The 56,025-nt window shown below is 68.0% G+C and carries 55 protein-coding genes and 2 riboswitches (1 of these 57 only partly in view); of the genes, 34 read left to right on the top strand and 21 right to left on the bottom strand.

Annotated elements, in window-relative coordinates; all coding sequences use genetic code 11:
- The 3 genes in view from AACZ75_RS04515 to AACZ75_RS04505 are tightly spaced (each overlapping or abutting the next) and all read left to right on the top strand, a layout consistent with a single transcriptional unit that may run on beyond the window.
- Positions 1-471 carry the 3' portion of an alpha/beta hydrolase gene (locus AACZ75_RS04515; protein ID WP_339871515.1) on the top strand. Its footprint begins 408 nt before the window's first position, so 471 of the gene's 879 nt are visible here — the last part of the coding sequence; its start codon lies off the left edge, out of view; its stop codon occupies positions 469-471.
- Complete coding sequence (locus AACZ75_RS04510) at positions 468-2,969, top strand: hypothetical protein (RefSeq protein WP_339871514.1); 2,502 nt, start codon at positions 468-470, stop codon at positions 2,967-2,969. Before AACZ75_RS04515 ends, AACZ75_RS04510 begins: the two co-directional genes overlap by 4 nt.
- Complete coding sequence (locus AACZ75_RS04505; RefSeq protein WP_339871513.1) at positions 2,966-3,970, top strand: protein-L-isoaspartate O-methyltransferase; 1,005 nt, start codon at positions 2,966-2,968, stop codon at positions 3,968-3,970. The genes AACZ75_RS04510 and AACZ75_RS04505 overlap by 4 nt, the downstream gene beginning before the upstream one ends.
- Positions 3,971-3,980: 10 nt before the next feature.
- On the opposite strand, the gene AACZ75_RS04500 is transcribed toward AACZ75_RS04505, so the two are convergent.
- The 4 genes from AACZ75_RS04500 to AACZ75_RS04485 all read right to left on the bottom strand — a co-directional run bounded on the left by AACZ75_RS04500 (position 3,981) and on the right by AACZ75_RS04485 (position 8,118).
- Positions 3,981-4,985, bottom strand: a complete 1,005-nt coding sequence (locus AACZ75_RS04500; protein WP_339871512.1) for a TIGR00341 family protein — start codon at positions 4,983-4,985, stop codon at positions 3,981-3,983.
- Positions 4,986-5,106: 121 nt separating this feature from the next.
- A complete protein-coding gene (locus tag AACZ75_RS04495; RefSeq protein WP_339871511.1) occupies positions 5,107-6,546 on the bottom strand; it encodes an aldehyde dehydrogenase family protein in 1,440 nt (479 codons plus the stop codon).
- 101 nt (positions 6,547-6,647) lie between these two features.
- Positions 6,648-7,415 (bottom strand): glucose 1-dehydrogenase, encoded by a 768-nt coding sequence (locus AACZ75_RS04490; RefSeq protein WP_339871510.1) that lies wholly within the window; start codon positions 7,413-7,415, stop codon positions 6,648-6,650.
- Between the two features lie 121 nt (positions 7,416-7,536).
- Positions 7,537-8,118, bottom strand: coding sequence for a DUF1003 domain-containing protein (locus AACZ75_RS04485; protein ID WP_339871509.1), 582 nt, complete (start codon positions 8,116-8,118; stop codon positions 7,537-7,539).
- 233 nt (positions 8,119-8,351) lie between these two features.
- Here AACZ75_RS04485 and AACZ75_RS04480 point away from each other — a divergent pair, with 233 nt between their 5' ends.
- The 3 genes from AACZ75_RS04480 (at position 8,352) to AACZ75_RS04470 (ending at position 13,079) form a co-directional block, all read left to right on the top strand.
- On the top strand, positions 8,352-11,462 hold the full coding sequence (locus AACZ75_RS04480) for a PAS domain S-box protein (protein ID WP_339871508.1): 3,111 nt from the start codon (positions 8,352-8,354) through the stop codon (positions 11,460-11,462).
- A 228-nt stretch (positions 11,463-11,690) separates the two neighbouring features.
- A complete protein-coding gene (locus tag AACZ75_RS04475; protein ID WP_339871506.1) occupies positions 11,691-12,560 on the top strand; it encodes a response regulator in 870 nt (289 codons plus the stop codon).
- A gap of 99 nt (positions 12,561-12,659) precedes the next feature.
- A complete protein-coding gene (locus AACZ75_RS04470) occupies positions 12,660-13,079 on the top strand; it encodes a response regulator (protein ID WP_339871504.1) in 420 nt (139 codons plus the stop codon).
- 19 nt (positions 13,080-13,098) lie between these two features.
- Here the strand turns inward: AACZ75_RS04470 and AACZ75_RS04465 are convergent, their stop codons facing one another.
- Both AACZ75_RS04465 and AACZ75_RS04460 read right to left on the bottom strand, forming a co-directional pair.
- Positions 13,099-13,512: a response regulator gene (locus AACZ75_RS04465; protein WP_339871503.1), complete on the bottom strand. Its 414-nt coding sequence runs from the start codon at positions 13,510-13,512 to the stop codon at positions 13,099-13,101.
- A gap of 65 nt (positions 13,513-13,577) precedes the next feature.
- On the bottom strand, positions 13,578-16,943 hold the full coding sequence (locus tag AACZ75_RS04460) for an EAL domain-containing protein (RefSeq protein ID WP_339871502.1): 3,366 nt from the start codon (positions 16,941-16,943) through the stop codon (positions 13,578-13,580).
- Positions 16,944-17,120: 177 nt separating this feature from the next.
- On the opposite strand from AACZ75_RS04460, the gene AACZ75_RS04455 reads away from it, so the two are divergent.
- The 5 genes from AACZ75_RS04455 (at position 17,121) to AACZ75_RS04435 (ending at position 20,984) form a co-directional block, all read left to right on the top strand.
- Positions 17,121-17,564, top strand: coding sequence for a response regulator (locus AACZ75_RS04455; RefSeq protein ID WP_339871501.1), 444 nt, complete (start codon positions 17,121-17,123; stop codon positions 17,562-17,564).
- Entirely contained in the window at positions 17,561-18,898 is a 1,338-nt protein-coding gene (locus AACZ75_RS04450; RefSeq protein WP_339871499.1) for a TadE/TadG family type IV pilus assembly protein, read from the top strand. Before AACZ75_RS04455 ends, AACZ75_RS04450 begins: the two co-directional genes overlap by 4 nt.
- Before the next feature lie 19 nt (positions 18,899-18,917).
- Positions 18,918-19,358, top strand: a complete 441-nt coding sequence (locus AACZ75_RS04445) for a hypothetical protein (protein ID WP_339871498.1) — start codon at positions 18,918-18,920, stop codon at positions 19,356-19,358.
- Positions 19,359-19,472: 114 nt separating this feature from the next.
- On the top strand, positions 19,473-20,096 hold the full coding sequence (locus AACZ75_RS04440) for a class I SAM-dependent methyltransferase (RefSeq protein WP_339871497.1): 624 nt from the start codon (positions 19,473-19,475) through the stop codon (positions 20,094-20,096).
- A gap of 33 nt (positions 20,097-20,129) precedes the next feature.
- Complete coding sequence (locus tag AACZ75_RS04435) at positions 20,130-20,984, top strand: methyltransferase domain-containing protein (protein WP_339871496.1); 855 nt, start codon at positions 20,130-20,132, stop codon at positions 20,982-20,984.
- A 12-nt stretch (positions 20,985-20,996) separates the two neighbouring features.
- Here the strand turns inward: AACZ75_RS04435 and AACZ75_RS04430 are convergent, their stop codons facing one another.
- Complete coding sequence (locus AACZ75_RS04430; RefSeq protein ID WP_339871494.1) at positions 20,997-21,992, bottom strand: cysteine synthase A; 996 nt, start codon at positions 21,990-21,992, stop codon at positions 20,997-20,999.
- Between the two features lie 188 nt (positions 21,993-22,180).
- Between AACZ75_RS04430 and AACZ75_RS04425 the strand changes: the two genes are divergently transcribed.
- From AACZ75_RS04425 to AACZ75_RS04390, 8 genes are all read left to right on the top strand, one after another.
- The gene (locus AACZ75_RS04425; protein WP_339871875.1) at positions 22,181-23,134 is read left to right on the top strand and encodes a rhodanese-related sulfurtransferase; all 954 of its coding nucleotides are present in this window, start codon (positions 22,181-22,183) and stop codon (positions 23,132-23,134) included.
- Positions 23,135-23,239: 105 nt separating this feature from the next.
- Complete coding sequence (locus tag AACZ75_RS04420; protein WP_339871493.1) at positions 23,240-24,379, top strand: DegT/DnrJ/EryC1/StrS family aminotransferase; 1,140 nt, start codon at positions 23,240-23,242, stop codon at positions 24,377-24,379.
- Positions 24,380-25,141 carry an SDR family NAD(P)-dependent oxidoreductase gene (locus tag AACZ75_RS04415; RefSeq protein WP_339871492.1) on the top strand — a complete coding sequence of 254 codons (762 nt, stop codon included), beginning with the start codon at positions 24,380-24,382 and terminating at the stop codon, positions 25,139-25,141.
- Positions 25,142-25,150: 9 nt separating this feature from the next.
- The gene (locus AACZ75_RS04410; protein ID WP_339871491.1) at positions 25,151-26,197 is read left to right on the top strand and encodes a hypothetical protein; all 1,047 of its coding nucleotides are present in this window, start codon (positions 25,151-25,153) and stop codon (positions 26,195-26,197) included.
- On the top strand, positions 26,194-27,111 hold the full coding sequence (locus AACZ75_RS04405; protein ID WP_339871490.1) for a hypothetical protein: 918 nt from the start codon (positions 26,194-26,196) through the stop codon (positions 27,109-27,111). Before AACZ75_RS04410 ends, AACZ75_RS04405 begins: the two co-directional genes overlap by 4 nt.
- Entirely contained in the window at positions 27,095-27,655 is a 561-nt protein-coding gene (locus AACZ75_RS04400) for a GNAT family protein (RefSeq protein ID WP_339871488.1), read from the top strand. The genes AACZ75_RS04405 and AACZ75_RS04400 overlap by 17 nt, the downstream gene beginning before the upstream one ends.
- Before the next feature lie 2 nt (positions 27,656-27,657).
- Positions 27,658-28,593, top strand: a complete 936-nt coding sequence (locus tag AACZ75_RS04395) for a hypothetical protein (RefSeq protein WP_339871486.1) — start codon at positions 27,658-27,660, stop codon at positions 28,591-28,593.
- Positions 28,590-29,657, top strand: a complete 1,068-nt coding sequence (locus AACZ75_RS04390; protein WP_339871485.1) for a class I SAM-dependent methyltransferase — start codon at positions 28,590-28,592, stop codon at positions 29,655-29,657. The genes AACZ75_RS04395 and AACZ75_RS04390 overlap by 4 nt, the downstream gene beginning before the upstream one ends.
- 2 nt (positions 29,658-29,659) lie before the next feature.
- On the opposite strand, the gene AACZ75_RS04385 is transcribed toward AACZ75_RS04390, so the two are convergent.
- From AACZ75_RS04385 to AACZ75_RS04375, 3 genes are read right to left on the bottom strand one after another with little or no spacing between them, the layout of a single operon-like run.
- Complete coding sequence (locus AACZ75_RS04385) at positions 29,660-30,694, bottom strand: class I SAM-dependent methyltransferase (RefSeq protein WP_339871484.1); 1,035 nt, start codon at positions 30,692-30,694, stop codon at positions 29,660-29,662.
- A gap of 10 nt (positions 30,695-30,704) precedes the next feature.
- Complete coding sequence (locus AACZ75_RS04380) at positions 30,705-31,448, bottom strand: hypothetical protein (RefSeq protein ID WP_339871482.1); 744 nt, start codon at positions 31,446-31,448, stop codon at positions 30,705-30,707.
- Positions 31,445-33,142, bottom strand: coding sequence for a hypothetical protein (locus AACZ75_RS04375; RefSeq protein WP_339871874.1), 1,698 nt, complete (start codon positions 33,140-33,142; stop codon positions 31,445-31,447). The genes AACZ75_RS04380 and AACZ75_RS04375 overlap by 4 nt, the downstream gene beginning before the upstream one ends.
- A gap of 138 nt (positions 33,143-33,280) precedes the next feature.
- On the opposite strand from AACZ75_RS04375, the gene rfbB reads away from it, so the two are divergent.
- Genes rfbB through AACZ75_RS04360 form a run of 3 tightly spaced genes read left to right on the top strand, consistent with a single transcriptional unit; the run spans position 33,281 to position 36,238 of the window.
- Positions 33,281-34,354, top strand: a complete 1,074-nt coding sequence (rfbB, locus tag AACZ75_RS04370) for a dTDP-glucose 4,6-dehydratase (RefSeq protein ID WP_339871481.1) — start codon at positions 33,281-33,283, stop codon at positions 34,352-34,354.
- On the top strand, positions 34,351-35,247 hold the full coding sequence (gene rfbA / locus AACZ75_RS04365) for a glucose-1-phosphate thymidylyltransferase RfbA (protein WP_339871480.1): 897 nt from the start codon (positions 34,351-34,353) through the stop codon (positions 35,245-35,247). The genes rfbB and rfbA overlap by 4 nt, the downstream gene beginning before the upstream one ends.
- A gap of 34 nt (positions 35,248-35,281) precedes the next feature.
- Positions 35,282-36,238 (top strand): phytanoyl-CoA dioxygenase family protein, encoded by a 957-nt coding sequence (locus AACZ75_RS04360; protein ID WP_339871479.1) that lies wholly within the window; start codon positions 35,282-35,284, stop codon positions 36,236-36,238.
- 842 nt (positions 36,239-37,080) lie between these two features.
- Here the strand turns inward: AACZ75_RS04360 and rutD are convergent.
- From rutD to AACZ75_RS04330, 6 genes are all read right to left on the bottom strand, one after another.
- Positions 37,081-37,881, bottom strand: coding sequence for a pyrimidine utilization protein D (gene rutD / locus AACZ75_RS04355; RefSeq protein ID WP_339871477.1), 801 nt, complete (start codon positions 37,879-37,881; stop codon positions 37,081-37,083).
- A gap of 94 nt (positions 37,882-37,975) precedes the next feature.
- Positions 37,976-38,905 carry an alpha/beta fold hydrolase gene (locus tag AACZ75_RS04350; protein ID WP_339871475.1) on the bottom strand — a complete coding sequence of 310 codons (930 nt, stop codon included), beginning with the start codon at positions 38,903-38,905 and terminating at the stop codon, positions 37,976-37,978.
- Positions 38,906-38,933: 28 nt separating this feature from the next.
- Complete coding sequence (locus AACZ75_RS04345; RefSeq protein ID WP_339871474.1) at positions 38,934-39,608, bottom strand: SdpI family protein; 675 nt, start codon at positions 39,606-39,608, stop codon at positions 38,934-38,936.
- Positions 39,605-39,895 (bottom strand): metalloregulator ArsR/SmtB family transcription factor, encoded by a 291-nt coding sequence (locus tag AACZ75_RS04340; RefSeq protein ID WP_339871473.1) that lies wholly within the window; start codon positions 39,893-39,895, stop codon positions 39,605-39,607. Before AACZ75_RS04340 ends, AACZ75_RS04345 begins: the two co-directional genes overlap by 4 nt.
- 81 nt (positions 39,896-39,976) lie before the next feature.
- On the bottom strand, positions 39,977-40,633 hold the full coding sequence (locus AACZ75_RS04335) for an SOS response-associated peptidase (RefSeq protein WP_339871472.1): 657 nt from the start codon (positions 40,631-40,633) through the stop codon (positions 39,977-39,979).
- Between the two features lie 12 nt (positions 40,634-40,645).
- Positions 40,646-40,987, bottom strand: a complete 342-nt coding sequence (locus tag AACZ75_RS04330; protein WP_339871873.1) for an iron-sulfur cluster assembly accessory protein — start codon at positions 40,985-40,987, stop codon at positions 40,646-40,648.
- Between the two features lie 109 nt (positions 40,988-41,096).
- On the opposite strand from AACZ75_RS04330, the gene AACZ75_RS04325 reads away from it, so the two are divergent.
- The 5 genes from AACZ75_RS04325 to scpB all read left to right on the top strand — a co-directional run bounded on the left by AACZ75_RS04325 (position 41,097) and on the right by scpB (position 45,709).
- Entirely contained in the window at positions 41,097-42,278 is a 1,182-nt protein-coding gene (locus AACZ75_RS04325; RefSeq protein WP_339871471.1) for a deoxyguanosinetriphosphate triphosphohydrolase, read from the top strand.
- 78 nt (positions 42,279-42,356) lie between these two features.
- Entirely contained in the window at positions 42,357-43,103 is a 747-nt protein-coding gene (locus AACZ75_RS04320; RefSeq protein WP_339871470.1) for an SPOR domain-containing protein, read from the top strand.
- 3 nt (positions 43,104-43,106) lie between these two features.
- Positions 43,107-44,156 (top strand): beta-N-acetylhexosaminidase, encoded by a 1,050-nt coding sequence (gene nagZ / locus AACZ75_RS04315; RefSeq protein WP_339871469.1) that lies wholly within the window; start codon positions 43,107-43,109, stop codon positions 44,154-44,156.
- Between the two features lie 45 nt (positions 44,157-44,201).
- Positions 44,202-45,035, top strand: coding sequence for a ScpA family protein (locus tag AACZ75_RS04310; RefSeq protein WP_339871468.1), 834 nt, complete (start codon positions 44,202-44,204; stop codon positions 45,033-45,035).
- Positions 45,032-45,709 (top strand): SMC-Scp complex subunit ScpB, encoded by a 678-nt coding sequence (gene scpB / locus AACZ75_RS04305; protein WP_339871467.1) that lies wholly within the window; start codon positions 45,032-45,034, stop codon positions 45,707-45,709. The genes AACZ75_RS04310 and scpB overlap by 4 nt, the downstream gene beginning before the upstream one ends.
- Before the next feature lie 13 nt (positions 45,710-45,722).
- Here scpB and ispH read toward each other — a convergent pair whose 3' ends face one another.
- Positions 45,723-46,694 carry a 4-hydroxy-3-methylbut-2-enyl diphosphate reductase gene (gene ispH / locus AACZ75_RS04300; protein ID WP_339871466.1) on the bottom strand — a complete coding sequence of 324 codons (972 nt, stop codon included), beginning with the start codon at positions 46,692-46,694 and terminating at the stop codon, positions 45,723-45,725.
- A gap of 174 nt (positions 46,695-46,868) precedes the next feature.
- Here ispH and AACZ75_RS04295 point away from each other — a divergent pair, with 174 nt between their 5' ends.
- From AACZ75_RS04295 to AACZ75_RS04285, 3 genes are read left to right on the top strand one after another with little or no spacing between them, the layout of a single operon-like run.
- Entirely contained in the window at positions 46,869-47,567 is a 699-nt protein-coding gene (locus AACZ75_RS04295) for a Tat pathway signal sequence domain protein (RefSeq protein WP_339871464.1), read from the top strand.
- Complete coding sequence (gene argS, locus AACZ75_RS04290; RefSeq protein WP_339871463.1) at positions 47,564-49,366, top strand: arginine--tRNA ligase; 1,803 nt, start codon at positions 47,564-47,566, stop codon at positions 49,364-49,366. Before AACZ75_RS04295 ends, argS begins: the two co-directional genes overlap by 4 nt.
- A gap of 32 nt (positions 49,367-49,398) precedes the next feature.
- Positions 49,399-50,406 (top strand): adenosine deaminase, encoded by a 1,008-nt coding sequence (locus tag AACZ75_RS04285; RefSeq protein WP_339871462.1) that lies wholly within the window; start codon positions 49,399-49,401, stop codon positions 50,404-50,406.
- Between the two features lie 62 nt (positions 50,407-50,468).
- Here AACZ75_RS04285 and AACZ75_RS04280 read toward each other — a convergent pair whose 3' ends face one another.
- The 4 genes from AACZ75_RS04280 to AACZ75_RS04265 all read right to left on the bottom strand — a co-directional run bounded on the left by AACZ75_RS04280 (position 50,469) and on the right by AACZ75_RS04265 (position 52,534).
- Positions 50,469-50,939, bottom strand: a complete 471-nt coding sequence (locus AACZ75_RS04280) for a hypothetical protein (RefSeq protein WP_339871461.1) — start codon at positions 50,937-50,939, stop codon at positions 50,469-50,471.
- A gap of 68 nt (positions 50,940-51,007) precedes the next feature.
- Positions 51,008-51,451 (bottom strand): protease inhibitor I42 family protein, encoded by a 444-nt coding sequence (locus AACZ75_RS04275; protein ID WP_339871459.1) that lies wholly within the window; start codon positions 51,449-51,451, stop codon positions 51,008-51,010.
- Positions 51,448-52,005, bottom strand: a complete 558-nt coding sequence (locus tag AACZ75_RS04270) for a hypothetical protein (protein ID WP_339871457.1) — start codon at positions 52,003-52,005, stop codon at positions 51,448-51,450. Before AACZ75_RS04270 ends, AACZ75_RS04275 begins: the two co-directional genes overlap by 4 nt.
- A gap of 79 nt (positions 52,006-52,084) precedes the next feature.
- A complete protein-coding gene (locus AACZ75_RS04265) occupies positions 52,085-52,534 on the bottom strand; it encodes a hypothetical protein (protein WP_339871456.1) in 450 nt (149 codons plus the stop codon).
- Between the two features lie 56 nt (positions 52,535-52,590).
- On the opposite strand from AACZ75_RS04265, the gene AACZ75_RS04260 reads away from it, so the two are divergent.
- The 4 genes from AACZ75_RS04260 (at position 52,591) to gcvH (ending at position 55,954) form a co-directional block, all read left to right on the top strand.
- Positions 52,591-53,349, top strand: a complete 759-nt coding sequence (locus AACZ75_RS04260) for a LuxR C-terminal-related transcriptional regulator (protein WP_339871455.1) — start codon at positions 52,591-52,593, stop codon at positions 53,347-53,349.
- Between the two features lie 120 nt (positions 53,350-53,469).
- On the top strand, positions 53,470-54,114 hold the full coding sequence (locus AACZ75_RS04255; RefSeq protein ID WP_339871454.1) for a hypothetical protein: 645 nt from the start codon (positions 53,470-53,472) through the stop codon (positions 54,112-54,114).
- Between the two features lie 81 nt (positions 54,115-54,195).
- Positions 54,196-54,293, top strand: a riboswitch (glycine riboswitch).
- Positions 54,294-54,297: 4 nt separating this feature from the next.
- A riboswitch (glycine riboswitch) is annotated at positions 54,298-54,407 on the top strand.
- A 55-nt stretch (positions 54,408-54,462) separates the two neighbouring features.
- Complete coding sequence (gene gcvT / locus AACZ75_RS04250; RefSeq protein WP_339871453.1) at positions 54,463-55,578, top strand: glycine cleavage system aminomethyltransferase GcvT; 1,116 nt, start codon at positions 54,463-54,465, stop codon at positions 55,576-55,578.
- Between the two features lie 10 nt (positions 55,579-55,588).
- Positions 55,589-55,954, top strand: coding sequence for a glycine cleavage system protein GcvH (gcvH, locus tag AACZ75_RS04245; RefSeq protein ID WP_339871452.1), 366 nt, complete (start codon positions 55,589-55,591; stop codon positions 55,952-55,954).
- Positions 55,955-56,025 lie beyond the last annotated feature (71 nt).

Raw genomic sequence — 56,025 nt, 5'->3', positions numbered from 1 at the left:
CGGCTCGCCGGCCTGGTACTGATCGATAACTCAATCGGCGAGGAACCGGCCCCGGCTGCACGGCCCGGTCGCCGGTCCGGTTTGGACGGGCATGATCCCGCCGCCCGGGCCGGCCGTCGCGCCGCCTTTGTCGCCGGTCTGTTCGCGCGCGATCCGGGAGCGGACTATCGTGCACGGCTGACGGCGGATGCGCTGCGCATGAGTCCGGAGCAGGAGCAGGCGTTGCTGAGCTACGACGTGCCGCGCCGCTTCTGGCGCGATGCCGTGCACAGTACGGACCGGCCGGTTCTCTATGTGGTGCGCCCCCGCTGGCGGGCCCAGGGCGAGACCCTGATCGGCAGCCATGCCGATGCGGAGATGACGGTGTTCGACCAGGCTGGCCACGCCCTGTTCGTCGATGAACCCGAGCGGTTCAACAGCCTGCTGACCGACTTCCTGGAACGCCGCGCCGCCTGGGAGCCGCAGGCATGAGTGACGTCGCCAGGGGCAGTCGGGCGGCCCTGATTCCGCTGTTCCTGATCGCCCTCGGGGTGGTCGGGTTCGAGAACGCCCTGACGCGCTATTTCGCCGTCGCGAAATGGTCGGAGTACGGCTACTGGATCATCTCCATCGTCATGGCCGGCTTCGCCCTCAGCGGCGTGGTCGTGGCCCTGTTCCGTGACGCGGTTCAGCGGCACGGCGTGCTGTTGCGGACCCTGTTGCCGGCGGCCATGGTGATCGCCGCCGCGGTCGGCTACCAGCTGATCACCGCCAATCCGTTCAACCCCCTGCAGCTGCAGAATCCGACGACCTGGCCCGACCAGCTGCGCAACATCGGCCTCTACTATCTGGCCCTGCTGCCGTTCTTCTTCCTCGCGGGCCTCTATATCGCGCTGATGTTCGTGATGAACGCGCGCGAGATCGGGCGGGTCTACGGCTATGATCTGATCGGGGCAGGGCTGGGGGCGGCCCTGGCGCTGGGCCTGATGTTCGTGGTCCATCCCTTCCTGCTGGCCCCGATCCTGCTGGTGCCGCTGGCGCTGGCGACCCTGTTCCAGCCCGGGCGGTTGAACTGGCTGGGGGCCGGTCTGGCCGGGGCGGCGCTGGTGGCAGGGGAGGCGATCCTGTTCCTCGGTCCCGCGCCGGTCATCTCGGAGTTCAAGGCCGTCTACGCGCCGCTGAACACCCCCGGGGCCCGCGTGGTGCACGAAAGCCGCCAGCCGCGCGGCCACTATCTTTTGCTCGAGAATTTCACCGAGCGGGTCGATGCCGATGTGTCGAACAATGCCGCGATGATGGGGGTGCCGGGTCCGCCGGTAACCTGGGGCCTGTATCGCGACGGCAACCGCATCGCCGCCCTGCCCAGGCCGGGACCACTGGATGCCGGCTATGCGCCCAGTGCCCTGAGCGCCGCCCCCTATCTGATGCGGCCCGACGCGGATGTGCTGGCGGTCGGCCTGTCCGGCGGCTACCGCGTCGCCGAGGCCCTGGCCCTGGGCGCGCGCCATGTCGACGGCGTCGAGAGTGAGCCGGTGCTGCATCAGGCCCTGATGCACGGTCTGGCCGGATCCCCGGCCCTGGCGCAGGATAGCCGCGTCCGTCTGCTGGACGGGGGTCCGATCGCCGCGGCCTGGCGGGCCGGCCCGGCTGTCTATGACGTCATCGACGTTTCGGCGGATTTCATCGACGCCGCCCCGGCCAATGTCACCGGCCTGACCGTTGAGGCGACGCGGGCCTATCTGGCGGCGCTGAAGCCGGGCGGCATGGTGTCGATCTCCGTGTCGATCCGCGATTTTCCGGTCTATTCGCTGCGGGTTCTGAGCACCGCTCGCGAGGCCTTGCTGGCGGCCGGAATCGCTGACCCGGCCAGTCATGTGATGGTCTACCGATCGGCGTGGAACGTGCGCATTCTCGTCTCGCCCACGCCGTGGTCCCATTCGGACATCATCGCCCTGAAGACCTTCTGCGACATCCGCTCGTTCGACGTGTCCTATGTGCCGGGTATCGATGTCGTGGCGGCGCGGGCCGGCCTGTTCAACGACCTGCCGTCGGTCTCCTTTGCCAGTGGCCGGATCACGTCCGACGGCCCCAATGACGCGATCGCCAATGAGGCGGGCGCGGTACTGGCGGGACGGTCACCGCCCTCGGCCGAGGCCTTTCACATCCGGCCCGCGACCCTCGACCGGCCGGCCTTTTACGCGTCCCTGAAGCTGGAGCAGCTCGGCACGGTCGTGCGCCGGCTGGAAGTCCTGCCGCAGGCCGAGATCGGCGGACTGGTGAATATCGCCGTCCTCGGCCAGGCCATCATCATCGCCCTGCTCGTGCTGCTGGCCCCGGCCCTGTTCCGTCGCCGGACGGGTGGCGTGAAAGAGCCCCGCCGGCTCTGGCCGGTCCTGTATTTCCCAGCCCTCGGTCTCGGCTTTCTGTTGATCGAGATCATGCTCATCGACCGGGCGGCCTTCTATCTGAACGACTATTCCTCGGCCTTTGGCCTGGTCCTGACGTCGATGCTGATCTTCTCGGGGCTGGGCAGCATGATCGCCGGGCGACTGGCGGGCATGCCCAAGATCGCCTCCCTGGTCGGCCTGATCGTGGTGGTTGCCTGGATCGCCGCAATGCTGGCCGGATCCGAAGACTTCGTGATGCGCACACTGGATCAGCCGTGGTGGCTGCGGGCCGGACTGGTGGTTCTGGCCGCAGCGCCGGTCTCGCTGGCGCTGGGTCTGCCGTTTCCGCTGGGTCTGATCCAGGTCGGCGACGGGCGCATGCTGCCCTGGGCCTGGGGTCTGAACGGGGCCTTTTCGGTCGTGGCCACGCCGATGGCCAATCTGATGAGCCGCGATATCGGATTCTCGTCGCTGCTGTGGGTGGCCGCAGCCCTCTATCTTCTGGCCTTTCTGGTCCTGCCTGCCGGTGGCCGGAAGGTCACCGGGGCGCGGAGTCCTCTGACGAAACCCAATCCGCCTTCTGCTCAGGAACAGACTGTATGACGCTGGATCGACGCACACTTCTCTCGGCTGCCGCTGGCCTGGCTTTGGCCCCCCTGGCCGGTTGCGACCGGGCAACGCTGGAGCGGATCCAGGCGCGAATGAATCCGACCGCGACCGGAGCCGGTGCCGCGCCGGCGGGTGCCCCGGGGCCAGCGTCCGCCCCGGTCACCGTGGCTCCGGTCGTTGAGGGAGCCGTGGCCAATGGGGTGCGCGGCCCGCTGAAACCCTGGACCTATGAAGTCTTCCGCGATGCCATGGCCGCCTCGGCCCGTCCGCAGAATCTGGGCGAGAGCCAGTTCGCCGAAATCCAGGCGCGCAAGCCCGCGGCCATGGCGCGTATCAAGGCCTATCTGGACGGCAAGTTCGGCACGGCCGATCCGGCGGTCATGGCGGCGTTCGAGAGCGTGCCGCGCGACTATTTCCACTACGCCTACGCCCAGTCGGCCTCGACCGCCTACAATGCCTACGAGAGCAATCCCAAGCCCTGGGCGATCGGTCACGGCAGCGTGCTCAGCGACTATCTGGGTCAGGCCTATATGACCCAGCTGGCGGCTCCGAAACCGACCGATGTGACGCTGGAAATCGGCACGGGGTCAGGTTTTCAGTCGTCGCTGCTGTCACGCATTGTGCGCGACGCCTACACGATCGAGATCATCGAACCGATCGGCCAGGCCGTGGGCAAGATCTTCGCCCCGCTGGGCTACGACAATGTCCATAGCCGGGTCGGCGACGGCTATTTCGGCTGGCCCGAGGTCGAGGGCGGCTTCGACACCATCATGCTCACCTGCGTGGCCCAGTACGCCCCTCCCGAACTGTTCCGCCAGCTCAAGCCGGGCGGCAAGCTGATCATCCCGATCGGACAGCCGTTCCGCCGCGGACAGGTGCTGTACGTCTACACCAAGGACGAGCAGGGCCGGGTCCATTCGCGCCGCGACGTCGGCGTCTTCTTCATCCCGATGACCGGGGCCATGCAGAACCGGCCGCAGCCCCAGGGCGGCTGACCGGGATCATTCAGGGCAGGAAGCGCGGCAGGATCAGGGCCAGCAGCGCTACCAGCAGCAGCACCCAGACCATCAGGGTGCCGGCCGTCACCCGCCAGCTTCGGGGAGCCAGGCCCTGGAACAGGAAGGTCAGGATGCCCGCGACATTGATGCAGATCAGGTTGGTGGCGAACAGGATCAGGGCCCCGAGGGCGAGCTGCCCGTGTCCGGATCCGAACAGCAGGCCGGCGGCCGCCAGTGGCGGCACAAGCGCAACCGCGATCATCACCCCGATCAGGGATGAGGACGAGCCGCGGCTGAAGGCGATCACCCCGGCTCCTCCACTGGCCAGGGCCAGCACCACGTCGGCCGGACTGACCCGGGTTCGGTTCAACAGCTCGGGGACGGTGGGATCGATGGCGATGAACCGGCCGATCAGGGCCATGAAGGCCAGACAGGCGATCGCGCCAAAGGCCAGGGCGAGGGTGGCGCGGCGGCCCAGTGCATGATCGCCGATGGTCGCCGCCATGGCCATGCCGATTGACGGTCCGAGGAAGGGGGCGATGACCATGGCCCCGATGACGATGGCGGTCTGGCCACTGCGCATGCCCAGACCGGCGATCAGGGCCGAGATCAGGACGGTGAACAGAAAGCTGTAGCGGATCCGCACCGTCTCCTCGACGTCGTCATACATCTCCTCGGTACTCAGCCGGTCGCGACTGAAGAAGGCTTCGAGCCGACTGGGCGGACGGTCGTTTCCGGAACGCGGATGCGCATTGGCGACCGTTTCGTAGAGGGGCGGAACGACGGCCTCGGTCGGCAGGATGATGGTGCAGAAGCCCGGGCGTTTACCCAGCTCCCGCTCAAGCGCATCGACCAGGCGCTCGACGTAGCGCGCCTGAACCACGCAGGCGAGGCTCTCCATTCCCCCCTCGGCCGGACGAACCCAGATCCGGCTGGCACAGTGCCGGGCCAGTTCCTGGGCGATCGAAATGTCCTCGTCGGGGACAAAGACGAGCAGCAGTCGCGTCGACATTGCGGGCTTTCCGATCCTTCAGCGAACACGGTCGAGATTCATATATGAGGGGCCGATCAAGGCGTCAGCGGATTTCTGGCCATGGCCGGAGACGGCAGGTCCAGACCGGCTGGGTCTGCGGCTATATCGGTCGGTGACGGATCACGAGATTGCGGATTTCCGTCATGTCCTCCATCGCAAACTTGACTCCCTCGCGACCCAGGCCGGAATCCTTGACCCCGCCGTAGGGCATGTTGTCGACGCGATAGCTGGGCACGTCGCCGATCAGCACGCCGCCGACCTCCAGCCGGTCCCAGGCGGCCATGGCCTTGTGGATGTCGCGGGTGAAGACGCCGGCCTGCAGGCCGAAGCGTGAGTCATTGACCTCGTCCAGCGCCGCCTCGAAGTCGGAGAAGGACGACAGGATGGCCACCGGGCCGAAGGCTTCCTCGTCGCGGACCTTCTGGCCGCGCGGCACCCCTTCCATCAGCGTCGCCTGCAGCATGGCCCCTTCGCGCCCGCCGCCGCAGAGCAGGGTCGCGCCCGCGGCCCTGGCCTCATTGATCCAGCCCTCCAATCTGGACGCCTCCTGCTCGTCGATCATGGGACCGATGAAGGTATCCTCGTTGCTCGGGTTTCCGGCCACCAGGGCGCGGGCTTTCGACACGAGGCGATCGCGCAGCGGCCCGTAGATGTCCGCGTGGATCAGGATGCGCTGGACCCCGATGCAGGACTGGCCCGACTGGTAGAAGGCCCCGAAGATGATGCGCTCGGCGGCGTCCTCCAGATCGCTGTCGCGGTCGACGATGACCGCGGCGTTGCCGCCCAGTTCCAGCACCACCTTCTTCTTGCCGGCCTTCGCCTTCAGGGCCCAGCCGACTTCGGGCGAGCCGGTGAAGGACAGCAGTTTCAGCCGGTCATCCGTGGTGAACAGGTCGGCACCGTCGCGGCTGGCCGGCAGGATGGAGAAGGCCCCTTCCGGCAGGTCGGTCTCGGCCAGGATCTCGCCGATGATGATGGCCCCCAGCGGGGTGCGCGAGGCGGGCTTCATCACAAACGGGCAGCCGACGGCGATGGCCGGGGCGATCTTGTGGGCGGCGAGATTGAGCGGGAAGTTGAACGGCGAGATGAAGGAGCAGGGGCCGATCGGTACCCGTTTCCACATGCCCTGATAGCCCTTGGCCCGGGCCGAGATGTCGAGGGGCTGGACCTCGCCGGTCATGCGCACCGACTCCTCGGCGGCGATGCGGAAGGTGTCGATCAGGCGGGTCACCTCGCCGCGCGAGTCACGGATCGGCTTGCCCGCCTCGATACACAGGGCCTCGGCCAGCTCGTCCGCGCGTTCCTGGAAGCGGCTCACGCAGTGGGCCAGAACCGCCTGACGCTCATAGGCCGCCATGGCCGCCATCGGTGCCGTGGCCCGCACCGCGGCGGCGATGGCCTGGTCGATCATGGCGTGGTCGGCCAGCGCCACCCGGGTGGCCGGCTTGCCGGTGAATTTGTCGGTGACGACCAGATCCTGGTTCGGCGTCATCGGCCGGTTGGCCAGGTAGAGCGGGTAGGATGACTTCAGCGCGGACATGGGCAGGGGTTCCGATTGGCGGCGGCCGGGCAGGGCCCATACGTCTCTATCACGCAGCAGCCGGAGTTCGGATCTCCCGGGTGTGTGATCGCGTTTGCGGATCAGCGGGCCGTGTAGCCCCCGTCGATGACGAGTTCGGAGCCGGTGACGAATTTGGCCTCGTCAGAGGCCAGGTAGACGGCTCCCCAGGCGATGTCGTCGGGCTCGCCGATGTGACCGAGCGGATGCAGGGCTGCGGTCGCCTGACGCGCGGCCTTGGGGTCGTCCATCCCTTCAAGGTGATGCTCGACCATCGGCGTCCAGATGAAGCCGGGATGGATCGAGTTCACCCGGATCCGGTCCGGCGCATAGATCAGGGCGTCGGTCTTGGTCATCAGCCGCACCGCCCCCTTGGAGGCGTGATAGGGCGGCACGTCCGCCCCGCCGATCAGGCCGTAGATCGACGACAGGTTGATGATACTGCCGCCGCCCGCCGACTTCAGGTGGGGAATGGCGTGTTTGGTGCAAAAGAAGACACCCTTGACGTTGATCGCCTGGACCCAGTCCCACTCGGCCTCGGTGATCTCATGGGTGGGCTTGTTGACGCCCGCCACACCGGCATTGTTGACGAGGATGTCGAGCCGCCCGAAATGGTCGGCGACCTCGGCGATGACCCGGGCGACCATCGGCTCGTCGGAGACGTCGCAGCGCCAGCCGCGGGCGCGATGACCGGCGGCGGTCAGTTCGGCCGCGACGCTGAGGGCGTCGGATTCCAGGACATCCAGGACCGCGACCGCAGCCCCTTCCTCGGCCATACGGATGGCGGTGGCGCGGCCGAGCCCGAGTGCGGCTCCGGTCACAACGGCGACCTTGTTCTTGAGACGGTCCATGGTGGGGTCCTCCGGATATTTGAGCCGTGAGGATGGGCCCGGCATGCCGGATGCGCATTGACCCGCATCAATCGGGGTCAGGGGGCGACGGGCGCGGTCCCGGTGACATCGCCCGGCAAAACTACCCTTTGAGCGAGGCGTCGGCCGGCGGCGGCATCTGCTGCACCAGTCGGGTGAGCAGGGCGATCTGCTCCTCCTGTCGACGCAGCATGGTCTCGATATCCCGGGTGCGCAGCTGGTCGAGCTTGTCGTGCAGGGCCATGATCTCGATCTCGGCCTTCAGGTTGACCTCATAGTCGTGGGCGGCGTCATGGCGATCCTTCACGCCCTGGCGGTTCTGACTCATCATGATCACCGGGGCCTGGATGGCGGCCAGCATCGACAGGATCAGGTTGAGGAAGATGAAGGGGTAGGGGTCGAAGGCGCTGCGCAGCAGCAGCAGGTTCAGCCCGACCCACAGCGCGAGGAAGGCCCCGAACCCCATGATGAAGGTCCAGGAGCCGCCGAACGCGGCGACCTGATCGGCCACCCTCTGACCGAAGGTGAGTTTGTCGTCGAAACTGAGATTGGTGTTGCGGGACACCGTCTCCCGCGAAGCGGCCCGTCGCAGGACCCGACGCTCACGCTCGCTGAGCGCCTCGGGGGCCTTGGCGAACCACCGGCGCGCGGCCTGGGTCAGGTCGATATGCTGCGGATCAGACATCTCAGGGCCTCCATCGCACCCGATGTTTCAATCGATGGGGTCAGACTAGTCTTCAATTTTCAGCGGCCGTAGCTTTTTCCCGGGAAGCCCTTGCCCGCCCGCGCCGCTCCGTCCGACCAGCAGGACGCAGCCCGGCGCGCCGTTAGGACTCTGACCAGCGTTTGGGGGTAAGGCTTCAGCGAATGGATCGGAGTGACTGGTCAATGATCGCGGCAGGCGGGTGGAGACGGACGTTGACGCCGGTCGCGCTGGCCGTCGTCGTGTTCGGACTCGTCGTCGCCATTACCCTCCTGACCCGGAAAATGGGCAGCTTTGTCGTGGTCTGGCCCGTCAATGCCCTTGTGCTGGCCGTCGCACTCACCAGTGCACGGGCCGAGAGGTCGTTGCTGCTGGGCAGCGCCTTTGTCGGCAACGCCCTGGCCGTCGCGGTCGTTGGCAATTCGCTGCCGATGGCGCTGCTGATGGCCCTCACCAATCTGGTTGAGGTCGGGATCATGTTGGCGATCCTCGGGCGAAGCAGCCCGCTGCGTCTGATGCGACGCTCGGGAATGCCCCGCTTCGGCGTGGCGGCCGTGGTCGCGTGCGTCGCGTCAGTGGCGACCGCCGAAGCCGGTCTGATGGCTGCCGGCTACCGTCCGACCGTCGCGGGGGCCAGCCTCTGGTTTGCGGCCAATCTGCTGGGGTTGCTCGTCTTCACCCCCCTCCTACTGACGGCGCTCAATCGCCGCCTTGCCGAACTGTTCGGTGCGAACCGGATCCAGACCGCGCTCGGTCTCGGTTTCCTGGTCATCGTGTCCACGGCGACCTTTCTGCAATCATCCCTTCCCCTGCTGTTCCTGCCCGCCGCTGCCTTGACGTTGGTCGCGATCCGGTCCGGGATCGCCGGCGCAGCGTTCGGGGCCCTGTTGGTCAGCATCATCGCGGTGGTGGCGACCGCTCACGATGTCGGGCCGCTGGTTCTGGTTGCGGGGGAGGCTGCGCGCCGGTTCATCGTCCTCCAGCTGTTTCTGGCCACGCTGACGGTGATCGCCCTGACGGTCGGCATGACCTTCGCCGAGCGTCGCAAGCTGATCGAACGTCTGACGCGGGCGCGGGTTGTGCGGCGCGCGAAGATTGCCCGCGAACGGCAGATGATCGATCACGCGCGGCTGGCGGAGCGGATGTCGCAGGTCGGCTACTGGACCCTGAACATCGAAACGGGTGCGGTCTTCTGGTCGCCGGAAGTCTACCGGATCCACGGCGTCGACCCCGCGTCGTTTCGCCCGGCGCTCGACAATGCCCTGGCCTTCTACGCGGACGGCGACCGGCAGCGCGTGGAGGCCCTGGTCAAGTCCGGCGTGGACAGCGATGCGGGGTGGGAATTCGACGCCGTGCTGATCCGACGGTCCGACGGTGCCCGCCGCGATGTGCGCTCGATGGCGGCCAGCGAGCGGAATGCGGATGGTCGGGTCATCGGCTATTTCGGCGTGTTCAAGGACCTGACCGAGGAACGGCAGGTGGTGGCGAAAGCCATCGAGCAGGAAAAACGGTTCCGCCTTCTGGCGGACAATGCCAGCGATGTCATCGCCGTCTACGATACGAAGGGCGTGTTCAGCTATGTGTCACCGTCGATCACGGAAATCCTAGGCTACACGCCAGAGGAGCTGATCGGGAAGACACCCTATTTCATCGTTCCCGAGGATCGCGAAAGCGTGGCGGCCCAGTTCGGGGCGGCCCTGGACTCCGACGCGCCGATCACGATCGAATACTGCGCCCTGGCCAAGGACGGATCGCGTCGCTGGCTGGAGGCGCGCCCGCGGTTCCAGCGCGATGACCAGGGCCGGATTGTCCAGGTAACCGACTCGGTCCGCGATGTGACCGAGCGGCGCGAACGCGAGGCGGCACTCGCCGAAGCCCGTGCCGAGGCCGAGGCGGCGACCCGGGCCAAGACCGAATTCCTGGCCAATATGAGTCACGAGATCCGGACGCCGCTCAACGGTGTTCTCGGCTTCGCCGATGTATTGGCCGACACACCACTGTCAAAGGATCAGACACGCTATGTCGATCGCATTCGCACGGCCGGCCGGGGGTTGGCCGTCCTGATCGATGACATTCTCGACTTCTCGAAGATCGAGGCGGGCAAGATGTCCGTGGACCGTCGGCCTTTCGATCTGCACGCGCTGGCCCTCGACGTGATCGATCTGACGCGAAGTGGAGTCGGGGATCGCCTGACCTTCGAGGTGGCCTTCGCCGCCGAGGTGTCGCCATGGATCCTGGGTGACCAACAGCGCACCCGCCAGGTCCTGCTGAACCTGCTCGGGAACGCCGCCAAATTTACCCAGGCCGGCTCGGTTCGACTGGTCGTTGTCCTGGCCGGGGACCGGGTGGAACTGCGTGTCATCGACACCGGGATCGGGATTTCGCCCGAGGCGCTGACCCGCCTGTTCCAGGCCTTCACCCAGGCGGATGCTTCGGTCGGTCGCCGATTCGGCGGCACGGGTCTGGGCCTCTCGATCAGTCATTCCCTGGCCCGGTTGATGGGCGGGGAGGTGCGGCTGGACAGTGTCCTCGGGGTCGGCACCACGGCGGTGCTCAGTTTGCCGTATGCGCTGGCCGCGGCCCCGACTGCGCCGGCGGTGGCTGACGGAGCGGCGATCGAGGATGCCGTTCGGAGCCTGAGGATCCTGGCGGTCGACGACGTCGAGGCCAATCTGGAACTGATCGACATCCTGCTGTCCCGGGAAGGGCACAGGATCAAGGGCGTTACCTCCGGAGGCGCGGCCCTGGCCCTGCTCGAGGCCGATCCGGCCTTTGATGTGATCCTGATGGATGTGCAGATGCCGGGCATGGACGGACTGGAAGTCACCCGGCGGATCCGGCGACTCGGCAACGGGACTGAAACCATCCCGATCGTGGCATTGACGGCCAATGTGATGGCGGAACAGGTCGCGGAGTGTCGGGCCGCCGGCATGGACGAACATCTGACCAAGCCGATCCGGACCGAGGAGTTGTTCGAGGTCATCGCCCGGGTCGGGACCCTGGCCGATCTACAGGACCCCGCTCAAGAAACCCCCGGCGACGCCGATCCCCTGGCGGCGCTGAAGGGGCGATATCGTTTCCGTATGTCGACGCTGGCGGCCGAGTTCGCGGGAATGAAGGCCCTCGATGAGCCGGATCGCACACGATCGATCGCCGCCCTGGCTCATTCCGTCGCCGGCACGTCGGGAAGTATGGGGTTTGATGCGGTCTCGAAAGCGGCCTTCACGCTGGAAGCGGCCGCCAATGAGTCCCTGGGCGCAACATCCGGACCCACGGACCTCGAACCGTTCATCGACGCCCTGATCGCGGCCGTGGCGTCATCCTGACGATTGGGCTACTGAACGGTGGTCGGTTGCCGTGGGGCAACCGCAGGACCCAAGAGCCATTTGTGCCCAAGCCCATCCCTGTCGAGAGCGGACCCGACCGGTCCCATGAAGCCCACACCGGCTTTGCGGGCCCGGGTGTGGCAGACATCGCGGGCCCAGCCGGCCAATCGACACTCGGCCGACCGCGGCGATTCATCCGTACCTCAGCCATCGACAAACGGGTGACCCTTGCCGTCTGACAGCGATCAGTCCCCATCGAGTCAGGGTGCGGCCGAGCCGTTGATTCTGGTCATCGACGATGATCCGATCATGCGGGAGGTGACACGGGTTCATCTTCGGAAGGCCGGATACGCCGTTGAGCTGGCCGCGAGTGGTGCCGAGGGCGTCGACAAGGCCGCGGCCCTCAACCCCGCGCTCGTGATCATGGATTTCGCCATGCCCGAGCTCTCGGGGTGTGATGCCCTCAGACAGATCCGGGGCCGTCCGATGATCGCCGGCGTTCCGGTCGTCATGCTGACAGCCTGGACTTCGGTGGAGGCGCGCGGAGAGGTCGAGGCGCTGGGGGCCGTCTGGGTTGAGAAGCCGGTGGCGGCGGATTTGCTGCTCAAGGCCGTGCGAAAACTGACCAGAGAACCGGCGCGACCGTCAGAAAGTGTGCACAAGCCGATGTCATCGGTCGCCGCTCCAATGGATATCCTGGTCATTGATGACGACGTCTTCATCCGCCAGCTTGTGGTCGGCATCCTGTCCGCCGAGGGCCATCATGTGACGGCGGTCCCGTCCGGTGCCGAGGGCCTGGCGCGGCTGGCCGAGCCCCCCCCGGCCCTGGTGCTGCTCGATCTCGGCCTGCCCGATATTTCCGGCCTTACGCTGTTGCCGCTGCTCCGGTCGGCCACGGGCTGGGAGGATGTGAAAATCCTGATGCTGACGGCCTCGAGCGATATCGACAACGTTGTCGCCGCCAAACAGGCCGGGGCTCTCGGCTATGTCTGCAAGCCCATTCAGACCGACGTGCTGGTGCAGATGGTTCGCGATGTGCTGGCGAGAGACGACCTGACCTGGCTGGACGATTACACCCGGTCGTGGACTCCCGGCTGACGACGGCGAACGCAAGGGACCGTTCATGGTTTGGGGTTAGGTGTGGGGTCGAACTTTCACACCATTCCGGTCGTGACCGCTTCCGGAGGTTTTCAGTTGTTGCCCCCCAGGGTCCTTGTCGCCGACGATGATCGCTATCTGGCCGCCATGGCACGTCAGACGCTGGAGGACGACGGCATCACCGTCGAGGTGGTGGCCAACGGTGACGAGGCCCTCAGGACCGCCGACTGGTTTCGACCCGACGTCATCGTGCTGGATACCATGATGCCGATCGTCGACGGGATAGCGGCGCTGGAACGCCTCAGACGCCACGAACAGCATCAGGATACGCCGGTCCTGATGCTGACCTCACTTCGCACCGTGAGTGACATCAAGCGGGCCATGGCCTCGGGCGCGTCCGGCTATCTGACCAAGCCGTTTCGCCCGGACGAGTTTCTCAAGCGTGTGAGATGGCTGATGGAGTCACCGGCGAGCGCCGACCCGGCATCGTCCGGGAATGCCTTGGTCCTCGACACCTGAAGCGCCTATCGGCCGTGGGCTAGCCGGCCGAGGCTTCGGCCCGCTGCGCCGGGAGTTTCATGGCCGGTGCCGCCAGCAGCCGGGCGACCGTCTCGGCGAAGCTGTCGGCGTGCAGGGGTTTGGGTAATGCCTCGTCTGCTCCGAAGGCCAGGGCCGTGCGTAACAGCATCTCCTTGTCCATCTGTCCACCGGACGAAATGGCCAGGATCCGGACGTCGGGATGGGTCACCTTCAGCTCGGCAATCGTTTCGAGGCCGTCCTTGTTGGGCATCAGCATGTCCAGGACGACAAGGTCGACCGGCAGGATCGCGACGACGCCCAGAGCCTCGTTGCCGTCGGAGGCCTCGACGACCGCATAGTCCTCATGCCGGAGCATTTCGCCGGCGATCATCCGGATGGTGGGGTCGTCGTCGACGATTACGATGATGGCCATGCGTTTCTCCAGCTGCATCATGTCCGGGGAACAGATTCAATTCCGTCAAGACAGATGCTTAATCCTCAGGCTGCTCTTTCCCTCGCGGCAGGCAGGGCGGTGACGGCGCAGGGGCGGTGATAGAAATAGCCCTGCAGATAGTGGACGCCGGCGGTCTTGAGGAAGAGCGCCTGGGCCTCGGTTTCGACGCCCTCGCAGACCACTTTCATGCCCAGCGCCCGGCCGACGCCGATCACGGCATGGATGATGGCCGCCGAAGCCGTGTCCTCGCAGCAGCGTTTCACGAAGCTGCTGTCGACCTTGAGGGTCGTGAAGCTGAGCTCGCGCAGGGCATGCAGGCTGGTGTAGCCGGAGCCGAAGTCGTCGAGGGCGACGCCGACGCCGATCGCCGACAGCAGCTGGATGGTCTGGCGGGCCGGTTCGATGTCCAGGATGGCGGTTTCCGTGACCTCGATTTCGAGGCGCTCCAGCGGAAAGTTTTCGCGCCGGGCGATCGCGGCGACCCGGACAGCGAAGCCGGGGTCCTGAAAGTCCCAGGCGCAGGCGTTGACCGAAACCCGCAGGTCAGGTCGCGTGGCCAGGTCCCGCATGGCGGTGGTCAGGACGAAATCGGTCAGGGCGATGATCGCATCGCCCTTCTCCAGTTCGGGGATGAACTGGTCCGGACTGATGCGGCCCTGATCCGGGTCCGTCCACCGTACGAGGGCCTCGACCTTGTCCGAGAACAGGCCGGACCGGTCGGCCATGGGCTGGTATTCCAGATGCATGTGGCCCGCCGCGATCGCCTTGCGTGCCCGACTGGCCCAGTCGGTGTCCGACGTCCCGTCCGCCGCAGGTGCCGGCGCAGCGGTTCGGCCCATGGCCGCCAGGGTTCGGGCGATCAGGGCCTCGAGGGCGTCCGGATCGACGGATGTGGTATCGCCACTGCGGGCGTCGGTCTCGATCTGCGAGGCGAGGGCGCTGACCCTCGATGCCCCGAGACTGAGGCTCATCGATTTCAGGGCATGGGCCGCCCGCGCCAGGGCCTCGGCATCGCCGGCCGTCAGCGCGTCGCGAATGTCGGCGACCCGGAGCGGGGCATTGACGGCATAAAGACCTTCGACCTTTTCGACGAAATCGGGTCGTCCGTTCGCGGCCATTGCCGCCAGTTCCCGACGGATGCCGGGATCGAGCAGGTCTGTTGTGTCCGCAGTGTCGGGCCCGGTGGTCGGTGCCTGTGCGGGAGCGGTCTCTGCGGCCACAGCCTGGTCGGCGCAGAAACGCCCGAGGATCCGCGTCAGGTCCGCGAGGGTGAAGGGCTTGTGGATCACGTCATCCATGCCGGAGGTCCGCCAGGCTTCGGCCCCCGAGCCGACGACATGGGCGGTCAAGGCGACGATGGGGGTGCGGGCGCGGCCGGTTTCAACGTCTTCAGCGCGAATGCGGCGACTGGCCTCGAACCCGTCCAGAACGGGCATGGATCCGTCCATCAGGACCAGGTCGAAGGTCGAGACCTGGAGAGCCTCGATCGCCTGGAGGCCGTCCTCGGCCAGGGAGACAACCACACCCAGACGACCCAGCGCCTCACCGGCGACTTCGCGATTGACCTCGGAATCATCGACGACGAGGACACGGACACCGGGGAAGGTCTGATGCCCCGCCGCCTGGGACGGCAGCCGGTCAAGCGACGGGCGCTCGCCGGCGTGCATCTGCTTCAGGACCTGCAGCAGGTCGTCCCGGCGCAGGGGTTTGACCATGGCGCAGATGCCCCGCCCGGAGAAGGCTGCCGCCTGATCCTCGGTGTCGCAGATCACCAGCGAGTGTCCCGTCGACCCGGCATCGGGCTGCGCGGCCAGATCAATGGAGGCAGCGGACGACACCGGCTCGCTTGCGGCCGTTACCCCCCAGGCGGTCAGGTAACGGTTCAGCGCGACGGCGGTCTGGCCCTGTGTCTCGGGCACCTGCAGGCTCCAGCCGGCAAACGCGGGCACCTCGGTCGCCGAGTCCGCGGCCGCGGCCAGGGGGACCCCGAACGCGAAGACCGAGCCTTCGCCCAGCACGCTCTCCAGCGCCCATTCGCCGCCCATCGCGCGTACCAGGCGGTCGCAGATGGTCAGGCCCAGCCCGGTACCACCGTATTTGCGCGTCGTGCTCTGATCGGCCTGGGTGAAGGCCTCAAACAGGTGGGGCAGGCGGTCCGCCGGGATGCCCGGGCCCGTGTCGACGATGGCGAAACGAATATGCCCCGACGATTGTGCGACCGGTTCGATCGCAATCAGGACGCCGCCGGCCTCGGTGAATTTGATGGCATTGTTGACGAGGTTGCCGAGGATCTGGCGCAGCCGGACGGGGTCGCCGCGGACGACGGGGGTGCGCGGATCCACGAACACGGCCAGATCCAGCCCCTTGCTGACGGCGCGCTCCATGAACAGGCTGGCGACGTCCTCGGCGACCTCGGTCAGATCGGCCGGAACGGCTTCCATCTCCAGCTTGCCGGCCTCGACCTTCGAGAAGTCGAGAATGTCGTTGATGATGCTGAGCAGGGACTGTCCCGACTTGGCGATCACGTCGGCGTAGCGTTTCTGGCGCGTGGGCAGGTCGGATCGTGACAGCATCTCGCTGAGGGCGAGGATGCCGTTCATCGGCGTGCGGATCTCGTGGCTCATCACCGCGAGGAAGTCGGACTTGGCGGCATTGGCGCTTTCGGCGGCCTCCTTGGCGACCGAGAGTTCCGCGGTTCGCGCGGCGACCTCGCCCTCCAGGCCGGCGACCTGGGCGGCGATCTTTTCGTCGCGGTCGCGGATGCCGTCCAGCATGTCATTGAAGCCGCTGACGAGATCGCGAAGTTCCCCATCGGCCTCGATGTCGGCGCTCCGGGAGTAGTCCTGCGACTCACGGACCCGGTTGGTGAACCGGGCCAGACGGGTGATCGGCTCACTGATGCGGCGGGCCATGCGCAGGGCGACGAGCAGACCGGCCAGCAGGGCCACCCCGGCCCCGGCCAGGCTGATCAGGACGGCGGTCAGAATTCGCGAGCGCAGCCCGGGCACGTCGCTGAGCAGGGTGAGCTCGCCGACCACGGCACCGTCGTTGAGGATCGGTGTCCTGACCTGAATGGAACCGGTCTTCAGCGCCGACCACAGCGACAGGTCGCCGGTCTGCTGGATGTCGGCATCGGAACTGAGACGCACGCCGCCGCCGGTCTCGGCCAGCAGATAGCCGTCTGCCGTCTGGATACGGGCATAGACGATGTCGGGCATCTGCCCGATCGATCGCACCGCCAGGAAGGCACCGGAAGCGTCATTGAGCGCGACCGAGGGGGCGGCCATCGAACCGATGACCTGGGCCGTCTGGGTCAGTCGGGCGGTTTCGAGCGCAGCCTGGCGTCGGGCGTCGGTCCAGCCGGACAGGGCGGCTGTCACCACCCCCGCGGCGACCAGGGAGGTCAGCACCAGGGCGATCAGCTTCCGGCGAATGGATCCGCTTTGGATGGATGATGACCGGGTCAGGGATCTGGTTCCAGATGACGATAGTCGCCAGAGATACCGGGCATTAATGACTGCGCCCTTAAATCTGGGGTCGCTGGTCTGTCGATCAGCCCGATTTCAGGAGCCCGGGAGGACTCCACGATGGCTGGTTTCTTCTATGTACTCGACACGGATGCGAGAATTCTGTTCGTCGATGACGACCCGATCCTGCGCGAGTTCGCGCAGGTCAATCTGGCCTCTCCGCATGCGGAAATCGACGTAGCCGCTGACGGTCTCGAGGCACTCGACCGCCTGGCGATGACCCGGTACGACCTGTTACTGGTGGATCTGGAGATGCCGCGTCTGGACGGGTTCGGCCTGTTGGAGCGCCTGCGCGCCGACCCGGCGACGGCGCATCTGCCGGTGATCGTCCAGACCGGCCGCGAGGATGTCGAGGCCATCGATCGTGCCTTTCATCTGGGCGCGACCTCCTTCGTGACCAAGCCGCTGAACTGGCGGCTGCTGACCTACCAGATGCGCTTTGTGCTGCGCAGCAGCCAGGCCGAACATCGAGTACGCCTGGCCGCGGCGTCAGAGGCGGCATGACGGGTTTCGCCGCCCGTCTTCGCGACATTCGCCGCTCCCTGGCGTCGTTGAGGCGCGATGTTCGCGGTGTTATCGCGCTGAAATTCGCCCTGGTCGTGCCGGCCGTCGCCCTGCTGGCCATCGGGGCGATCGATCTGACGGCGGTCAATGCCACCCGTGACCGTTTGCAGGGGTTGGCTGACAGTGCCGCGCTGGCCGGTGCGCCCTCCCTGAGTCTGGCCACGGACGGCGCTGCGGCCCGCGAGCGCGCCGCCGCCTTCTTCCAGGCGCAGATGACCCAGTGGTCGAATCCGCCGAAAGTCGATCCGACCTATACGATCATCGACCAGGGTGGTCAGCGCGCGCTTCGGGTCGTGGTCAAGGGGCATCGCGCCTCGTTCTTCGGCAGCATGTTGCCGCCGGGCGGCTGGAATTTCACCGCCCAGGCTACGGCGTCGACGGTCGGGCTGGTGCCGCTTTGTGTGCTTGTAACCGGCGGTAGTCAGGACAAGGGACTGAAACTGGAAGACGGTCCGCGCATGGCGGCCCCGGGGTGCATGATTCATTCGAACCAGCACATTCAGGTCCTCGGTGGGTCGATTTCAGCGGCCCGGGTCCAGGCTGTCGGTACGGCGGTCGGTGTGATCAGCCCGACGCCGGGCACCGGTGCCGCCCATATCCCCGACCCGTTCGCCGACGTGGATTTGAATTCGAACCGCCTTTGCGACGTGAACGTTGCTGTCGGTGGACTTATTTCGACCCGGGTGGGCGGCGGAAACAATGGCAACAACGGAAATGGCCGAAGCGGCGGGCTCGGCGCTGCCGTCAGTATTTCCTCGGGCGTCACCCGGCTCCCCGCCGGCGTGCATTGCGGGGCGATGGTGTTCGGGGGGGACTCGGAACTGATCCTGGAGCCTGGGGATCACTGGTTCATCGGCAGCGTTCTGACCATCAGCGACAATGCGAAACTGACCGGTCGGGACGTGGTCATGTTCTTCGACAAGCCGTCGCGCTTTGACTTCAGCGGGCGGGCGCGGGTTAACCTGTCGGGTCGGGAGTCGGGCCCCTATGCCGGTATGGTCATGGGCGCAACGCGCGACAACATCCAGAAATTCAGCATTGACGCCGACAATGTCGAGGCCCTTCTCGGCGTGATCTACATCCCCGAGGCCCGCCTCGTGATTGGCGGTACTTCAAACATTGCCCGTGACAGTGCCTGGACGGTGATTGTCGCCAAATACCTGGAACTGCAGGGGTCACCGACCCTGCATATCAACGCCAACTACAACACCTCCAGAATACCGGTTCCCGCCGGGGTCGGGCCGAACACTGGCGGCGCGCATCTGGTTGATTGAGGTTGCGGAATTCATGACGATGGCAAAACATGCGAAGCAGATGAAGTCCCGGGCCGCGCCAGTGGCCGAGGCTGTGGACTCTGAACGCGACCTGCCCCCCGAGCGGCGCGGCAAGGAGCGTCGCAAGCCGGGCAATCGCATCAATCGCCATGCGCCGCGGCGATCGCTGATGAAGCTGATCGGGGCCTATGCCCTGGTGGTATCCGGCGGCATGTTTGCGCTCATTCTGCTGGCGGGTGAGATGCTGGAGATGGGCTCGACCCTGGTCGGCCTCAGCTTCGTCGGGGCCCTGATCGCCGTATCGATCCTGGTCCTGGCGCTGGGGGCTCTGGAAGAGCGCCTGATCGAGGTGCGCCTTGAACTGATGATGCTGAACGGCGGCATGCGTCAGGGCGAGCGCCGCGAGGGCGAGCGCCGTTCGGGTGAGCGCAGTGGCGGACCCGGGGACCGCCGGGGCTGAACCGGCCACCGCGCGCTTCCCGCCGGGAACCATGGGTGTAGGGTCGGCCCTGACCGGATGGCTTTCGGTGTTCACGACGGACGCCGGTCCCCGGTCGACACGGATTTCGCGCCCATGGCCGCCTTCTATGACCGTCACATCCTGCCGCATGTGATCGGCTGTGCCTGCGGGGCCGGTCCGATCCGGCACCAGCGGGCCAAGGTCGTGCCCCGGGCCCGGGGGCGGGTGCTGGAACTGGGTATCGGCGGCGGGCTGAACCTGGCCTTCTATGATCCGGCGCAGGTCGACAGCGTGACCGGTGTCGATCCTTCGGAGGGCCTGCGGCGCAAGGCCCTGAACGCACCACGCCCGGACGGCCTGAAGGTCGCGGTTCTGGACGGGGCGGCCGAGGCCCTGCCGTTTGAGGACTCTGACTTCGATACGGTGGTCTGCACCTTCACCCTGTGTTCGGTGGCCTCGACCGACGCGACGCTGGCCGAGGCCCGACGTGTGCTGCGGCCCGGGGGGAGGTTGCTGTATGCCGAGCACGGGCTGTCGCCGGACCCGCAGGTCGCGCGCTGGCAGCGGCGGATCGAGCCGGTCTGGAAGCCTCTGGCCGGGGGCTGCCACCTGACCCGACCGGTTTCGGCGACGATCGCGGCCTCGGGCTTTGAACTGATCGACCCGGCGTGCATGTATCTGCCCAACACGCCGCGGGTTCTGGGGTGGAGCGAATGGGGCGAGGCCCGCCGCGACTGAGGCGTGGACGGCCCCGTGATCAAGGAGACGGCCGTGACGACAGATCCTGACGACCAGCCGAATATCGCCCAGGTCGAATACTGGAATGCGACCGTCGGTGAGACCTGGGCCCGGTTCCAGGATCAGCTGGACCGCCAGCTTGCGCCGCTGGGTCTGGAAGCGATGCAGACACTGGCACCCGGCTGCGGTGAACACCTGATCGATGTCGGCTGCGGCTGCGGCCACACTTCGCTGGAGCTGGCGCGTCGTGTGGGGCCGGAGGGCGCGGTCGTCGGGGTCGATATTTCGCAGCCCATGCTGGAGATTGCGCACCGCCGGGCCGCGGCGATGCCCGGCCTGCCGGTCCGCTTCCGGGAAGCGGATGTCCAGACGGCCGCGCTGGGATCCTCGGTATTTGATGCGGCCTTCTCGCGCTTCGGCGTGATGTTCTTCAGTGATCCGACAGCGGCCTTAGCCAATCTGGGGCGCAGTCTGCGGCCCGGCGGGCGGCTGGCCTTCGTGTGCTGGCAACCGTTCGCCGACAACCCGTGGATGGGGGAGCCGCTGGCTGCGGCCCTGCCGTTCATTCCGGCCCCGGTCCCGATCGACCCGCTGGCCCCCGGTCCCTTCGCCTTTGCCGATGCCGACCGGGTCCGGACGGTCCTGAGCGCGGCGGGATTCACCGGCATCGACATCCGGCCGCATGACACGCGAATCGGCGGCGGGGACGTGGACCAGGCCCTGAAGCTGGCGCTGCGCGTCGGCCCACTCGGCAGCGTCCTTCGCGAAGATCCGTCCCTGGTCGGGCAGGTCAACGACGCGGTGCGCCGAGTGCTGGAGGACCACCTGACCCCTGACGGCGTGCTGATGCCGGCTGCGGTCTGGATCGTCACCGCCCGGCGCCCCTGACGGGGGCAGCCGTCACCAGGGCGGTGTCGGCAGGCCCTTCGCGGCCAGGAATTCCGCATTGAACAGTTTGGACGCGTAGCGCGAGCCGGGATCGCACAGGCAGGTGACGATCGTCTTGCCGGGCCCCAGATCGCGGGCCAGCCGCACGGCCCCGACCAGGTTGACCCCGGCCGAGCCGCCGAGCGACAGGCCTTCCTCACGCACCAGATCGAACAGGACCGGCAGAAACTCCGCGTCCTCGATGCGATAGGCGTGGTCGGGGGAGAAGCCCTCGAGATTGCCGGTGATCCGGGCCACGCCGATGCCCTCGGTGATGGAGGAGCCCTCGCCGCTCATCTCGCCCTTCGTGAACCAGTTGAACATTGCCGCGCCCGCCGGATCGGCCAGGGCGATTCGGATCGACGGGTCGCGCTCCTTCAGGAAGGCCCCGACCCCGGCGATGGTGCCGCCCGAGCCGACGGCGCTGACGAAGGCGTCGATGCGGCCGCCGGTCTGTTCCCAGATCTCGGGGCCGGTGCCGGTGTAATGGGCGTCGCGGTTGGCGGTGTTGTCGAACTGGTTGGCCCAGATGGCCCCGTTCGGGCTGTCGCCGTTCAGCTCTTCGGCCAGACGGCCTGAAGTATGGACGAAATGAGCGGGGCTGGAGAAGGGTGCGGCATCGACCTCGACCAGCCGGGCCCCGAGGGCGCGGATCGCCTGCTTCTTCTCGTCCGACTGGGTGCGGGGCATGACGATAACCACCGGATGGCCAAGCGCCGCGCCGACGAGGGCGAGGCCGATGCCGGTATTGCCGGCCGTGCCCTCGACAATGGTGCCGCCGGGCCGCAGCGCGCCGGAGGCCTTCGCCGTCCGCACGATCGATAGAGCGGCGCGGTCCTTGATCGACTGGCCGGGATTGAGGAATTCGGCCTTGCCGAGGATTTCGCAGCCGGTCTCGTCCGACAGTCGGTTGAGGCGGATCAGCGGTGTGTTGCCGATCAGATCGATGATGGAGCGGGTGACGGACACGACAAGCCTTTCGGAGCACCGGTCGGGGGAGCGACGCGGCAGCCCTCTAGGTGGGGACTGGGAACCGTCCTGTCGACTCTGGCGATTCCCGCCCCGTTTCCGCTATAGGGAGGCCCTGTCTGATGCCGGCCCGCCGCTGCGGCGACCGCTTCAACGCAAGGGCCGAAATGACGACCGACACCCCCGTCTTGCCGCGCGTGCGCGTCGTCGCCCTGTATCGCTTCGCGGCGATTGACGACTGCGTGGCGGTGCAGGCCCGCCTCTCGGCGGCATGCCTGTCCGGCGTACGTGGCACGCTGCTGATCGCGCCGGAAGGCTTGAACGGGACGATGGCCGGACCGCACGAGGCGATCGAAATTCTGCTGGACGCAATCCGCGACCTGCCTGGATTTGCCGATCTGGACGTGAAGGAATCGACCGCGGCCACCATGCCGTTCCACCGGCTCAAGATCCGCATCAAGACCGAGATCGTAACCATGGGCCGGACCGATCTCGACCCGGTCCGCAATGCCGGTCTGTATGTGTCGCCGGCCGACTGGAACCGGCTGATCAGCGATCCGGACACGATCGTGATCGATACCCGCAATGACTATGAAGGCGCGATCGGGGCCTTCGCCGGTGCGGTCCAGCCCAATACCCGGTCCTTCCGGGATTTTCCGGACTGGTTCGAGCGGGAAGGGCGGGCGCTCCTGGACCGGCCGACCCCGCCGAAGGTGGCGATGTACTGCACCGGCGGCATCCGCTGCGAGAAGGCCACGGCCTTCCTCAGGGCCGAGGGCGTCGACCAGATGCACCATCTGGAGGGCGGCATATTGCGGTACCTCGAGACCGTGCCGGCGGCGGACAGCCTGTGGCAGGGCGAGTGTTTCGTGTTCGACGAGCGGGTCGCCATCGGCCATGGGCTGGAACCGGGCAGCCACACCCTGTGCCGGGGCTGTCGGATGCCGCTGGGGGCCGCCGACCGGGCCTCGCCCCGCTATGTCGAGGGCGTCTGCTGTGACCGCTGTCATGCGACCCGAACCCCGGAACAGCGCGACGGCTATGCCGAACGGCAGCGGCAGATGGAAATCGCGGTGAAGCTGGGGATCGACCATGTCGGGGCTGTCCTCGACCGGTCGGAAGGCCTGTCCCGGAACCCCTGAATCGGGTTCTACTGCCCTGGCGCTGGCGTGGTCGGGGCATTCTGTAACCCGATCTTAACCACGATTGTGGCGGTATCGGCGGTGTAATTTCCGGAGGGTGTCCGCTTGGCGGTCAATCAGGCGCTGTTGTGCGAGGCGCAGGCGACGGGACCGTCCAGGGTACCGGTCGCGCGCCCGCGACTGCCGTCGGCCGAAGCGGTGTTTCCCTATCTTCAGAAGATCGATGACGCCGGCTGGTACTCCAATTTCGGCCCGCTTCTGACCGAGTTCGAGGCACGATTGGCGGGGCGGTTCCCGGTCGGGACCGAGATCGTCACCGTCACCAACGCGACCCAGGCCCTGACCCTGACCCTGATGGCGATGGATCTGCGCGCCGGGGGTTATGTGGTGATGCCGGCCTGGACCTTTGTGGCGACGGCCCATGCGGTGATTCAGGCCGGGTTGCGGCCGTGGTTCGCCGACGTCGACCCCGACAGCTGGATGTTGCGCCCCGAGGCCGTCACCGATCTGGCGGCCAATGTTCGCGAGCAGGTGGTCGCCGTCATACCCGTCTCCGCCTTCGGGGCCCGGGGCGATATGGCAGCATGGCGGGCGTTCCGCGACGCGACCGGCGTGCCCGTCCTGGTGGATGCGGCCGCAGCCTTCGACACGCTTGATGACGCGGCGCTGCCGGCCGTGGTCAGCCTGCACGCCACCAAGGTGCTCGGCATCGGTGAAGGCGGCTATCTGGCGACCCGGGATGCCAAGCTTGCGGCCAGGGTCCGCCAGCTCACCACTTTCGGCTTTGAGGGCGGCCGCGAAAGTCATGTGGCCGCGACCAATGCCAAGCTTTCAGAATATGCGGCCGCCGTGGGGCTGGCCGGTCTCGACGCCTGGCCAGCCGACCGGTTCCGGTTCCTGCGAGCGGCGCAGCACCTGCGTATGAGTTTGATCGGCCAGCCAGACGTTCGTTTCCAGGATGGCTGGGGCACGGAATGGGCGACGAGCGTCTGCACTGTCGGCCTGCCGGACGGAACTGCGGGGGCTGTGGCCGCAATCCTCCATGGGCAAGGCATCGACACCCGCCAGTGGTGGGGTACGGGATGCCATACGACCCCGGCTTTTGCTGACTGCGCGCGCGGTGATCTGCGGCACACGGATCGTCTGGCGGGTTCCGTCATCGGCCTGCCGTTCTCGATCGATCTCAGCGCCGCGGAGACCACCCGGATTTCGACGGCGCTGCAACAGGCGCTGGCCGGTCTGTAGATGCAGGATCTGGCAGGCAGGACTGTTCTGATTACCGGGGCGTCCGGGACGGTCGGGACGGCATGCGCAGACGTGTTTCTCGCCAAGGGGGCCCGGGTAGTGCTGACCGATCGCGTTGCGCCGGCCTCGCATCTGACGACCCACCCCGATGTTCAGTTCCTGCAGGTCGATGTGACCGATCGTGCTGCCGTGGGTGCCGCCTACGAATCTGCACTCGGTCGCTTCGGTCGTATCGACGCCGCGGTGCTGGCCGCGGGTGTCGAAGGCCCGGTGGCGCTGGTCGAGGAAATTTCGGAGGCCGATCTCGATCGGGTTCTCGACGTCAATGTGAAGGGCTGCCTGTTCTGGATGCAGGCCTGTCTGCGCGAGATGAAGCCGAGGGGTGGCGGCAGCATCGTGGCCCTGTCGTCGATTTCCGGCGTGGTCGGCAGCGCCTCGTTGGGAGCCTATACGCTGAGCAAGCACGCGGTGATCGGTCTGGTCCGGGCTGCCGCCCTGGAAGCCGGCGGTGACGGCGTGCGGGTCAACGCGCTGTGCCCGGGCCCCATTGACTCCGACATGATGCGCCGGCTGGACAAGGCCCTGTCCGACCGGGATCCGCAACGGGTCCGCGGGCAGGCTGACGCGGCAAAGGCCCTGCCCCTGCAACGCTATGTGTCCGCCGGGGAAGTGGCGCGCATGGCGGCCTTTCTGTGCAGCGATGACTCCGGATCGTGCCATGGCGGGACCTATATGGTCGACGGCGGCTTTACTGCCCGGTGATGCGTGAGTGTGCTGGTCCCATCAGATGCGGAGCCGGTCGCGCCCGTCGGCGGCTTCTTCGAACGGCACGATCCTGACGACGCGCCGGGTGGCCCCAGCGTGCTGGAGGCCTGGACCGGGGACCGCGCCTGGGCCGCCTTTGTGAATGCCCGCTCGGCCTTCGCCGCCCTGGTGGGGACCCTGCCCGGGGCCACGATCTGGCTGCCGGCCTTCGTCTGTGGCGATCTGGTCGATCCGTCGTTTGCCGATCGGGTGCGCTTCTACCCCGTCGGCGAGGGTTTCGCGCCGGACCTTGCCGGCGTCGAGCCCGGGATGGTGGCTGGCGATCTGGTGCTGTTCGTGGCGTGGTTCGGCCAGCCCGTCGGTCCCGGCGTGCAGGCCTTCGCCCGTCGGCGTACCGATCTGCACATCGTCGAGGATCGCGCCCAGGCGCTGGCCGTCGGTCCGGCGTCTGACAACGGCTGGACCTTGTACAGCCCGCGAAAGCTGCTGGGTGTCGCTGATGGTGGGTTGCTGGTCGCGCCTGCCGGGCCGGCGACGCTGCCGCGTCCGGACACCTCGCCCGACAGTGCGGCGCTGTGGCGCGCGCCACTGCTGCGACACGACGATCCCCTGGGGCGGAACAATGCGGTCTGGCACATCGTCAACCAGGGCAAGGAAGCGGCGATGGCAGTCACGTCCGAGGCGATGACGGAACGCAGTCTGGCGATCCTGTCGCGGACCTCGCTGTCCAGCCTCGTCGGCCCGAGGCTGGCGAATTGGCGATTGCTTGACCGGGCTCTGCACCGCTGGTCGGTTCTGCCGGCCAATCTGGCGGTGCCGTCGCTGGGCTATGTTCTGAAGTTGGAGCCCGACGCGCGTGACGCGGTCCTGACGGACCTGCACGCGTACCGGATTTTTGCGGCCGTTCACTGGCCGTCGATCGCGGGTCCGGCCCAGGACTTCCCCCGGGAAACACAGTGGACCCGCGAACTCATTACCCTGCCCTGCGACCATCGTTACGGTGAGGCGGACATGGTGCGGATGGCGCGCCGGGTCGAGGCGCTGCTGACATGACCCATCCCTATGCCGGCGCGGCCTACGCCCGCGGTCTTGGCCATATCGGCAGGCCGTTCACGGTGCCCGAGTGGGGCGGGCACGTGCTGATCCGGCCCACGCCCTGCGGGACGCGCGAGGATGCGATCGGTCCCTATCCGCTGGCGGTCCTGGCCCGCGACGCCGACATCGCCGCCGGTCTGGCGCGGCTGAAGGCCGCCGGCCTCGTATCCGCTGTCCTGGTGCTGGATGACCGGCTACGACCGCCGCTGTCCGCCCTGGCGGGCGTTCCGGCGACCTTCGGGCGGTTCAAGTCGCACCATGTCCATGACCGGAGTCTCGGGCCGATCGCCTATGGCAAGCACCATCGCTATGAGCTCCGGCGGGCGCGGACGTGTGTTTCGGTGGCCGAGATCGCCCTGGCGGATCACCTTCCGGCCTGGGAGAGTCTGTACGGTCAACTGGTTGCGCGTCATGGACTGGGCGGGTCGCATGCCTTTGCTTCTGATCACCATGCGGTGCTGGCCAGCCTGCCGGGCGTGAGGACCTTCGCGGCCTTCGTCGAGGATCGGCTGGTCTCGGCGCACCTGTTCGTCACCCATGACGGCCACGCCATGAGCCACCTGGCCGCTTCTGCGGCCGAGGGGTATCAGTCGGGGGCCGCCTATGCGGTGAATGACCTGGCCCTGCGCGAGCTCACCGATTGCACCCTCGTCAACCTCGGCGGCGGCGCGGGGACGGCGGACGATCCGGCGGACGGCCTGGTTCGCTTCAAGAAGGGGTTTTCCAACAGCGTCGAACCCTCCTACCTTTTGATGTCTATCCTGGACGACGATGCCTATGCGGCACTCAGCGCCGGTAACGCCGAAACCGGCTTCTTTCCGGCCTATCGCGGGCCACGATCACTGGAGCGCTCCGATGAACATCAAGGGTAGGATCGTCACATTGCGCGCCATCGAGGCGACGGACCTGCCGGCGCTGCACCAGTGGGGCAATGACCCCGACCTCTGGACAATGCTGGGCGGCTGGCATTTCCCGACGTCGTTGCGCCAGACGCAGCAATGGTTTGAGGGGCTGGCGAGCGATCCGCTGAATCAGCGTTTCGCCATCGATGTTCCGGGGACGGGTCTGGTTGGGACCGCCAATCTCGTGGACATAAACTGGAAAGACAACAACGCCTTCCACGGCATGATGATCGGCGACCCATCGATGCGCGGCAAGGGAGTCGGGGTCGACGTGATCATGGCCACCATGCGCTATGCCTTTGACGAGTTGCACATGCAGCGGTTGGACGGGTCGATGATCGCCTTCAACGAGGCGTCGGTGGGCGTGTACACAGGCAAATGTGGCTGGCAGGTCGAGGGTCGCCAGCGCGACTGGTATTTCCGCGGCGGCCGCTACTGGGATCGTATCGTCGTCGGCGTCACCAGCGAGGACTATCGCGCCCTGGTGGCCGCCAACGGCTACTGGGAGCCGTGAACATGGCGACGGGCTGGACGCAGCTGGGTGTCATCTTCACCCCCGACGGTTCGATGGACTGGTCGCGAACCCATGCCCAGGCACCCGCCGCCGTGCTGCTGAAGGACCGCATCCGCGTCTACTACGGCACCCGCAACGCCGAGAACCGCAGTCGCACCGGCTTTATCGAGGTTGATCGCGCCGATCCCACCCGCCTGCTGCATGTCCAGGACACGCCGGTGATGGATCTGGGCAAGCCCGGGACCCATGACGAGGACGGGGTGATCGCCAGCCAGGTGATCGCCGTCGGCGACGAAATGTGGATGTACTACGGCGGCGTCAGCCGCGGCGGCAATGTGCCCTACCGGATGTCGATCGGCCTGGCGCGCAGCCGGGACGGGGGGCTGACGTTCGAGCGGGCCTTTGACGGGCCGGTCGTCGATCGCACCCCGGATGAGCCCTATATGACCATGGCCCCGAACATCCTCGTTGAGGATGGGGTCTGGACCATGTGGTACGGCTCCGGGACGGGTTGGGTCGAGATCGACGGCAAGTTCGAGCCGACCTATCAGATCAAGCTGGCCCATTCCGATGACGGTCTGCACTGGCGGCAGACCAACCATGCCTGCATTCCCAAGCTGGACCCGCTCGAGGCCAACACCCGGCCCTCGGTGTTGCGCACGCCCGAGGGATACGAGATGTGGTTCTCCTACCGGAACAGCCGTGAGTACCGCGATGGCGCGGGCTCCTATCGCATCGGTTACGCGACATCGACCGACGGTCGGGACTGGACGCGCCGGCCGGACCCCGGGGGGCTGCAGCCGGGCGGGACGGGCTGGAATTCGGCGACCATGTCCTATCCCTGCGTCCTCGCCGCCGACGGCCGCAAGGTCATGTTCCACAACGGCGACGGTTTCGGGCAATCCGGTATCGGCTGCGCGATCCTGGAGGCCGCATGACCATTCTCGTCTTCCCGTCGGCCCTTGAGGCGGCCGCGATATTCGCCGGGGAAGCCAGGCAGTGGGGACGTCGGGTCGTCGGGGCCTCATCGCTGGATGTTGATCCCAACGCCGCCGCGTTCGACGCCTGGACGCGATTGCCGTTCATTGGCGCACCCGACTTCTTCGATGCGCTGGACGCGCTGGTCGAGCGTGAGCAGATCACCGACCTGTTCACGCCGCATGCACCGACCTTTCATTTGCTCGAACAGACGCTGCCGACACGGCTGCCCGGTCTGAAGCTGTTGGGCCCGGGCCCGTTCAGGCGGCAGATGGACCGGGTGGTCGATGCCTTGGCGAAGGGGCGGGCGGGCCTGGCGACGGCGGCGGCGTATGGCGGAATGCCCTCGACGCTTCCGGCCGAGTTCGTGGCCGGGCTGCTGGCCCAGGTCGAGACCATCCATGGCGAGTGCGCCCGCGACAAGATTCTGGCGATCTGCGGCGTGGTGCCCTCGGCCCCGAAGGGCGACATCGTCGAGATCGGGGCCCTGTTCGGCAAGAGCAGCTATGTGCTCAATCGGGTCGGCGGCTATTGCGGCGTCGGGGCCACCCTGTGCGTCGACCCCTGGAACCTGGGTCTGTCGGTGCAGACGGATGCGCCGACCCATATCCAGCAGGCCTCCAGCGGCTGGGACTGGGACGTGGTTTATGCCGGCTTTCTGGTCAGCATGCTGGCCTGTGTGACCGGGGACTTCAACTATCTGCGGATGACCTCCGAGGATGCGCACGAGCGGTATGTCCGCGACCGGACCGTGACCTCGCGCGAGTTCGGCACCACGCTTATGGCGGGCAGCATCTCCGTCCTGCATCTGGACGGCAATCACGACGAGTCGGCCGTGGCGCAGGATTTCGCCCTGTGGGGGCCGCTCGTCGTGCCCGGCGGCTGGATCATCTTCGATGACTACAACTGGCCGCACGGCGACGGCCCGCGTAAGGTCGCCGACCGCGCCATCGCCGCCTACGGCTCGCGGGTGCAGCGCAGCTTCGTCGCCGGCGGGGCCATGTTCGTCAATCTGACTCCCTGAGGTCAGCCCGCCTTCCGGGCGGTGCAGATGTAATAGAATTGGTAGACCTGCGACACGCGGACATCTGTCAGGGACGGGGGGAAGTCCTCCACCGGGCAGTGATGGATGACGTTGTGGCTGGACAGTACCTTCATGAAATAGGCGCGTTCGACCGGCGTCGCCGCGTCGTACATCTGTTCATCGAGGAAGAGCAGGGTCCCGCCGGGGCGGGCCACGCGGGCCATTTCGGCGATGGCTTTGGCGGGGTCGGACAGGCCGTTGACCGCGCCGTAGCTGAGCACCACGTCGAAGCGGTCATCCTGGAACGGCAGTTCCATCGCGTCGCCGAGGACCAGATCCACCGGCACGCCTGCGGCGCTCATCAGGTCGCTGCCCTGTTTGAGCATGGTCTCGGACAGGTCGATGGCGGTGTAGTCGGCGTCGAGTGCCATCCAGCCGTGCCTGTAGAGCGAGTTGCACGAGCCCGTGGAGACATCGAGAATCTGCAGTCTGCGTCCGGCGTCGCGCAGCGGGGCGAGCGCCCGCTCATGGACGGCGGCGAAGGATTCCGACGGGGCCCAGGGCTTGCGCGACAGCGACAGCCAGGCCGGCACCGCGACCCACATCAGGTGCAGCAGCCACGACTGCCGGCTGAGCAGCCAGAGGATCAGCGCCAGGGCTGCGAACAGCAGGGCGGCGGCGGCGAAGGCCCCGGTTATCAGGGTGCTGATGAGCCCGGCAGCCAGACCCAGGATCAGGCCGACCATCACGCCGTAGGCGATCCAGTAGGGCCAGGAGATGGCCAGCGGCCGGACCGGCATGACGATGGCCGGCATGGTGATCTGGTAGAGCCGCCCGAACAGGCCGTCGTAGAAGGTGTCACGCAGCTTCCGGTCCTGGGCACCGAGCCGGTCCTCGACGAACAGGCGCGGAATGCCCGAGGCGCAGGCGAAGCTCTGGCCGCAACCGGTGCAGCGCCACCGGGTGGTGGTGACGGCGAAGTCGCCGGCCGAGCATTGCGGGCAGCGGTATTTGCTGGATTTCAGTTCGGTCGCCATCTGTGCCGCCTTAACCGCGAGGATCGAAATAGGCGAAGGTCGCGACCCAGCGACCGGCGTCGCTGTCCCAGTCAAACTTGTCGCGCAGGTCGGACTGGGTAACCCAGTGCGGGTGGTCGTAGCGCCAGATGCAGATGTCGCCGATGTCCTGACGGGCCTCCATGTCGATCACCTCGCCGTCAATCTCGAAACAGGTGCCACCATTGCGGAAGTCGCGGCCGCGCTGGGACAGCGAGACGATGAAGCCGAGCTTCTGCGGCGACAGATTGTGCCAGTGCCGGGCGAAAAATCCGCCGCCGGCGGGGTAGTGGATCAGCTGCGGATGGACGTAGGGGCCGGTCGCGGGAATCGTGAACCCGACCGCGTTCCCGGTCAGGTCGTTGTAGAGGTCGCGCAGGGGCTCGAACAGGTCGCGGAGCGTGGCCTCCAGCGCCGGCGGGGCGTCGCCCAGGACGTTGAAATTGTAGTCGTGGAAGACATGCGGGGCCTGCTGCTGGCGCGCCACCATCGCGCGGCGGCGGTGGTAGTTGCCGTTGAAGTCGTCGACCTCGGCCGGCGGGACCTGTCGGCCCCAGTCGGCGACGGCTGATTGTGCGGCGGTCAGCATCGGTTCGGGAAAGGCATGCTTCAGCAGCACCAGTTGCCCGCGTTCCATGACCCGGTCGGTGATCTCGGCCCGGTCCATGTCGGTGACGATGACGCCGTCCCTCAGGCCGGCCTCGACACTGATCACCCGCTCCGGCCCAGAGCTCATGTGGGGTCCGCCAGCCAACGCGCGTACATCTGGCGGAAGATGCCTTCCAGATTGCGGGTGAAACCGACCTCGTCGCGGTAGGGGGAGGCGTCGAAGCCCGGGCGCACTTTGGCGCGCAGGGCGTCGAGGGCCTGATGATCCGCCGTCAGGGCGACGGCCTTGTCGACATAGTCGTCCCAGCCGTCGGCGATCAGTTCGGGCAGGCCGCAGGGCAGGACCACGGGCACGCCGATACGGCTGTAGAAGTCGTCGCCCCACTGGGTCAGCACCGGCACGCCATTGGCCAGGGCGTCGCACGAGGTGGTTCCGCCGGGGCAGGGTGAGGGGTCCAGCGCCAGGTCGATGTCCTGGAACTCACGCCAGTAGTCGGGGCCGGTGGTGTGGCCGCGAAACTCGAGCTGTTCCGGGGCCGCGCCATAGGCGGCGAAGCGGGCCCGGGTCACCCGCTGCAGGACGGGGTCGACGAAGGGGCCGTATTTCAGGATCAGCCGGTCCCCGGGCCTCTGGCGCAGGATCAGCGACCAGGCGGCGATGGTGATCTCGCTGAGCTTGGCCGGGTTGTTGAACGATCCGTAGGTGACATAGCCGTTCTTCAGCGCCGGGGTCGGGACGTCGGGGAGCCGGTCGGCCGAGGGCCGGCTGGGGGCCACAATCGGGCCGATGTGCCAGATTTCCTCGGTGAAGAATTCGTCGGTGCCGTCCACCTTCATGCTGTCGGCATGGAGGATGTAGTCCATGCAGGCGAGGCCGGTGGTCTGGACGAAATTGATCCAGGCGACCTGAACCGGAGCCGGACGGAAGGCGAAGACGGGCAGACGGCTGCCGGCGGTGTGACCCCAGACATCGACGAGGATGTCGATCGTGTCCTTGCGGATCAGGTCGGCGACCTCCGGATCGGAGAGGGGGCCGATGCCCCGGACGGTGCAGCCGGGCGGCAGGGCGTCCTCGGCGGCGGGGTCGGCGCAGTAGAGGAAGACCTCGACTGATTTGGGGTCGTGGGCTTCCAGCACCGGCAGGAGGAACTGGGCCACCTGGCTGCGGCTGAAGCTGGGGCCGACGTAGCCGATCCGCAGGGGGCGGTCGGATGTGCGCGCATTGGCGAACACCGGCTGGGCCGGGGTCAGGGGGGCGGCGTAGAGGTCGCTCCAGCGGCGCGCCTCGTCCGATACGCGACGCATGCGGTCAGGGGCGTGGAACAGGGCGTAGAGCAGGAACTCGTGGACCGCCGGGTGCGGGAAGGCTTCGGCCGCGGCGCTGAAGACGTTGATGGCCTCGTCGGTCCGGCCCTGATGCTGCAGGGACAGGCCGTAGCTGATCATCGTCTGAACGTCGGGATTGTCGAGATCGAGACCGCGCCCGAGGGTCAGGCTGGCCGGGGCCATGTGTTTGATCGCATAGAGTTGCAGACCGACCTGGGCGCAATAGGCCTTGTCCGTCTTGAAGCGTGCCAGGTCGACGCCGTGCGCGCGCAGCATGGCGACGGCATGCAGGTTGCGGGCGTCGTCCAGGGTCTGACGCGCGGCGGCGGGCTCGGCGGCGGCGACGAGGGCGCTGTACAGCCAGTAACGGCCTTCATGGTCGGCGGGGCGTGACTCGGTGAAGGCATAGAGCAGGTTGGCGGCCGCCACCGGATCACCGGCCTCGAGCAGGGCGCGCCCTTCGGCGATGGGGTCGTTGGCCGCCTTCGCCATCATGTTCACGAGCGTCTCCAGAAATATGGTTAAGAACCGAGTAGAACGGCATTGCGTTAACCTGTGCTTACGATCCGGTTGCGCAGGCCCGCTGTGTCCGGCTTGACGGGTTATTAACCGCAGCGGCCGCCAATCAGGCGCATGAACGTCCTCGTTACCGGTGGTGCCGGGTTTATCGGCTCGGCCGTCGTGCGGCGACTGGTCAGCGCCGGTGGCGTGGCCGTGATCAATCTCGACAAGCTTACCTATGCCGGGGATCTGGCCTGCGTCGAGGCGGCGACGGACGCGCCCGACTACAGTTTTGCCCAGGTCGATATCTGCGACGCCGGGGCGGTGGCGGAGGTGTTCGCCCGGCACCGGCCGGACGCCGTCATCCATCTGGCGGCCGAGACCCATGTGGACCGGTCGATCGACGGGCCGGCGGTCTTCATCCAGACCAATGTCGCCGGAACCGGGGTGCTGCTGGAGGCGGCGGTGCGGCACCGGGATGCGCTGGAGTCCGAGGCGCGCGACGGGTTCCGCTTCCTGCATGTGTCGACCGATGAGGTGTTCGGCGACCTGGCTCCGGATGCGCCGCCGTTCCGGGAGACCGATCCCTATGCGCCCAGCTCGCCCTATGCGGCCAGCAAGGCGGGGGCGGATCATCTGGTGCGGGCCTGGTCGCGGACCTATGGCCTGCCGACGATCATCACCAACTGTTCGAACAATTACGGGCCCTTCCAGTTTCCCGAGAAGCTGATCCCGCTGACGATCCTGAACGCCATCGAGGGGCGGCCGCTGCCGATCTACGGGGCCGGGGACCAGGTGCGGGACTGGCTGTATGTCGAGGACCACGCGGCGGCGCTGGAGCTGGCGTTGCGGCAGGGCGTGGTCGGCGAGAGCTACAATGTCGGCGGCGATGCCGAGCGGCGCAATATCGAGGTCGTGCAGACGATCTGCGGGCTGCTGGAGATCGCCCGGCCGGAGAAGCCGGCGGGCGTGGCGCGCTATGCCGACCTGATCACCCATGTTCCCGACCGTCCGGGCCATGACCGGCGCTATGCGATGGATTCGGGGAAGATCGAGCGCGAGCTGGGCTGGGTGCGGGCCGAGACGTTCGAGACCGGCCTGGCCAAAACCGTCGACTGGTGTCTGGGTCATCTGGACGTCCTGCAGCGACTCCGGGGACGGTACGACGGCCAGCGTCTGGGCCTGAGGGAAGGGGCGGCACGATGAAGGGTATCGTTCTGGCGGGCGGCACGGGGACCCGGCTGGCCCCGATCACCTACGGCGTCTCCAAACAGCTGCTGCCGATCTACGACAAGCCGATGATCTACTATCCGCTGTCGGTGCTGATGCTGGCCGACATCCGCGACATCCTGGTGATCACCACGCCCGAGGATCGCTGGATGTTCGAGCGGCTGCTGGGCGACGGCTCGCGCTTCGGCATCCGCCTGTCCTATGCCGAACAGGCCCGGCCCGAGGGGATCGCCCAGGCCTTCCTGATCGGTGAGCAATTCATCGACGGCGACCGGGTCTGTCTGGTGCTGGGTGACAACATTTTCTACGGCCAGGGCTTCACGCCCAAGCTCAGGGCCGCGGCGGCGCGGACCACGGGGGCGACCGTCTTTGCCTATCCGGTCAAGACTCCGGAGCAGTTCGGGGTGCTGGAGATCGGGCCGGACGGGCGGGCGCTGGGCATCGAGGAAAAGCCGAAACGGCCGAAGTCGAACCTGGCCACGACCGGCCTGTATTTCTATGACGCCGATGTCGTCGACATCGCCCGGGCGGTGAAGCCGTCGACGCGTGGGGAGCTGGAGATCACCAGTGTCAGCGAGGCCTATCTGAAGCGCGGTGACCTGCATGTGGAGATGCTGGGCCGGGGCTTCGCCTGGCTGGACACGGGGACGCCGGAAAGCCTGATGGAGGCGGGGCATTTCGTGCAGACGATCGAACAGCGGCAGGGGTTCAAGATCTCGTGCCTCGAGGAGATCGGCTGGGCCAACGGCTGGCTGGACGAGGCGGCGATGCGGGCCAGTGCCAGGGCCCATGGAAACAGTCCCTACGGGGCCTATCTGCTGAAACTGCTCGGCGAGGGCGACAGCCCGGACTGGGTGCCGGGGGCCTAGATGCCGGTGTGCGGGAATTGTGGGGCGTGACGCGATGACGGATCAGGCAGGGCAGGGAAGCGGCGGGGGCGTGACCGGCGATCTGGCGACGCGCGGCTTTCACGTGTTTTCGCCGGGGCTCGATCCGGTGGCGGCGACCGACCTGCTGATGGCGGTGCATGCGACGCGGGCCTTCGGGCCGGACCTGTTTCTGGACGAGGCCGAGTTCCTGGCCGACCCGCAGTTCCGGGGCGTCAATCCGCGACCGGGGCGGAATCTGGTCGACCGGATCGACGCCAGCCTGGATTTCGTCGAGCGCGATCCGGCGATCGTGGCGGGTCTGACCGAACTGCTGGGAGCGGGCTATCAGACGCTGGACCGCAAGCTGGTGTGCGGCGTGCCGCGCGACTGGATGCCGGACTGGGTGCAGGCGCGGACCGAAGGCAAGGCGGTCAACAATCTGGGCCCCTATATCCGGCCCGAGTATCGCGACATCACCTATTTCGCCGGGATCGACTTCCATCAGGACCTGATCGACCATCCGGCGCGGACGGCGGATTTCGTGACCCTGTATATCTACCTGCATCCGGTCACGGCGGTGGACGCGCCCCTGTTTGTGCTGGAGGGCAGCCAGAGGCTGGCCTCGACCCTGTTCCCGCATGACCTGACGCCCGGGGAGGGCGACCAGTGGACCTATGGCGACGGGCGCGGCGGGTCGACAACGGTGACCCAGAGGATGCTGACCGGGGGCACCGGCTATGCGGCGGTCTGGCATGCCTGCACCCTGCACGGGACGCAGCAGGACACGGCCGAACATCCGCGCCTGTCGCTGCGCTATCTGCTGGCCCGGGACCCGGAGGCCGGGGAGGTCGGCATCGACGCCGTCAACCGCGCCCTGGGCGGGCCGTTGAGCCTGGCGGCGACGCGCCGGGACCTGGCCGAGGACGGCTCGGCCCGCGACACCGGCAATATTGTCAGCACCATCCGGCCGGCGGACCAGCAGGCAGGCTGAAGTCCCGCGCGCCGGTCAGGCGACGGTTGGGGGGCATGGGCGGAGCGCCGGGCGGACGCCCGGTGTGTTGAAAAAATACCGTTTCGGCGAACGTCAGACGCTCCGCGCGGACAGGCTTCCACATGCGCGGACCGTGGGCCTCGCTGTTGACGAGGGGTCCTTCTGCACACGGCGGGCAGGGATGGCAGCGACCATCTCCTGGACCGGTGCGGGTCTCCGCCCCGCCCCCTCGGCCGTCCGGCTTTTCACCCGGCTCGACCTCGCATCCCCGCGGCCAGCGACCCCGACAGGGGATCCGGCTCCGGGTTGCGCCCGCTCCATCCGCTCCCGCCGCCGCTGCGGATCGCCGGCCGAGCGAGCCCCCCGTGCGACGGGACGGGGGTATTATCGGCGCGGCTGGAGGTGAGGCGGGAAGATTGGCGGAGGAAAAGGTCAGGGTGTTGATCGGGTTGGGGTTTGGGGAGCGCCGATAGGGGGATTTTTGGCAAACACCTCGCATTGTTTCCCTCTCCCGGCGGGGAGGGCTTGAGCGCCCGTGAGCGCAGCGAGCGGTTGCGGGAAAGGGTGAGGGGTTTCGGTGCGATCATGGTGGCACCGTACGCCCTCTCCCCAACCCCTCTCCCCCGGGAGAGGGGCTTGAATCCGTGCCTGAACAGGTCGCGCTCCGCGCGCCGCTGGGTCCCCCGGTCTCGCACCCGCTGACGCGAGCGCTCACCGGAGGATGACGACAGCTGTTATGAGCGCATTCCGGCATGCAAACGGTGAGAGCTTTCGGTGCGACCGGGGTGAGACCGTAAGCCCTCTCCCCAACCGATGGCTCCCGCCGGGAGAGGGGCTCTGTGTCAGTCCCCGCCCGTCAGAAACGCGATCAGGGCGGCGTTAAAGGCGTCGGCGGCGAGCTCGGGGAAGGCGTGGCCGCCCCAGGGGGTGACGTCGAGGGTAGCGTTGGGCAGGGCGGTGGCCAGCCAGCGCGAGCAGCGCGGCGGGACCAGTGCGTCGTCGGCGGCGGCGCAGACGAGGATGGGCAGGTCGATCTCGTCCAGCCGGTCGTCGATGTCGAAGCGCATCAGGGCGTCGAGCCGGGCCAGGATCACCTCGGTGGGCGGCAGGGCGATGATGTCGCGCGCGGCCCCGGCGCGGAGGCGGGCGTCGTTGCGCGAGATCCAGTCGGGCGGATAGTGAAACAGGGGCGCGGCCTCGACCCAGGCGGCCGGACCGAAGGCCTCGAGCAGCCGGGTGCGGGCGGCGAGGACGCGGGTCAGGTGCGGGTCGGCGTGCGACCAGCCACTGACCACCACCAGCCGCTCCAGCCGTTCGGGACGGTCGAGGGCGAGGGCCAGGGCGGCCATGCCGCCGGCGGCCTGGCCGACCAGATGGGCCTGGAGGGTGTCGGTGGCGTCCATCACGGCGAGAATGTCGCGGCCCATCGCCTCGACCGAATGGGGCGCGGTCAGGACGGGGGTGCTGCGACCGGTGCCGCGCTGGTCGTAGCGCAGCACGCGAAAGCGCGCGGTCAGGGCGGCCATCTGCGGCTCCCACATTGCGCCCATGCCGCCGAAACCGGCGGACAGGATCACGGTCTCCGCGTCCGCCGGGCCGTCGTGGATTTCGTAGTGGAGGCCCTGGGTCGTGCCGGTGTGCAAGGGAGTCGGAGTCCGCGGTTGATCGAGGCGTCCCCTGCCATATGCGGCGGCGGGACCAAACGGTAGCCCCGCCGTGCCGAAAGGCCGGCCGGAGTCAGGGCTGCAGGATGAAATCCGCCACATCGTCGACGACGCCGGGGGCCAGCGGCAGCGCGGGATCGGCGTAGGTGGCGACATTGGCGGCGCGCTCGGCCGGGGCCACCTTCAGCACATGATTGACCCCGTCCCACAGCACCAGTCGCGCATCGGGCCGGGCCGCGGCCATGGCCTCGGCGTCGGCGACGGCGATCTGGATGTCGGTGGTGCCCTGGCCGATCAGCACCGGTCCGTCCCAGGCGGCGATCAGGGCCACGGGATCCAGCGCCAGCCACGAGATCAGATAGGGCTGGACCGACGGCCGGAACAGGGCCGCGAGCGCCGGGGGGGTGTCGGCGACGGTGCGGCCGGCCTCGAGCTCCGACAGGATGGCGAAGGCCTCGGTCTTCATCGGCTCGGGCAGTTGCGGGCCGAGCTGTTCGCGCAGGATGACCCCGGCCGGGCGTCCGGCCCCCGACAGCAGGACGAGGCCGCAGATGCTGTCTTCGTGACCGTCGGCGGCGGCCACGGCGATCAGGGCCCCCTCGCTGTGCCCGATCAACCAGGCGCAGGGCTGTCCGGTGCGGGCCGCGGCCTCGGCGGCCCAGGCGCGGGCATCCTCGACATAGGCGGTGATGCGCAGGTCGGCCTCCGAGGGCGCGGCGGCGGCGCTTTCACCGATGCCGCGTTTGTCGATGCGCACGGTGGCGATGCCCTGATCGGCCAGCCCCCGGGCCAGCAGGCGATAGGTCTGGGCGGTGATGCCGAGCGGGCTGTTGCCGTTGCGGTCGGTCGGCCCGGAGCCGGGCAGGATGACGGCGACGGCATGGGCGGTCCCGTCGGGGGTCAGCAGGGTGCCGTGCAGGGGGGCGGGCTGCGAGGGCAGGGTCAAGGCGGTCTCGACCGGACCGGTCGTCAGCAGGGTGGCGGCGAGGGCGAGGCTCAGCATGGCGAGGTCTCCGGTTTGAAGGGGGCGATCAGAAGGGTTGGCGGTCGGGATCGGAGCGCCACACGCGCCAGCTCTCGACCGCCGACCAGACGGCGGCGATCGTGACGGCGACGATCAGGGCGATCAGGGCGAAGGGCTGGACCGCCCAGGGCGCGGTGACCAGGCCGGCCAGGCCGATCAGGAAGAACAGGCGGCCCGCGAGGCGGTTGGAGCGGTCCCAGGCAAGGCGGCTCTTGTAGCTCCACGGCGTGCGCACCCCGACCACCGGATTGGGACCGACGCGGCCGAGAAAGGCCCCCGTCAGCAGAAAGATCAGGCTGAGACCGGCCATGGGGATGGCGGTGCGAATGGTGGTGGCGCCACTGAGGCTGGAGGCCCCGACGAACAGGGTGACGCCGGTCAGGGAGAGCAGGACGACCAGCTGGCCGAAGCGCAGGGCGCGGCGGCGGGCCGGGTCGTCGGCGCGGGCGGCATAGAGGCCAAGACCGCCGGCGATCAGCAGGTTGAACAGGCCGAGGCCGGCGATCATCAGACCGACCAGCTCGCGACCGGCCCAGTCGTCGGCGTCGCCGCGGATGTTCCAGTGCACCGGCATCAGCTCGGTCGGACCGGCGACCAGCACGCCGAGGCCGGTGCCGATGATCAGGATGCTGATGCCCCAGGTGGCGAGATCGAGGGCGGGGGTGCGGTTGGCGGCGGTCATGGGGTGGGCTCCGTATCGTCGGGGGCGGGGCCGCCCCCGCGCATGGCCATCAGGAAGGCGACGGCCTCCTCGACCGCCGAGATTTCGAGCCGGTAGCGGATCGTGGACCCGTCGCGCTCGGGCGAGACCAGGCCCGCGTCCTTCAGGGCGTTGAGGTGGCCGGTGATCGACGGCCAGCTCATGTCGAAGGCGGCGGCGATGTCGCCGGACGCGAGCGGGCCCTTGCGCAGCATCTCGATGATGCGGCGCCGGACCGGATGCGACAGGGCCTTGAACAGGGTGTTCATAGGACAAAGCCTAATTAGGAATAATCCTAATCGCAAGCGATTTCGGCAGGGGTCGCAGCGTCGCCGTCGCCCGGCGGGGACTCAACGGTCGTCCGGAACCACCCGGAACCGCTCGACCGTGTCGGGCACGAACAGGGGCGCGGGATCCCGGTCGACATCGAGCCAGGTCATCCAGGCGTCGCGCTCCAGCACCACCGGCGCGCGGTGGTGGTATTCGGCCAGCAGGCCGCTGGAGGGATGGGTCAGCACGGTGAAGCTGTCGACCGGGCCGGCGTCGGCGGTGTCGGCGTGGTCCCACAGGCCGGCGAACATCAGCAGGGGCTGGCCGTCGGCGCGCGAAAAGCGCCAGCGGGACTTTGCGCCCTTGTCACCGGTCCACTCATACCAGGCCGAGGCCGGGACCAGACAGCGACGGCGCGCGAAGGCACTGCGGAACACGGCGGACCCGGCGGCGGTCTCGGACCGGGCGTTGAAGGTGGTCAGTTTGAAGCCGTCGCCCTTGCCCTTTTCCGAGTCCTTCAGCGGCTTGCCCGAACGCCATCCGGGCACCAGACCCCAACGCATCCGCTCCAGCGCCCAGGCCCCGCCCTCCAGCCGCGCGGTCAACTGCCGGGTCGTCGGGCGCACGTCGTCATCGGGTTCGAGGTTGAGGGGCGGGGTGGTGATTTCGGCAAACACCGACAGTTGGGCATGGATGTCCGCCCAGGTCAGTTGCGAGGTGTCGAAGCGGCCGCACATGCGCCGACCCGGCTAGATCGAGAAGCTGACGCCGCAGCCGCAGCTGGAGGCGGCGTTGGGGTTGCGCACCACGAACTGGGCCCCGGCCAGTTCGTCGACGAAGGCGATCTCGGAACCCTTGAGGAAGGGGACGGAGACCGGGTCGACCAGGGCGGTCTGGCCGTCCAGCTCGATGCGCAGGTCATCGGCCTCGGCACTGTCGACCAGTTCGAACCGGTACTGGAAGCCGGAACAGCCGCCGCCGTCGACGGCGACGCGCAGCATCTGCGGGCGGCCCGCGGCTGTGGCCAGCTCGGCCAGACGTCGGGCGGCACCGGCGGACAGCAGGATGCCCTGAGGCGCGCGCGGCGCGATATCGAGCTTCGGGGCCGGAACGGCGGGGGATTGGACGGTACTCACAGGGGTCTATATGAGGTCGAAGCGGCCAATCGCAAAGGCCCGCGACCAACATGAAGCCGCTGCCTTGAGCCAGTCGACCGATCGCGCCCCCTTCGCCGAGACCCCGACAGCGTCGCGCGGGCGGCTGTTTCCGGAAAATGTCAGTCGCACCCGCACGGCCTTCGCCCGCGACCGCGACCGGATCATCCACGCTACCGCCTTCCGGCGGCTGAAGGAAAAGACCCAGGTGTTCGTGGCGCATGAGGGCGACCACTACCGCACCCGGCTGACCCATTCGCTGGAGGTGGCGCAGATCGCCCGGTCGATCGCGCACGCCCTGCGGCTGGACACCGACCTGGCCGAGACCGTGGCCCTGGCCCACGACCTGGGGCATCCGCCGTTCGGCCACGCCGGCGAGGACGAGTTGCAGGCGCAGATGGAGCCGTGGGGCGGGTTCGATCACAACGTCCAGACCTTCCGCGTGGTGACCCGGCTGGAAGAGCGCTATCCGGCCTTCGACGGCCTGAACCTGAGCTGGGAGACGGTCGAGGGGGTGATCAAGCACAACGGGCCGGTCAGCCATCGGCTGGACGAGCCGGCGTGGCGGGCCATCGCCGACTATGCGCCGGGCTGGGACCTGCGGCTGGACACCTTCGCCTCGCTGGAGGCCCAGGCGGCGGCGATCGCCGACGACATCGCCTACAACAACCACGACGTCGATGACGGGGTACAGGCGGGCCTGTTCAGTCTCGACGATCTGGCCCGGGTGCCGCTGATCGGGCCGATCCTGAGGGATACGCGGCGCGACTGGCCCGACCAGGACGAGCGGATGATCCGCATCGAGGCCGTGCGGCGCATGATCGGGGCGATGATCGAGGACGTGCTGGCCGAGACCGAGCGGCGACTGGCGGCTGACGGCATCACCGCGACCGAGGATGTGCGCACGGCGCGGCGGACGCTGGTGGCCTTTTCCGACGGCATGCTGGCGGATCTGGGCGTGCTGCGGAAATTCCTGTTCGAGCGGATGTACCGTCACTACCGGGTCAATCGCACCCGCAGCCAGGCGCGGCGGCTGCTGGGCGAGATGTTCCAGCTGTTCATGGCCGAGCCGGGCGTTCTGCCGCCGGAATGGTCGGAACGGGCGGCGGTCGAGGACCCGCACCGGCGGGCCCGGGCCGTATGCGACTATATCGCCGGAATGACCGACCGGTTCGCGATCGAGGAACACCGCAAATTGTTCAGCCTCGACCTGGGTCTCGATCTGTGATTCGAAAGCGGACCGGGGCAGAGTAGACTGGGCCCCCGACGCGTCGATTCGCGCCGGGCCGATTCACAAGGCGCGACCATGTCACACGAAGATCCCTATCGTCCGACCGGCGGCGGCGACCGCGACCGCGGTGCCTATACGCCGCCCACCGACGACGATCTGCCGTTCCAGCGCACCAGCTATGACGCGCGACGGGCCGGCGGCGGCCAGGGCGGCGGCGGCGGCAAGGCCCCGCCGGTGACCCTGATCATCAGCGGGGCGGTGCTGCTGCTGCTGATCATTGCCGTGGTGGTCTTCTACCGTTCGGGCCTGCGCTCCTCGACCGACGCGCCGCCGGCCGTGGGCACGCCGATCGGCGAGCTGAAGGTCGAGGCCCCGCTGGAGGCCCAGCCGGTCGACCCCGAGGCCGGGGTCAGTGTCTATGGCCCGCCGAGCGAGATTCCCGCCGACCCGACCTTCATCGCCCCGCCCGAGGCCGTGCAGCCGCGCCCGACGGCCCCGGCGACCCCGGCACCGGCCGCCCCGCCGGTCGCCGCGGCCCCGGCTCCGGTGGTGAAGGCCGAGACCCCGGCGGCTCCGGCCGGGGGCAGTTCGATCGTGCAGATCGGGGCCTTCTCGACCCCGGGCATCGCCGATCGCGAATATTCCGCCGTCGCCGCCCGCTTCCCGCAGTTCGCCGCCGGAGCGACCAAGCGGGTGCAGGAGGTCACCGCCTCCAACGGGTCGACCCTGTACCGCACCACCTTCGCCGGGCTGAGCCGTGACGACGCCCGGGCCTTCTGCGCCGCGATCAAGGCCGGTGGCGGCGATTGCCTGGTCCGCTAGGCCGTGACCTCGGCTGCCATCTACGGCTGTTCGGGACCTGAGCTGACCGCGGCGGAGCGCGCCTTCTTCGCCGAGACCCGGCCGTGGGGCTTCATCCTGTTCCGGCGCAATGTCGAGAGCCCGGACCAGGTGCGGGCCCTGGTGGCGGCCCTGCGTGACAGTATCGACGCGCCGGACGCCCCGGTGCTGATCGACCAGGAGGGCGGCCGGGTGCAACGGCTCGGGCCGCCACACTGGCCCAAATACCCGCCCGGCGACGCCTATCTTCAGGCTGCGGGGGACGTCGACACGGCCCGTGATCTGGTCCGTCAGGGCGCGCGACTGATGGCCCACGATCTGCAGGCGCTCGGGATCAATGTGGACTGTGTTCCCGTCCTCGATGTCCCGGTGCCGGGGGCGCACGACATCATCGGCGACCGCGCCTATGCCCGTGATCCGGAGACGGTGGCCCGGCTGGGCCGGGCGGCGGCCGAGGGCCTGTTGGCCGGAGGGGTGCTGCCGGTCATCAAACACATGCCGGGCCATGGCCGGGCCTTCGCCGACAGTCATCACGACCTGCCGGTGGTCCATGCCGATCTGGCGACGCTGGCGGCGTGGGATTTCGTGCCGTTCAGGGCCCTGTCCGACATGCCGATGGCCATGACCGCCCATGTGGTGTTCGACGCCATCGATCCGAAACGCCCGGCCACGACGTCGAAGAAGGCGATCCGGCTGATGCGCCGGGATCTCGGCTTTTCCGGCCTGATCGTGACCGACGACCTGTCGATGAAGGCGCTGTCCGGCACGCTGACCGAACGGGCCGGGGCGGCGCTTAAGGCCGGGTGCGACGTGGTGCTGCACTGCAACGGCGACCTCGAGGAGATGAAGCAGGTGGCCGCGGGTACCGGCAAGCTGAAGGGCAAGGCGGCGAAACGGGCCGCGGCGGCGCTGGCGCGGATCGTCCTGACGCCGGAGCCGCTGGACGCGGTGGCGGCCCGGGCGCGGTTCAAGGCGGCCATGGACGGGCAGATGGACGCAGCGCGGGGCCCCGATGTCGGGGAGGCGCAGGGATGACAGGTTCGACGCCCTTGCCCTGCATGGGGGGACGGAGATCGTCTGATGACTGAGGCCTTCCAGCCCAATCTGGATTTCACCGCCGTGGCCGAGGCCGTCGAGGCCGATGAGGGGTTCGTGGTCGACCTCGATGGCTATGAAGGCCCGCTGCATGTGCTGCTGGCGCTGGCGCGGACCCAGAAGGTCGATCTGCTGAAGCTGTCGATCACCCGATTGGCGGAACAGTATCTGGCCTTTGTGCATGAGGCGCGGCGGCGCAATTTCTCGCTGGCGGCCGACTATCTGGTGATGGCGTCGTGGCTGGCCTATCTGAAGTCGCGTCTGCTGCTGCCCCGCACCGAAAAGGCGCGGGACGCGGAGCTGCCGGCCGAGCAGATGGCGGCGGCCCTGGCGTTCCGGCTGCAGAAGCTGGAGGCGATGCGGCGTTCGGTCGAGGCCCTGACCAGCCGGCCGCTGCTGAAGCGGGACGTGTTCACGCGCGGCGACCCGGAGGCGACGGTGATCATCCCGTCCGACCGGATCGACACCAGCCTGTACGAACTGATGAGCGCCTATGTGACGCAGCGACGGCGCGAGGAACGGCGCAGCTATGCGCCGGGTCAGCGGGTCGAGGCCTTTCCGCTGGAGGCGGCGCGCGACTGGTTGCGGGACATTCTGCCGCGGCTGTCCGACTGGACGCCGCTGGAGCGGGTGGCCCCGGTCGCGGATGCGGAGGACGGGGAGCCCGGCCCGAGCCGCACCAGCTATCTGGCCTCGACCCTGTCGGCCAGTCTGGAGCTGGTGAAGGAGGGGGCGATGGACGTGCGCCAGTCCGAACCCTTCGCCCCGCTGTATCTGAAGCGGCGCGGGCAGGGCCTGCCGCTGGAGCTGACCCCGTGACCGACCTGCGCTTCGAACCTGACAGCCAGGAGATCGAACGCCGGGTCGAGGCCCTGCTGTTCGCGGCGGCCGGGCCGCTGTCGGCGGCCGAGATCGCGCGTCGCCTGCCCGAGGGGGCCGATGTCGGCGGGGCCATCGCCGGCCTGCGGACCCGCTATCAGGGGCGGGGGGTCGAGCTCGAGTGCGTGGCCGACCGCTGGCGCTTCCGCACCGCGCCGGACCTGAGTTTCATGATGACCGAGGAGCGCGAGGAGCCGCGGCGGCTGTCGAAGGCGGCGCTGGAGACCCTCGCCATCATCGCCTACCACCAGCCCTGCACCCGGGCCGAGGTCGAGAGCGTGCGCGGGGTGTCGCTGTCGCGCGGCACGCTGGATCTGCTGCTGGAGATGGGATTCGTGCGGTTGCGCGGGCGCCGGCGGACGCCGGGACGGCCGGTGACCTATGGCACCACCGACCGCTTCCTCGAGCATTTCAGCCTGGCCAGCCTGTATGACCTGCCCGGCGTGCAGGAGATGAAGGCGGCGGGCCTGCTGGACCTGTCGATCCCGGTCGGGTTCGAGGTGCCGGACCCCAGTCGGGGCGGCGATGACGAGGGTGACCTGCTGAGCTCCGGCGAGGACGACGGTCCCGAGTTCGCCCAGGATTTCGTGAGCGAGGACGGCAAGGACGGCTGATCCGCGCGGTGGATCAGTCCGTCAGGGCGCGCGGCAGTTTGAAGGTGACGGTCTCGCGTTCGCCCGCGTCCTCGACCACGGTGGCGTCGAAGCGGTCGGCGATGGCGTCGACCAGGGCGGCGATCAGCGGTTCGGGGGCCGAGGCTCCGGCGGTGACACCCACCGTCGAGACACCGTCGAACCAGCGCCAGTCTACATGGCCGGCATCGTCGACCAGCCGGGCGTCGCGGGCCCCGGCGCGGATGGCGACCTCGACCAGCCGGGCCGAGTTGGACGAATTCTTCGAACCGACCACCAGCACCAGGTCACAGCCCTCGCCCAGCCGCTTGACCGCTTCCTGTCTGTTGGTTGTGGCGTAGCAGATGTCTTCCTTGTGGGGGTCGGGCAGCTCCGGGAAGCGCCGCTTGAGCACGGCGAGGATCTCGGCGGTGTCGTCGACCGACAGGGTGGTCTGGGTGGCGTAGGCCAGGGCGGCGTCCCCGGGACGCTGGAAGGCCTCGGCGTCGGCGACAGTCTCGACCAGGCTGATCGCCCCCGGCGGCAGCTGGCCCATGGTGCCGACCACCTCGGGGTGGCCGGTGTGGCCGATCAGGATGATGTGGCGACCGGCGGCATGATGCCGCTCGGCCTCGACATGGACCTTGGAGACCAGCGGGCAGGTGGCGTCGAGGAAGAACAGGTCGCGGGCCCGGGCTCCGGCCGGCACCGACTTGGGCACGCCGTGGGCCGAGAAGACGACGGGCCGGTCGTCCGGGCATTCGTCGAGTTCGCGCACGAACACGGCACCCATGGCCTTGAGCCGTTCGACGACATGGCGATTGTGGACGATCTCGTGCCGGACATAGACGGGAGCGCCGTATTTCTCGAGCGCGCGTTCGACGATCTGGATGGCCCGGTCGACCCCGGCGCAGAAGCCGCGCGGCGTCGCCAGACGGATGGTCAGGGGGCGGGGGCCGGTCCGGGGGATGGGGGTGTGGATCGTCATGGCCGCAATCTAGGGCTTCGACGCGCCCGCCGCCACCGTCCCGACGGGATGCGGGGTCCGGGAAGCGCCGGGCGTGGCGTTTGCCGCGCCTCGCTTTAGCCGCTATCAGACACCAGCGTATCGGACCGCGTCGGTCCTCGTCGCGTTACTCCTCGATTGCCGGATTTGAACCTGATGCGTCGCGTGCTCCCCGTTCTTGCTGTTTCCGTCGTGCTGGCGGGCCTGCTGCCCGCCGTGGCCATGGCCCAGACCTCGAGCCGTCCCCTGCCCACCGGCGGCCGACCGGGTCAGAGCCAGGACCCGAGCCAGACCGGTCAGGCCAGTGACACGCCCATCGTCGACTCGGCCCCGCGTATCGCCCCGCTGAGCCGCCGGGTCAACGCCGGCCCGTGCCCCTATGTGAAGATCCTGTACGACGCGGCCCGCTATGTCGAACTGGCCGACAATCGCGCCGCCACGGCCAATGTCGGCTACACCGGCGAGATCGAGGGGCTGGCGGCGGACTGCTCCTACCGGGGGACCGATCCGATCACCGTCCAGATCAACCTGCTGTTCAACCTGGGCCGCGGGCCGATGGCGGCGGCCGGGAACCACACCTACCGCTACTGGATCGCCGTGACCGAGCGGAACCGGGCGATCCTGGCGAAACAGTATTTCGACCTGCCGGTCGATTTCCGCGGCGGGGAGACGGCCTCGGCCACCCAGGAGCAGACCATCGTCATTCCGCGCGCCGCGGCGACGACCAGTGGTGACAATTTCGAGATCCTGGTCGGCTTCGACGTCACCCAGGAAATGGCCGAGTTCAACCGCACCGGCAGCCGGTTCCGCATCAATGCCGGACAGGCCCAGGCCGAGGCCACCGACCCGCAATGACCGATCTGAAATCGTCCCTGGGCGAAGCGGTCGCGGCCGCCTTCGCCGCCGAAGGCGTGGACGCGGCGCTGGCGCGGGTCACCGTCTCCGACCGGCCCGACCTGGCCGATTTCCAGTCCAACGGGGCGCTGGCCGCGGCCAGGGCGCTGAAGGCCAATCCGCGTGAGCTGGCCGGCCGGGTGGCCGAGCGGCTGAAGGCCGATCCGCGCCTGGCGCTGGTCGAGGTGGCCGGACCGGGTTTCATCAATTTCAAACTGACCGATGCGGCCCTGGCCGAACGGGCCGCCGCGGTGGCCGCCGACCAGGCGCGGGCCGGTGCCGGGGCCGTGGCAACGCCGCGCCGGGTGATTATCGACTATGCCGGGCCCAATGTGGCCAAGCCGATGCACGTCGGCCATCTGCGCAGCTCGATCATCGGCGAGAGCCTGAAGCGACTGTTCCGCTTCCGCGGTGACATCGTGTGGGGCGACGCACATTTCGGCGACTGGGGTTTCCAGATGGGGCTGCTGATCGTGGCCGTCGGCGACGAGGGCGGCGCGGCGGCCTTCATGGCCGAGGGCGACGGGCCGTTTCCGGCCGAGCCCCCGGTCACCCTGGAGGATCTGGAGCGGCTGTATCCGGCCGCCGCGACCCGGGCCAAGGAAGACCTCGAATTCCGTGACCGCGCCCGCAGGGCGACGGCCGAGCTGCAGGCCGGTCGTCCCGGCTATCGCGCCCTGTGGTCCCATTTCGTCGCCGTCAGCCGCACCGCCCTGGAGCGGGAGTTCGCGGCCCTGGGGGTGACGTTCGACCTGTGGAACGGCGAGAGCGACGCCGATCCGGTGATGGCCGGGATGATCGCCGATCTTGAGGCCAAGGGGCTGCTGGTCGAGGACGACGGGGCCCGGGTGGTTCACGTGGCCCGGCCCGGCGAGACCCGCAAGCGCAAGCTGGCCGACGGCAGTGTGATGGAGGCTCCCAGCCCGCCGCCGCTGCTGGTCATCTCGCGTGACGGCTCGGCCATGTACGGGACCACCGACCTGGCCACCATCGTCGACCGGCGTCAGGCCATCGACCCCGAACTGATCCTCTATGTCGTCGACGAACGACAGGCCGAGCATTTCGAACAGGTGTTCCGCGCCGCCATCCTGGCCGGCTATGCGACGCCCGGGTCACTGGAGCATCTCGGTTTCGGCACGATGAACGGGCCGGACGGCAAGCCGTTCAAGACCCGCGCCGGCGGGGTGCTGAAGCTGCACGACCTGATCACCCTGGCCACCGACAAGGCCCGGGCGCGCTTGCAGGAGTCCGGCCTCGGGGCCGACCTGCCACCCGAAGAGTTCGAGGCCATCGCCCACAAGGTGGCGATCGCGGCCTTGAAATTCGCCGACCTGTCGAACGCCCGCACCACCAGCTACGTCTTCGACCTCGACCGCTTCATGAGCTTCGAGGGCAAGACCGGGCCGTATCTGCTGTACCAGGCGGTGCGGATCAAATCCCTGCTGCGCAAGGCGGCCGATCAGGGCGCGACCCCGGCGGCGATCGTCGTGGCCGAGCCGGCCGAGCGTGATCTGGCCCTGACGCTGGACGCCTTCGACCAGGCGGTCAGCGACGCCTACGACAAGCGCGCGCCGCATCTGCTGGCCGAACATGCCTATCGGCTGGCCCAGGCCTTTTCGAAATTCTACGCGGCCTGCCCGGTGCTGGTGGCCCCCGACGCTGCCAGCCGGGGCTCGCGTATCGCCCTGTCGCAGGCGGCGCTGGACCAGCTGGAACTGACCCTGTCCCTGCTGGGCATCGACACGCCCGAGCGGATGTAGGTTAGACTGGCGACCTGCTTCCGGAGTCTGCCATGTCCCTCGACGCCTATATCGCCGGCCTGCCCAAGGCCGAACTGCACCTGCATATCGAGGGCAGTCTCGAGCCCGAACTGATGTTCGAGCTGGCGCGGCGCAACGGTGTGGCGATTCCGTACGCCAGCGTCGAGGCCGTGCGGGCCGCCTATGACTTTTCCAACCTGCAGGACTTTCTCGACATCTATTATGCCGGGGCGGCGGTGCTGCTGCAGCGCCAGGATTTCGCGGACCTGGCCTTCGCCTATTTCCAGCGCGCGGCGGCCGACACTGTCCGCCATGCCGAGATCTTCTTCGACCCCCAGACCCATACCGACCGCGGCGTGGCGATGGAGACGGTGATCGAGGGGCTGCTGGACGGGATGGGTCGGGCCGAGCGCGAGCTGGGCGTGACCTCCAAACTGATCCTGTGCTTCCTGCGCCATCTGGATGAAGACGCCGCCTTCGCCACGCTAAAGGCGGCCGAGCCGTGGCTGGACCGGATCGCCGGGGTCGGGCTGGATTCGTCCGAGGTGGGTCATCCGCCGTCGAAATTCCAGCGCGTGTTCGAGGCGGCCGGGGCCCTGGGCCTGAAGCGCGTCGCCCACGCGGGTGAGGAGGGACCGCCGGCCTATGTCGCCGAGGCGCTGGACCTGCTGCACATCGACCGGCTGGATCACGGCAATCGCTCGCTGGAGGACCCGGCGCTGGTGGCGCGGCTGAAGGCCAGCCAGATGACCCTGACCGTCTGTCCGCTGTCGAACCTGAAACTGTGCGTGGTCAAGGATCTGAAGGATCATCCGGTGCCGGAGATGCTGCGCCAGGGCCTGCATGTGACCCTGAACTCGGACGATCCGGCCTATTTCGGCGGCTATGTGAATGACAACTACCGTCGCCTGGCCGCGGCGGTAGGCCTGACGCGCGAACAGCTGACGGCCATGGCCCGTAACAGTTTCGAGGGGGCCTTCCTGTCCGAGGCGGAAAAGGCTGTTCACATCGCTGCGGTCGACGCCTGGGCGGCCGGCTGACACGAAAACCGCCGCGGAGCCCGGGCCCCGCGACGGTCTGATCGATCAGAAGTCCGCCTGGATCAATCGTCGTGATCGCGATCGCGGCGTTGGTCGCGACGATCATGGTCGCGGTGGTTCCGGTCGTCGCGGTCCCACCGGTCGTTGTTGCGACGGTCCCGTGCACGCTCGAAGCGGGTGATCTGCCCGGTGCGGGCGTCGACCCTCAGGCTTACGCGCTGGCCGTTATCGGTGCGGCCGATCATGTCGTAGTGGTTGCCGCGACGGTTCGCCGACTGAACACGGACGCCCTGGCGTTGGGCGATGCGGATCGCCTGACGCTCGGAGATGCGGCGATGGCTGTCGCGACGGTCGCCGTAACGATTGTCGTCGTACCGGCCGTTGTACTGACCGTTGTACGGGCTGTAGCTGCTGCTGGTCTGGGCCTGGACCACCGCACCGAGGATTTCCGGCCAGCTCTGGGCGGCGGCGCTGGTCGCGGGGATCATCAAGGCAACCGCGGCAGCGGCGGCGAGCAGGGGGCGGTACGTCATGGTCGGTACTCCTTTTGACCTGCCGCCAACCTCGGCTCCCGCGCGTGAACCCGCTCTGAACGGACCTGTTATCTCCCGGGCGGCTCGCCATCGGCCTGGATCTGCACCGTCAGGACATAGCGGTCGATGATCTGGTCGGGCTCCCACGGGCGGGCCTCGACCAGGGTCAGGGTCTCCTCACCCGGTTGCAGCGCGTGATAGATGAACACCTGCCAGCTGCTGTTGCCGGTGCTGCCCGGGTTCTGCCCGGCGCGGTCGGCCGGTGCCCAGAGCACGTCGTCGCGGCGGATCAGGGTCGGGGCGGCGGCCTCGCGCCATTCGAACCGGGACTGCATCTCCAGGGCCAGGGTCTGGTCGACCCGCAATTCGACATGACCGCTGTCACCGACCGGCCGGACATGGACCGCGTCGCCCGGCGCTGGCGGCGGGTCGACCGGCGTGAGGTCGGGTCCCGGTTGCCGGCCGCAGGCTGTCAGGCCGAGAAACAGGACGACGAGGGCGAGACGGGTCACGGTCCCGGGTCCCGCAGGGCTTCGACCACGCTCTCATGCAGGTTCCATTTTTCGCTGCCGTCGGGGGCGCGCGAGCGGATGTTGGCGATGCGTCCGTGATCGTCGAGCAGGAAGTCCAGATCGACCGGCTCGCCGAAATTGGTGAAGCGGACGCGCACGCCCGGCCGGCCGTCGCTTCCGGCCTCGTGGAAGGCATAGGTGATCGCCGACAGCGCCGCATCCTGGCCGTCGACGAGGTAGCCGAACCCGATGCCGTAGCTGCCCGGCCGGCTGTACAGACGGATCATGTCCGCGGCCAGGCCGGGGCTGAACCAGGCGTTGGCACTGGCGGGATCGGCCTCATCGATGGTCACGTCGGTTTCGTACAGGCTGCGGATCCGGGAGACGGCGGCGGCCCCGTCGAAGTCGGACTGATGGTGGTCGGCGAGCGCCTCCGGCGCTGCAGGCGCAGGCAGTCCCCCGGCCAGGGCCGTGCCGGCTATCCCGAGGACGGCGAAGAACGCCGTCAGGCCTGAATGGCGCGCCCGGCGGTACCGGGCGGAGGCGGTGTCCATGATGACAGCTCCTTCTGTGGTGTCGGGATCGTAGGACAGGTGGAAAATACCTGCAAAGAACGGTGATTTACGGAGCCCGTCAGTCATAGCCGCTGCTGAGGTAGCCGACGGGCCGGGGGATGCAGGGGCGACCGTTTACGGGCCAGTCCACGGTTGCATAACCGCTGCCGGGTGTGGTCGGGCCGTAGCTGGTGAGGCCGCCAACGCTCCAGCCTCGCCCCTGGTTGGCGCTGGCAGGACAGAAATAGAGGCTGGAGGTGTCGGGCCGGTCATGGCGGTCGCGCCGGGCGAGCCGCCGGAGGTGGCGCAGTTCGGCGCGACGCGACTCCAGGCAGACCTGATCATAGCCGCGAAACCGGCCATTCCGGTCCTCGACAGAGCAGATTTCATAGTCACCTGAACCCAGTGTTTGCGCCCGGACCGGCGACACGATGGCCAGGCCGATCACCAGAACCGACAGGACGACAGTCGGTATAACCTTGTAATTTAAAAGCCCGTCCAAGGGTTGCCAAGCTTTGATTCCGGTCATTAGGTTCAATCCGGGGCTGCACCAGGGGCCGCAGGTTTGCGGCGGAGGATTGTGGAATGACGCCGGAACTGGAGCGTCTGCTGGGAGCCATGTCGCTCGCGCAACGCGGCAACGGCGCGGTTCTGGAGGCCTATGCGGCCTTCGTTCGCTCATGCGGCCTGGACCATTTCGTTCTGGGGCTGGCCACGGGCGATCCCGTTCGCGGGCAGGCGGTCGAAATCCAGACTTCCCTGCCCGACGCCTGGATGGAGGAATATGCCGCCCTCGATCACGTCAGCCATGATTACGTCGTGCAACAGATGGCCGATCTGGGCCCGGACCGGCCGCTGCTGACGACGGCCTGGGGCCAGGCCACGGCCGATCAGCCCGAGGTCAGTGCCCGGACCGGCCAGGTGTTGCGCGGCGTCGCCGACGCCGGTCTGGGTGACGCCCTGTCGTTCATGGGGCAGGGGGTGGCCGGCGGTGACCAGACCTGGTTTGCCGCCACCTTCGGCTGCCGGCGAACCAGGCGGGAGGCGGTGCTGGAACGGGTTGAGGCCCGTCGCAACGAACTGCTGATCGCTTCGTTCGCCATGTTTCCCTATCTGCGGCCCGCGCTGGAGCGTCGTCACGCCGGAATCGACGAGGCCCTGACCGCTCGCGAGATCGATGTGCTGGCACGCTTTTCCCAGGGTCTGAGGCCGGACCGCATCGCGCACCGGATGGGGATTTCGAAACGCACGGTCGACATGCATTCGGTCAATGCGCGCCGCAAGCTGAAGGCCCGCACCCTGGCCGAGGCGACCGCCAAGGCCGTCCGGTTCGATCTGATCTGAGCGCGACATGGGGTCAGGGTCTGCCTGAATTCCGGTGCTGACCAGCTGTGAGTTTTCACAGGTCGTGCCGGAGCGCGAATGTTGGGAAGGTGCGCCATCGCGCGCCTACAGGAGGGTCGGATGGAACATCAATTGACGGTCGGGCTGCTCGCCCTGGCCCTGGGCCTGCCGACGCTGCCCCAGACGGCGCGGGCACAGGAGCCGCTGCCCGCGGCGACCTTCCGGCTTCATTGTTTCGACAATGGTGCCCAGGCGACTGCGGCCGAGGCGGAAGGGGTCATGGCCCTGCTGGAATTTGCGGAAATCCATGACGGCGAGCCGGTCTATCTGGACGCGGTCATCGAGGCCGATGCCGGGGCGGGGGGCTGTAGTCGCGACCTGTCAGAGTTTCCCGATCAACCGGAGGCGGGACCGGGGCGGGCCCGGATCAGCATCGATCCCTGCCGCGTCGCCCCGCGCCGTCGCGAGGCGGGCCGGCACTGCTGGCGGGCCGGCATGGTCGATGTTCAGGCCCTCGGCCCGCCGATGGTGCTGGTCAATTCGATCGTGCTGCCGGCGCAGGCCGACATTCCGGAAAACCTGCCGTACCGGATCGGGGGCTATGGTGACTGGCTCAACTACCAGGGGCCGTTCATCGTGCATTTCCATTCAGGCACCGGCTACAGCTACGCCACCTTCCATGTGCCGGACGGAGCCCTGCCCGGCCTCTGGGAGCGGGCCCGGGTCAATGCTGACCTCTGGAAACAGGCCCGGGCGGCCCCCTAGAACCGCCGACCGGCGGCCGACCCACCGCGCGGGCGCGTCCCCGTGGCGCTTGACTCGCAGGCGGAGTCGGGGAAAGGGTCGCTCGCTCTCGCGGGAGAGATCGGCGGCCCTTCGGGACTGCCGGGGCCGAAGGCGCAACCGCCCCGGAAACGCTCAGGCAAACGGACCGCGAGGACATTCGGACGCTGGAAAGTCGCCCAGGAATTCGTTCCCGGGGCGCGCCGACGGAGCAAGGTGACGACCGGGGCCGATGCCCCTGCCGGTGCCGGAATCTCTCAGGCTTCAGGACAGCGGGGGCGCGAGGACGGCGGAGCTTTCCGCCCCAGTACGCGACTCTGAAAGACCGACATGACCGATCAGACTCTCAAGACCACCGCCCTGAACGCCGCACACCGGGCCCTCGGCGCACGCATGGTCGGCTTCAGCGGCTATGACATGCCGGTCCAGTATGAGGGCGTGCTGGCCGAGCACCGCTGGACCCGCGAACACGCCGGGCTGTTCGATGTCTCGCATATGGGCCAGTGCAGGCTGACCGGGGCCGACGCGGTGGCCCAGTTCGAACGGTTCGTGCCCGGCGACTATGCGATCCTGAAGGCCGGGCGTCAGAAATACTCGCTGCTGCTGAACGCCGAGGGCGGCATCCTCGACGACCTGATGGCGGGGCGGCCCGACCACGACGGCCTGTTCATCGTCTTCAACGCCGGCAACAAGGACGCCGATGTCGCCTTCCTGAAGCCGCAACTGTCCGGGGATGCGACCCTGACGGTGCTGGACGACCGGGCCCTGATCGCCATCCAGGGGCCTGAGGCGGCCGAGGTCATGATCAAGCACGAGCCGGTGCTGGCCGAGTTCGGCTTCATGGACTGCGCCCGGCTGATGCTGTTCGGGGTCGACTGCTTCATCTCCCGCTCCGGCTACACCGGTGAGGACGGGTTCGAGATCTCGGTGCCCAACGCCGATGCCGAACGCATCTGGAACCTGTTGCTGGAAGATGCCCGGGTCAAGCCGATCGGCCTGGGCGCGCGGGATTCCCTGCGTCTGGAAGCCGGCCTGCCGCTGCACGGCCACGACATCGACGCCACGACCAGCCCGGTCGAGGCGGCCCTGACCTTCGCCCTGTCCAAATCGCGCAAGGAGCGCGCCGACTTCAACGGGGCCGACCGTATCCTCAGGGAACTGGCGGACGGCCCGGCGCGGGTTCGCGTCGGCCTGAGCGTCAAGGCGGGGCCCCCGGCCCGCGAGGGGGCCGAGATCGCCGACATGGACGGCAAGGTCATCGGCACCGTCACCTCGGGCGGTCCGTCGCCGACCCTCGGCCGCAACATCGCCATGGGCTATGTGTCCCCGGCCTTCGCCGATCTGGGCACCGACCTGCAGGTGATCGTGCGCGGCAAGCCCGCCGCCGCCGAGGTCGTGGCCATGCCCTTCGTCGCCCAACGCTATTATCGCAAACCCAAGGTCTAGGATCATCACCATGCGCTTCACCAAGGATCACGAGTGGGTTCGTCTCGAGGGCGACGTCGCCACGGTCGGCATCACCAAGCACGCCGCAGACGCCCTGGGCGATGTGGTGTTCGTCGAAACTCCGGACGCCGGCAAGACCGTCGGCCAGGGGGACAGCTTCGCTGTCGTCGAGAGCGTCAAGGCGGCCTCGGACGTCTATGCGCCGGTCGCCGGCGAGGTGATCGAGGGCAATCCCGTGCTGGCCTCGGCCCCCGAGACCGTCAATGCCGATCCCGAGGGCGACGGCTGGTTCGGCAGGATCAAGGTGTCAGATGCGTCCCAGGTCGAGGCCCTGATGGACCGCGCCGCCTATGACGCGTTCCTCGCGACGCTCTGATTGCTTTCCGCTCATCCCGGCGAAAGCCGGGACCCAGTCCTGTCGTGAGGCAGTGTGCATGGGATGAGCGG

Source organism: uncultured Brevundimonas sp., from assembly GCF_963975535.1.
Taxonomy (GTDB): Bacteria; Pseudomonadota; Alphaproteobacteria; order Caulobacterales; family Caulobacteraceae; genus Brevundimonas.
Note: the sequence above shows the minus strand (reverse complement) of the source record. Positions and strands in the feature narration are given on the sequence as shown.

What these genes read in the sequence shown, in the direction of transcription:
- AACZ75_RS04510 (WP_339871514.1), top strand. Translation starts at nt 468, where the DNA reads ATGAGTGACGTCGCCAGGGGCAGTCGGGCGGCCCTGATTCCGCTGTTC.
- AACZ75_RS04505 (WP_339871513.1), top strand. Translation starts at nt 2,966, where the DNA reads ATGACGCTGGATCGACGCACACTTCTCTCGGCTGCCGCTGGCCTGGCT.
- AACZ75_RS04500 (WP_339871512.1), bottom strand. Translation starts at nt 4,985, where the DNA reads ATGTCGACGCGACTGCTGCTCGTCTTTGTCCCCGACGAGGACATTTCG.
- AACZ75_RS04495 (WP_339871511.1), bottom strand. Translation starts at nt 6,546, where the DNA reads ATGTCCGCGCTGAAGTCATCCTACCCGCTCTACCTGGCCAACCGGCCG.
- AACZ75_RS04490 (WP_339871510.1), bottom strand. Translation starts at nt 7,415, where the DNA reads ATGGACCGTCTCAAGAACAAGGTCGCCGTTGTGACCGGAGCCGCACTC.
- AACZ75_RS04485 (WP_339871509.1), bottom strand. Translation starts at nt 8,118, where the DNA reads ATGTCTGATCCGCAGCATATCGACCTGACCCAGGCCGCGCGCCGGTGG.
- AACZ75_RS04465 (WP_339871503.1), bottom strand. Translation starts at nt 13,512, where the DNA reads ATGGCCATCATCGTAATCGTCGACGACGACCCCACCATCCGGATGATC.
- AACZ75_RS04455 (WP_339871501.1), top strand. Translation starts at nt 17,121, where the DNA reads ATGGCTGGTTTCTTCTATGTACTCGACACGGATGCGAGAATTCTGTTC.
- AACZ75_RS04450 (WP_339871499.1), top strand. Translation starts at nt 17,561, where the DNA reads ATGACGGGTTTCGCCGCCCGTCTTCGCGACATTCGCCGCTCCCTGGCG.
- AACZ75_RS04445 (WP_339871498.1), top strand. Translation starts at nt 18,918, where the DNA reads ATGGCAAAACATGCGAAGCAGATGAAGTCCCGGGCCGCGCCAGTGGCC.
- AACZ75_RS04440 (WP_339871497.1), top strand. Translation starts at nt 19,473, where the DNA reads ATGGCCGCCTTCTATGACCGTCACATCCTGCCGCATGTGATCGGCTGT.
- AACZ75_RS04415 (WP_339871492.1), top strand. Translation starts at nt 24,380, where the DNA reads ATGCAGGATCTGGCAGGCAGGACTGTTCTGATTACCGGGGCGTCCGGG.
- AACZ75_RS04405 (WP_339871490.1), top strand. Translation starts at nt 26,194, where the DNA reads ATGACCCATCCCTATGCCGGCGCGGCCTACGCCCGCGGTCTTGGCCAT.
- AACZ75_RS04400 (WP_339871488.1), top strand. Translation starts at nt 27,095, where the DNA reads ATGAACATCAAGGGTAGGATCGTCACATTGCGCGCCATCGAGGCGACG.
- AACZ75_RS04395 (WP_339871486.1), top strand. Translation starts at nt 27,658, where the DNA reads ATGGCGACGGGCTGGACGCAGCTGGGTGTCATCTTCACCCCCGACGGT.
- AACZ75_RS04390 (WP_339871485.1), top strand. Translation starts at nt 28,590, where the DNA reads ATGACCATTCTCGTCTTCCCGTCGGCCCTTGAGGCGGCCGCGATATTC.
- AACZ75_RS04385 (WP_339871484.1), bottom strand. Translation starts at nt 30,694, where the DNA reads ATGGCGACCGAACTGAAATCCAGCAAATACCGCTGCCCGCAATGCTCG.
- AACZ75_RS04380 (WP_339871482.1), bottom strand. Translation starts at nt 31,448, where the DNA reads ATGAGCTCTGGGCCGGAGCGGGTGATCAGTGTCGAGGCCGGCCTGAGG.
- AACZ75_RS04375 (WP_339871874.1), bottom strand. Translation starts at nt 33,142, where the DNA reads ATGATGGCGAAGGCGGCCAACGACCCCATCGCCGAAGGGCGCGCCCTG.
- rfbB (WP_339871481.1), top strand. Translation starts at nt 33,281, where the DNA reads ATGAACGTCCTCGTTACCGGTGGTGCCGGGTTTATCGGCTCGGCCGTC.
- rfbA (WP_339871480.1), top strand. Translation starts at nt 34,351, where the DNA reads ATGAAGGGTATCGTTCTGGCGGGCGGCACGGGGACCCGGCTGGCCCCG.
- AACZ75_RS04360 (WP_339871479.1), top strand. Translation starts at nt 35,282, where the DNA reads ATGACGGATCAGGCAGGGCAGGGAAGCGGCGGGGGCGTGACCGGCGAT.
- AACZ75_RS04350 (WP_339871475.1), bottom strand. Translation starts at nt 38,905, where the DNA reads ATGCTGAGCCTCGCCCTCGCCGCCACCCTGCTGACGACCGGTCCGGTC.
- AACZ75_RS04345 (WP_339871474.1), bottom strand. Translation starts at nt 39,608, where the DNA reads ATGACCGCCGCCAACCGCACCCCCGCCCTCGATCTCGCCACCTGGGGC.
- AACZ75_RS04340 (WP_339871473.1), bottom strand. Translation starts at nt 39,895, where the DNA reads ATGAACACCCTGTTCAAGGCCCTGTCGCATCCGGTCCGGCGCCGCATC.
- AACZ75_RS04335 (WP_339871472.1), bottom strand. Translation starts at nt 40,633, where the DNA reads ATGTGCGGCCGCTTCGACACCTCGCAACTGACCTGGGCGGACATCCAT.
- AACZ75_RS04320 (WP_339871470.1), top strand. Translation starts at nt 42,357, where the DNA reads ATGTCACACGAAGATCCCTATCGTCCGACCGGCGGCGGCGACCGCGAC.
- AACZ75_RS04310 (WP_339871468.1), top strand. Translation starts at nt 44,202, where the DNA reads ATGACTGAGGCCTTCCAGCCCAATCTGGATTTCACCGCCGTGGCCGAG.
- ispH (WP_339871466.1), bottom strand. Translation starts at nt 46,694, where the DNA reads ATGACGATCCACACCCCCATCCCCCGGACCGGCCCCCGCCCCCTGACC.
- AACZ75_RS04295 (WP_339871464.1), top strand. Translation starts at nt 46,869, where the DNA reads ATGCGTCGCGTGCTCCCCGTTCTTGCTGTTTCCGTCGTGCTGGCGGGC.
- argS (WP_339871463.1), top strand. Translation starts at nt 47,564, where the DNA reads ATGACCGATCTGAAATCGTCCCTGGGCGAAGCGGTCGCGGCCGCCTTC.
- AACZ75_RS04285 (WP_339871462.1), top strand. Translation starts at nt 49,399, where the DNA reads ATGTCCCTCGACGCCTATATCGCCGGCCTGCCCAAGGCCGAACTGCAC.
- AACZ75_RS04280 (WP_339871461.1), bottom strand. Translation starts at nt 50,939, where the DNA reads ATGACGTACCGCCCCCTGCTCGCCGCCGCTGCCGCGGTTGCCTTGATG.
- AACZ75_RS04270 (WP_339871457.1), bottom strand. Translation starts at nt 52,005, where the DNA reads ATGGACACCGCCTCCGCCCGGTACCGCCGGGCGCGCCATTCAGGCCTG.
- AACZ75_RS04265 (WP_339871456.1), bottom strand. Translation starts at nt 52,534, where the DNA reads ATGACCGGAATCAAAGCTTGGCAACCCTTGGACGGGCTTTTAAATTAC.
- AACZ75_RS04260 (WP_339871455.1), top strand. Translation starts at nt 52,591, where the DNA reads ATGACGCCGGAACTGGAGCGTCTGCTGGGAGCCATGTCGCTCGCGCAA.
- AACZ75_RS04255 (WP_339871454.1), top strand. Translation starts at nt 53,470, where the DNA reads ATGGAACATCAATTGACGGTCGGGCTGCTCGCCCTGGCCCTGGGCCTG.
- gcvT (WP_339871453.1), top strand. Translation starts at nt 54,463, where the DNA reads ATGACCGATCAGACTCTCAAGACCACCGCCCTGAACGCCGCACACCGG.
- gcvH (WP_339871452.1), top strand. Translation starts at nt 55,589, where the DNA reads ATGCGCTTCACCAAGGATCACGAGTGGGTTCGTCTCGAGGGCGACGTC.